This is a genomic window from Flagellimonas aequoris, from assembly GCF_003584165.1.
In the GTDB taxonomy this organism is placed as follows: Bacteria; Bacteroidota; Bacteroidia; order Flavobacteriales; family Flavobacteriaceae; genus Flagellimonas; species Flagellimonas aequoris.
The window spans coordinates 1-57,671 of sequence record NZ_QXFJ01000027.1; the positions used below are offsets into that span (position 1 = coordinate 1).

At 45.7% G+C, this 57,671-nt stretch carries 45 protein-coding genes, 1 tRNA gene and 1 pseudogene (1 of these 47 running past the window's edge); 16 read left to right on the forward strand and 31 right to left on the reverse strand.

What is annotated here, in order from left to right; translation table 11 throughout:
* Both D2U88_RS19550 and istB read left to right on the forward strand, forming a co-directional pair.
* Positions 1 to 239 (forward strand): annotated as a pseudogene (locus D2U88_RS19550) (IS21 family transposase); the annotation flags it as partial.
* A 23-nt stretch (positions 240 to 262) separates the two neighbouring features.
* A complete protein-coding gene (istB, locus tag D2U88_RS11325; protein ID WP_119608405.1) occupies positions 263 to 1,000 on the forward strand; it encodes an IS21-like element helper ATPase IstB in 738 nt (245 codons plus the stop codon).
* 380 nt (positions 1,001 to 1,380) lie between these two features.
* Here istB and D2U88_RS11330 read toward each other — a convergent pair whose 3' ends face one another.
* The 7 genes from D2U88_RS11330 to dinB all read right to left on the reverse strand — a co-directional run bounded on the left by D2U88_RS11330 (position 1,381) and on the right by dinB (position 14,277).
* Positions 1,381 to 3,348, reverse strand: coding sequence for a heavy metal translocating P-type ATPase (locus D2U88_RS11330; protein ID WP_090294760.1), 1,968 nt, complete (start codon positions 3,346 to 3,348; stop codon positions 1,381 to 1,383).
* Between the two features lie 42 nt (positions 3,349 to 3,390).
* Positions 3,391 to 3,807 (reverse strand): Fur family transcriptional regulator, encoded by a 417-nt coding sequence (locus tag D2U88_RS11335; protein ID WP_067036187.1) that lies wholly within the window; start codon positions 3,805 to 3,807, stop codon positions 3,391 to 3,393.
* Between the two features lie 15 nt (positions 3,808 to 3,822).
* Positions 3,823 to 5,022 carry an efflux RND transporter periplasmic adaptor subunit gene (locus D2U88_RS11340; RefSeq protein WP_119640702.1) on the reverse strand — a complete coding sequence of 400 codons (1,200 nt, stop codon included), beginning with the start codon at positions 5,020 to 5,022 and terminating at the stop codon, positions 3,823 to 3,825.
* Positions 5,023 to 5,026: 4 nt separating this feature from the next.
* A complete protein-coding gene (locus tag D2U88_RS11345) occupies positions 5,027 to 9,400 on the reverse strand; it encodes a CusA/CzcA family heavy metal efflux RND transporter (protein ID WP_119640703.1) in 4,374 nt (1,457 codons plus the stop codon).
* Between the two features lie 124 nt (positions 9,401 to 9,524).
* Positions 9,525 to 9,833, reverse strand: a complete 309-nt coding sequence (locus D2U88_RS19830; protein WP_081894468.1) for a DUF6660 family protein — start codon at positions 9,831 to 9,833, stop codon at positions 9,525 to 9,527.
* A 246-nt stretch (positions 9,834 to 10,079) separates the two neighbouring features.
* Positions 10,080 to 13,061: a DNA polymerase III subunit alpha gene (locus D2U88_RS11355; protein ID WP_119640704.1), complete on the reverse strand. Its 2,982-nt coding sequence runs from the start codon at positions 13,059 to 13,061 to the stop codon at positions 10,080 to 10,082.
* A 1-nt stretch (position 13,062) separates the two neighbouring features.
* Positions 13,063 to 14,277, reverse strand: a complete 1,215-nt coding sequence (gene dinB / locus D2U88_RS11360) for a DNA polymerase IV (RefSeq protein ID WP_119640705.1) — start codon at positions 14,275 to 14,277, stop codon at positions 13,063 to 13,065.
* Positions 14,278 to 14,393: 116 nt separating this feature from the next.
* Between dinB and D2U88_RS11365 the strand changes: the two genes are divergently transcribed.
* Together D2U88_RS11365 and D2U88_RS11370 are read left to right on the forward strand one after the other, a co-directional pair.
* The gene (locus D2U88_RS11365; RefSeq protein ID WP_036379062.1) at positions 14,394 to 15,149 is read left to right on the forward strand and encodes an SOS response-associated peptidase; all 756 of its coding nucleotides are present in this window, start codon (positions 14,394 to 14,396) and stop codon (positions 15,147 to 15,149) included.
* A 201-nt stretch (positions 15,150 to 15,350) separates the two neighbouring features.
* A complete protein-coding gene (locus tag D2U88_RS11370) occupies positions 15,351 to 16,898 on the forward strand; it encodes a Fic family protein (RefSeq protein ID WP_036379063.1) in 1,548 nt (515 codons plus the stop codon).
* 129 nt (positions 16,899 to 17,027) lie between these two features.
* On the opposite strand, the gene D2U88_RS11375 is transcribed toward D2U88_RS11370, so the two are convergent.
* The 18 genes from D2U88_RS11375 to D2U88_RS11460 form a co-directional block, all read right to left on the reverse strand.
* The gene (locus tag D2U88_RS11375) at positions 17,028 to 18,824 is read right to left on the reverse strand and encodes a ParB/RepB/Spo0J family partition protein (RefSeq protein WP_036385939.1); all 1,797 of its coding nucleotides are present in this window, start codon (positions 18,822 to 18,824) and stop codon (positions 17,028 to 17,030) included.
* Between the two features lie 568 nt (positions 18,825 to 19,392).
* A complete protein-coding gene (locus tag D2U88_RS11380; RefSeq protein ID WP_161594391.1) occupies positions 19,393 to 19,860 on the reverse strand; it encodes a DUF2703 domain-containing protein in 468 nt (155 codons plus the stop codon).
* A gap of 74 nt (positions 19,861 to 19,934) precedes the next feature.
* Complete coding sequence (locus tag D2U88_RS11385) at positions 19,935 to 20,474, reverse strand: sigma-70 family RNA polymerase sigma factor (RefSeq protein ID WP_051947128.1); 540 nt, start codon at positions 20,472 to 20,474, stop codon at positions 19,935 to 19,937.
* A 12-nt stretch (positions 20,475 to 20,486) separates the two neighbouring features.
* Entirely contained in the window at positions 20,487 to 21,461 is a 975-nt protein-coding gene (locus tag D2U88_RS11390; RefSeq protein WP_051947129.1) for a permease, read from the reverse strand.
* Positions 21,462 to 21,473: 12 nt separating this feature from the next.
* Positions 21,474 to 21,710: a thioredoxin family protein gene (locus D2U88_RS11395; protein WP_051947130.1), complete on the reverse strand. Its 237-nt coding sequence runs from the start codon at positions 21,708 to 21,710 to the stop codon at positions 21,474 to 21,476.
* A gap of 85 nt (positions 21,711 to 21,795) precedes the next feature.
* Positions 21,796 to 22,392 carry a sigma-70 family RNA polymerase sigma factor gene (locus tag D2U88_RS11400; RefSeq protein ID WP_051947131.1) on the reverse strand — a complete coding sequence of 199 codons (597 nt, stop codon included), beginning with the start codon at positions 22,390 to 22,392 and terminating at the stop codon, positions 21,796 to 21,798.
* A gap of 322 nt (positions 22,393 to 22,714) precedes the next feature.
* Positions 22,715 to 23,485 carry a metallophosphoesterase family protein gene (locus D2U88_RS11405; protein ID WP_036379065.1) on the reverse strand — a complete coding sequence of 257 codons (771 nt, stop codon included), beginning with the start codon at positions 23,483 to 23,485 and terminating at the stop codon, positions 22,715 to 22,717.
* Positions 23,486 to 23,487: 2 nt separating this feature from the next.
* The gene (gene arsB, locus D2U88_RS11410; RefSeq protein ID WP_036379066.1) at positions 23,488 to 24,534 is read right to left on the reverse strand and encodes an ACR3 family arsenite efflux transporter; all 1,047 of its coding nucleotides are present in this window, start codon (positions 24,532 to 24,534) and stop codon (positions 23,488 to 23,490) included.
* A 3-nt stretch (positions 24,535 to 24,537) separates the two neighbouring features.
* Complete coding sequence (locus D2U88_RS11415; protein ID WP_036379068.1) at positions 24,538 to 25,170, reverse strand: low molecular weight phosphatase family protein; 633 nt, start codon at positions 25,168 to 25,170, stop codon at positions 24,538 to 24,540.
* A gap of 16 nt (positions 25,171 to 25,186) precedes the next feature.
* Positions 25,187 to 25,657 (reverse strand): DUF6428 family protein, encoded by a 471-nt coding sequence (locus D2U88_RS11420; RefSeq protein WP_036379069.1) that lies wholly within the window; start codon positions 25,655 to 25,657, stop codon positions 25,187 to 25,189.
* Complete coding sequence (locus D2U88_RS11425; RefSeq protein ID WP_036379070.1) at positions 25,654 to 26,286, reverse strand: hypothetical protein; 633 nt, start codon at positions 26,284 to 26,286, stop codon at positions 25,654 to 25,656. The genes D2U88_RS11420 and D2U88_RS11425 overlap by 4 nt, the downstream gene beginning before the upstream one ends.
* Positions 26,287 to 26,354: 68 nt before the next feature.
* Positions 26,355 to 26,687, reverse strand: coding sequence for an ArsR/SmtB family transcription factor (locus D2U88_RS11430; protein WP_036379071.1), 333 nt, complete (start codon positions 26,685 to 26,687; stop codon positions 26,355 to 26,357).
* Positions 26,688 to 26,795: 108 nt separating this feature from the next.
* The gene (locus D2U88_RS19715) at positions 26,796 to 27,008 is read right to left on the reverse strand and encodes a GDCCVxC domain-containing (seleno)protein (protein ID WP_081894160.1); all 213 of its coding nucleotides are present in this window, start codon (positions 27,006 to 27,008) and stop codon (positions 26,796 to 26,798) included.
* Positions 27,009 to 27,010: 2 nt separating this feature from the next.
* A complete protein-coding gene (merTP, locus tag D2U88_RS11440) occupies positions 27,011 to 27,613 on the reverse strand; it encodes a mercuric transport protein MerTP (RefSeq protein WP_036379073.1) in 603 nt (200 codons plus the stop codon).
* Positions 27,606 to 27,989, reverse strand: a complete 384-nt coding sequence (locus D2U88_RS11445) for an ArsR/SmtB family transcription factor (RefSeq protein ID WP_036379075.1) — start codon at positions 27,987 to 27,989, stop codon at positions 27,606 to 27,608. Before D2U88_RS11445 ends, merTP begins: the two co-directional genes overlap by 8 nt.
* 84 nt (positions 27,990 to 28,073) lie before the next feature.
* Positions 28,074 to 29,348, reverse strand: coding sequence for a site-specific integrase (locus tag D2U88_RS11450; RefSeq protein WP_036385944.1), 1,275 nt, complete (start codon positions 29,346 to 29,348; stop codon positions 28,074 to 28,076).
* Positions 29,349 to 29,570: 222 nt separating this feature from the next.
* Positions 29,571 to 29,644, reverse strand: a tRNA-Pro gene (locus tag D2U88_RS11455).
* 148 nt (positions 29,645 to 29,792) lie between these two features.
* The gene (locus D2U88_RS11460) at positions 29,793 to 38,102 is read right to left on the reverse strand and encodes a T9SS type B sorting domain-containing protein (protein WP_119640706.1); all 8,310 of its coding nucleotides are present in this window, start codon (positions 38,100 to 38,102) and stop codon (positions 29,793 to 29,795) included.
* A gap of 155 nt (positions 38,103 to 38,257) precedes the next feature.
* Between D2U88_RS11460 and D2U88_RS11465 the strand changes: the two genes are divergently transcribed.
* Complete coding sequence (locus tag D2U88_RS11465) at positions 38,258 to 39,376, forward strand: PQQ-dependent sugar dehydrogenase (protein WP_119640707.1); 1,119 nt, start codon at positions 38,258 to 38,260, stop codon at positions 39,374 to 39,376.
* Positions 39,377 to 39,384: 8 nt separating this feature from the next.
* Here D2U88_RS11465 and murQ read toward each other — a convergent pair whose 3' ends face one another.
* Positions 39,385 to 40,197, reverse strand: a complete 813-nt coding sequence (murQ, locus tag D2U88_RS11470; protein ID WP_119640904.1) for an N-acetylmuramic acid 6-phosphate etherase — start codon at positions 40,195 to 40,197, stop codon at positions 39,385 to 39,387.
* A gap of 5 nt (positions 40,198 to 40,202) precedes the next feature.
* Positions 40,203 to 40,952, reverse strand: coding sequence for a DeoR/GlpR family DNA-binding transcription regulator (locus tag D2U88_RS11475; RefSeq protein ID WP_119640905.1), 750 nt, complete (start codon positions 40,950 to 40,952; stop codon positions 40,203 to 40,205).
* 174 nt (positions 40,953 to 41,126) lie between these two features.
* On the opposite strand from D2U88_RS11475, the gene nagB reads away from it, so the two are divergent.
* The 6 genes from nagB to D2U88_RS11505 all read left to right on the forward strand — a co-directional run bounded on the left by nagB (position 41,127) and on the right by D2U88_RS11505 (position 49,057).
* Positions 41,127 to 43,064: a glucosamine-6-phosphate deaminase gene (gene nagB, locus D2U88_RS11480; RefSeq protein ID WP_119640708.1), complete on the forward strand. Its 1,938-nt coding sequence runs from the start codon at positions 41,127 to 41,129 to the stop codon at positions 43,062 to 43,064.
* Positions 43,065 to 43,137: 73 nt separating this feature from the next.
* Entirely contained in the window at positions 43,138 to 44,628 is a 1,491-nt protein-coding gene (locus D2U88_RS11485) for a glycoside hydrolase family 10-like protein (RefSeq protein ID WP_119640709.1), read from the forward strand.
* 2 nt (positions 44,629 to 44,630) lie between these two features.
* Positions 44,631 to 45,113, forward strand: a complete 483-nt coding sequence (locus D2U88_RS11490) for a GNAT family N-acetyltransferase (protein ID WP_119640710.1) — start codon at positions 44,631 to 44,633, stop codon at positions 45,111 to 45,113.
* Positions 45,110 to 46,390: an MFS transporter gene (locus tag D2U88_RS11495; protein WP_119640711.1), complete on the forward strand. Its 1,281-nt coding sequence runs from the start codon at positions 45,110 to 45,112 to the stop codon at positions 46,388 to 46,390. Before D2U88_RS11490 ends, D2U88_RS11495 begins: the two co-directional genes overlap by 4 nt.
* Entirely contained in the window at positions 46,383 to 47,978 is a 1,596-nt protein-coding gene (locus D2U88_RS11500; protein WP_119640712.1) for a glycoside hydrolase family 3 protein, read from the forward strand. The genes D2U88_RS11495 and D2U88_RS11500 overlap by 8 nt, the downstream gene beginning before the upstream one ends.
* On the forward strand, positions 47,975 to 49,057 hold the full coding sequence (locus D2U88_RS11505; protein WP_119640713.1) for an anhydro-N-acetylmuramic acid kinase: 1,083 nt from the start codon (positions 47,975 to 47,977) through the stop codon (positions 49,055 to 49,057). Before D2U88_RS11500 ends, D2U88_RS11505 begins: the two co-directional genes overlap by 4 nt.
* On the opposite strand, the gene D2U88_RS11510 is transcribed toward D2U88_RS11505, so the two are convergent.
* On the reverse strand, positions 49,058 to 50,269 hold the full coding sequence (locus D2U88_RS11510; protein WP_119640714.1) for a multidrug effflux MFS transporter: 1,212 nt from the start codon (positions 50,267 to 50,269) through the stop codon (positions 49,058 to 49,060). It abuts the gene before it with no gap.
* A 189-nt stretch (positions 50,270 to 50,458) separates the two neighbouring features.
* Here D2U88_RS11510 and D2U88_RS11515 point away from each other — a divergent pair, with 189 nt between their 5' ends.
* Positions 50,459 to 51,520, forward strand: coding sequence for a Gfo/Idh/MocA family protein (locus D2U88_RS11515; RefSeq protein WP_119640715.1), 1,062 nt, complete (start codon positions 50,459 to 50,461; stop codon positions 51,518 to 51,520).
* A 92-nt stretch (positions 51,521 to 51,612) separates the two neighbouring features.
* Entirely contained in the window at positions 51,613 to 51,933 is a 321-nt protein-coding gene (locus D2U88_RS11520; RefSeq protein ID WP_119640716.1) for a GIY-YIG nuclease family protein, read from the forward strand.
* Between the two features lie 150 nt (positions 51,934 to 52,083).
* Here the strand turns inward: D2U88_RS11520 and D2U88_RS11525 are convergent, their stop codons facing one another.
* Genes D2U88_RS11525 through D2U88_RS11535 form a run of 3 tightly spaced genes read right to left on the reverse strand, consistent with a single transcriptional unit; the run spans position 52,084 to position 55,580 of the window.
* Positions 52,084 to 53,625 (reverse strand): acyl-CoA carboxylase subunit beta, encoded by a 1,542-nt coding sequence (locus tag D2U88_RS11525; RefSeq protein ID WP_119640906.1) that lies wholly within the window; start codon positions 53,623 to 53,625, stop codon positions 52,084 to 52,086.
* A 5-nt stretch (positions 53,626 to 53,630) separates the two neighbouring features.
* The gene (gene accC, locus D2U88_RS11530) at positions 53,631 to 55,073 is read right to left on the reverse strand and encodes an acetyl-CoA carboxylase biotin carboxylase subunit (protein WP_119640717.1); all 1,443 of its coding nucleotides are present in this window, start codon (positions 55,071 to 55,073) and stop codon (positions 53,631 to 53,633) included.
* 6 nt (positions 55,074 to 55,079) lie between these two features.
* The gene (locus D2U88_RS11535) at positions 55,080 to 55,580 is read right to left on the reverse strand and encodes an acyl-CoA carboxylase biotin carboxyl carrier protein subunit (protein WP_235855406.1); all 501 of its coding nucleotides are present in this window, start codon (positions 55,578 to 55,580) and stop codon (positions 55,080 to 55,082) included.
* 178 nt (positions 55,581 to 55,758) lie between these two features.
* Between D2U88_RS11535 and udk the strand changes: the two genes are divergently transcribed.
* The 3 genes in view from udk to D2U88_RS11550 are tightly spaced (at most 2 nt apart) and all read left to right on the forward strand, a layout consistent with a single transcriptional unit that may run on beyond the window.
* Positions 55,759 to 56,367 (forward strand): uridine kinase, encoded by a 609-nt coding sequence (udk, locus tag D2U88_RS11540; protein WP_119640718.1) that lies wholly within the window; start codon positions 55,759 to 55,761, stop codon positions 56,365 to 56,367.
* 2 nt (positions 56,368 to 56,369) lie between these two features.
* The gene (locus D2U88_RS11545) at positions 56,370 to 56,702 is read left to right on the forward strand and encodes an FtsB family cell division protein (RefSeq protein ID WP_119640719.1); all 333 of its coding nucleotides are present in this window, start codon (positions 56,370 to 56,372) and stop codon (positions 56,700 to 56,702) included.
* A protein-coding gene (locus tag D2U88_RS11550; RefSeq protein ID WP_119640720.1) for a methylmalonyl-CoA mutase subunit beta crosses the window boundary here: on the forward strand, positions 56,695 to 57,671 show its 5' portion. The gene runs 430 nt beyond the window's last position; 977 of the gene's 1,407 nt are visible here — the first part of the coding sequence; the start codon lies at positions 56,695 to 56,697; its stop codon lies beyond the right edge, outside the window. The genes D2U88_RS11545 and D2U88_RS11550 overlap by 8 nt, the downstream gene beginning before the upstream one ends.

A 57,671-nucleotide genomic window follows, 5' to 3' on the forward strand; every position in this document is an offset into this window, starting at 1 on the left:
AGAAGCAGCATCCCGAACAATCCTATAAATCCTGTCTTGGCGTACTGCACCTTGCTAAGAAATATGGCAGGGACCGTCTTGACAGCGCCTGTAGAAGGGCAACGGAATATGGTGCATATAATTACAATATGGTCGAGCGCATCCTAAAAAAGGGCTGGGACAAGCTTGATGAGGGCGCCGATGATAATCTGGAAATGCCCGAGCACCAGAACATACGGGGCGGAAAATATTATGAATAGGGACAAATACTTAAATACTACATATGAACGAAAGGACAATACAACAGATGAAGGAGCTCAGGCTCCATGGCATGCACAGGGCATTTGAAACGACCTTGGGGCCCAACGGAACGGACACCGACTATACCAATGACGAGATCATTGCCTACCTCGTACAATGCGAGTGGGACGACCGCCATAACCGCAGGATAGAACGCCTGACCAGATCGGCGCGCTTTAGGTATGCTGCCGTTATGGAGGCGGTGGATTACAGACCTTCCAGACAATTGGACAAAAACCAGGTACAGCGCCTTGGCAACTGCGATTTTATCAAAAAGAGGGAGAATGTCCTCATTACCGGGAGCACCGGGGTCGGCAAAAGCTATCTGGCCTCCGCAATCGGCCACCAGGCCTGTTCCATGGGGAAAAAGGTCATGTACTTCAACACGGCCAAGCTCTTTACCATGTTGAAGACCTCAAAAGCTGACGGTTCCTATCCTAAACAGATAGGCAAGCTTGAAAAACAGGACCTACTGATACTTGATGACTTCGGGCTCAAGCCACTGGACAATATCAACAGGCATGCGCTCATGGAGATCATCGAGGATCGTCACGGACAGAGATCGACCATAATTGCATCACAATTGCCCGTATCAAAATGGCACGACATCATCGGGGAGAGAACTCTGGCCGACGCCATACTCGACCGTTTGGTACACACGGCACACAGAATCGACATAAAAGGTGAATCAATGAGAAGAAAATTGAAAAATAAAAACTAAGTTTAACCCACGGACAGGTCAAATCCAAGCAGTTGATTTACACTGCTCACTTTCGTCCGGCGCGGGTGGCTCAGTTTACCCGGCTCATCCACCCTACGACCGGATTATTTTTCATCTACAGTGATAAGCATTTCGTAATTGTTCGGATAAGATTCTTTATGCCCGGAAGCTTTCATATTGTCTCATAAGTCCTGTCGCCGTTTCTCGAAGAATCAGACCCCTAACCTTCCTGAAGTCCCCTCCAAAACAAGGACAGTTGTTTGGGTGTCACAACCTGCGAAGTGTCTCATATACAATTTTATTGAAGGTCTTGGCCAACCATGGAGCTGCCAACAACGGCTGAAATATAAGTTAGCCCAAAAAATGGTTCCTCTTTGAAACTAAGTGTTCCACTTCATCCGCTGAAGTCGAACAGCATTCAATATTGCCAATAAGGCAACCCCCACATCAGCAAAAACTGCTTCCCACATCGTGGCTAGGCCTCCCGCTCCAAGGATGAGCACAAATGCCTTCACGCCAAAAGCGAGCCCAATATTTTGCCAAACTATCTTTCGGGTGGAGCGTCCTATTTTAATGGCCCGTGCCATCTTGCTCGGTTGGTCGGTCTGAATGATGACATCTGCTGTTTCAATGGCCACATCACTACCCAAGCCTCCCATGGCAATGCCCACATCGCTGATGGCCAGAACGGGCGCATCATTAATGCCATCGCCCATAAAGGCCACTTTGGTGTCTGATTGTTTTTTGAGTTCTTCGACTTCGCCGAGCTTATCTTCTGGTAATAGGCCGCCCTTTGCCCAATCAAAGTTCAGCTTTTTCGAGACTTGTTGCGTTATGGAATCTTTGTCACCCGAAAGCATTATGATTTTCGAAATCCCGGCATCCCTGATTTGTTGGATGGCTAGATGGGCATCTTCCTTGAGTTCATCTGCAATGGTAACATAGCCTGCAAATTTTTCATCAATGGCCAACATTACAATAGAATCTACAATATCATCGGTTTCTGGAGGCACATCAATGTTGTTTGAGGCCATTAGCGCTTTATTGCCCACCAGCACTGTTTTCCCATTGACCGTTCCCCTTAATCCCTTTCCGGCAACTTCCGAAACATCGGTTGCCTTTATATCCGTTCCTTCGGCTTTGTATTCCAAAATTGCTTTTGCTATGGGATGGGTAGATTGTTCCTCCATGGCCATCAAGTATTTCATAAACTTGGCTTCCTCAAATTGGGCAGTCTTGATCTCCTTGATTTTAAAAACCCCTTTGGTAACGGTTCCCGTTTTGTCCATCACTACCGTGTTCACTTTGGTGATTGCTTCCAAAAAAGATGCACCTTTGAAAAGAATCCCATTTCGGGATGCCGCTCCCAGACCACCAAAATAGCCGAGCGGAATGGAAATGACCAAGGCACAGGGACAGGAAACCACAAGGAATATTAAAGCGCGATAAAGCCAATCCCTAAATACATAGTCATTTAGAAAAAAGTAGGGCAAGAACGTTAATCCAATGGCAAGGAAAACTACAATGGGCGTATAAATTCTCGCAAATCTTCTAATGAACAGTTCTGTCTTTGATTTTCTGGCTGTAGCGTTTTGTACCATATCCAAGATTCGAGTGATGGAACTATCCTTGAATTCTTTGGAGGTTTCTACATCGATAACACCCTCAAGATTAATACTTCCGGCATAGACTTTTTCGTCTCTATTTATCGTATCGGGCTTACTTTCGCCAGTAATTGCCGCCGTATTGAGGGAAGCTCTTTCGGATAAGAGAATACCGTCCAAGGGGATTTTCTCACCCACACGTACTTGTATCCTTTCGCCAATCTCGACGGTTTCGGGGTTTACGGTAACGAAATTCCCGTTACGAAGCACCAAAGCTTCGTCCGGTCGCGCATCCAAAAGGGCCTTAATATTTCCCTTTGCCCGATTGACTGCTGCATTTTGGAACAGTTCGCCCACGGCGTAAAACAACATTACCGCCACGCCCTCTGGGTATTCGCCTATGGCAAAGGCCCCTAAAGTGGCAATGGACATCAGGAAAAATTCAGTAAAGAAATCACCATGCTTTATACTGTTCCAACCTTCTTTGATGACAGGAAAACCAACAGGCAAATAGGCAAGGGTGTACCATGCGATTCTTATCCAGCCCTTGAAAAACGGGAAAGCATCAAAATAGTCCACTGCTATGCCGATGATGAGCATTACAAAACTGAAAATGGCCGGTAAATAGGTTTTGAATTTAGATACACCTTCAGGACCACCATGGTTATGGCCACTTTCGTGTCCGTTTTCGCCCTGGCGTTCCTTTGAACCTAGATCACGTAGTTTTACTTTTTTCTTTTTCATAGACGGTAAGGTCGTAATTAGTTTCGTGCAACGGAAGTGCATTTATTGACCGCTGCATTTGTCGCAAATTCCCTTAATGACCAAATTGGCATTTTCTGCAACATACCCATCAGGTAGATTGATATGGGGAATCTTATGCTCAGTGAGACAGACCGTTTCATCACAGTTATCGCAATGAAAGTGCAGGTGCAGATCTTGTTCCATTTCACAATTGCAACCTGGTTCGCACAGGGCATACTTTGAAATATTGGTGCCATCATCTATTTGGTGCACAATTCGTTTTTCCTCAAAGGTCTTCAGGGTCCGGTACAATGTGGTTCTGTCCGCTTTTGAGAAAGCGTTCTCCATATCGGTCAGGGCAATGGCCACTTCCTTTTCAGCCAAATATTTATAGATCAAAATACGCATCGCCGTTGGGCGTACACCTTTGTTTTCCAATGTTTTTTCAATTTCTGTCATCATATTGTAATTTTATCAATGGCTATGTCCCGCATCCCCTTTTTTCATTTGGGCCATTAAATAGTAGGCATTGTTGTATGCAAATGTAGTATATGGCCCAACGGAATCTACAAAATCGATGGCGACCCAATCCCCGTCATTTGGGCCTGTGCTAATTTCGACAGGTTTGAAGCTCCAGTCATTGCCTTCACGCTCCGCTTTAAAAATATACTTCTTTCCTTCGTTTGAACTTATTGCACTTTCAGGCACCGCAACGGTCTCGGATTTTTGGATTTCAATCCGTCCTTCAACATACATCCCTGGAATCAGCTGCCCTTCCTTGTTCTCGATTTCAGCATGGACGTGTATCGCTTTGGGATTTTGCTCGAAAGTTTTCCCTACGGAATAAATTTTCGCAGTAAGTTCCTTTCCGGGAATGGATTGCACATTGAAGGATACTTGCTGGCCTACCTTTACTTTGTACACATCCTTTTCAAACACCATTAAATCGGCATGGACGTGATGGGTGTCAACGATTTCAAATAGGTCGGTCTGCGGTTCTACGTACTGCCCGGTTTTGACCGCTACTTTTTGGACAAATCCCTCAATGGGACTTCGCAATGCCACCCGTTGGTAAATCGTACCGTTTCTGACCCCGGATGCACTAATGTTCAATTGTTCCAACTGTGCTTCCAATCCTTTTGCCAGGCTTTGGGAGGCCCGGTATTCCGCTTCGGCCTTTTGAAAGTTGGCCCCGCTGCCCACCCCGGCATCATACAGGGTTTTTTGTCTTTCAAATTCCTTTTGCAGAAACTGGCTGTTACTGTAGGCGTTCAGGTAATCGGTCTGTTTCTGGATGATATTGGGGTGGGACAAATAGGCGACCGTTTGTCCCTTTTTTACTTTGTCGCCTTCAATGACCTCTATGGACACCACATTGGCACCCACGACCGTCGTAATGGTCGCTTCATTCTGAGGTGGGACCTCCAGTTGGCCATTGGCTTCCACATACTGCTTCATAACACGTTGGGCAACGGTATCGATTCTCATGTTAAGGTTCCGGCACTGCGCCTCCGTAAGCATGGCTTCTTTGGCTTCACTTTCTTTGTGCATTTCGCCCATTTCAGGTTTTTTTTGCTTTGCTTCTTCAGTATCGGCTTTGGAATTCCCACAGGAAGTAAGAACCAAGAGCATCGTCACGAGCCCGATAACGCTATATTTAAAAAGATTGTTCATTTGTCTATTGTTTAAAATATTGTAATTCAAATACTGATTCTAGATAGTTGTCAAGAGCGTCAAGTGCATCCGTTTCCGTGTTTATGGCATCCCGAATAATCTGTGTGAACGCTGCATAGTCCACCGCACCCTCCGCGTAGGCCAACAACGCTCCCCTGCGCTGCTCTTGGGCAAGCGGCAAGGCCTTGTCCCTATAAAATTGCCACGATGCGCTCCATTTCCGATAGGCTTGCACCGCCTGCCGATATTCGGATTGCAGCTGGCGTTTGGTATAATCCGCATTGGTCTTTGCGATTTCACTTTCAATTTTGGCGGCCTTGGCTTGACTACGCTGTCCACCTGAAAACAAAGGAACCGAAATGCCGGCTTGATAGGTGTAGAACCCGCTATTGCCATTGACCTGTTGCAGTCCGCCCTGAAGGTTGAACTTAGGCAGCAAGTCAGCCCGTGCCGCATCGTATGTCGCCTCGGCCTCCTCGATGCGCCTTTGTGAAAGTTCCAGCGCTGGGTGTTTTCCCAAATCCCCGTCCCATCCCAAAACCGTTACCGCACTTTCATCAAGTTTTTCTGGAACGGAATAGTAGATGTCCGAAACCAACCAAAGATTGAGCTTTTGCAGGGCAATGGCATAATCACTTTCGGCCTGTTGCAGTTGATTGTTGATTTGTAAGGCCTGATTTGTGGCCGATGAATATTCCAGCCGGGAAATGGCCTCTACCTTGAAGTTGAGTTCTATTGCTCTTTTAAACTGTGAATAAATGGAATCCAGTTCACGGTACAGTTCAAATTTCTGTCGTTGTCGATAGGCTTCTGACCAAGCCTTTTTGACCTCCTGTTCCACTTGCAGTTCGGAAAGGTCAAGAGCTGTCTCGGCCAAAGCGATGCGTTGTCTCTGCAAACGCCTTTTTGCACTGATGCCCAACAGGTCGATATTCTGTTGTCCAACCCCAACCAAGGTATAAATTCCTTGTCCGTCCACAATTTCTTCGCCACCTGTGAAGACTTGGGTATTGCCAAGGTCGTAAGCCATTCCTTTTAGGGCGGTTTGTTTTTGGACCTCCCATTGTTTCGCTTTCAACAGCGGGTAGTTTTTCCTGGAAACTTCCACCGCCTCTTCCAATGAAATAGCGGGCAGTGAATCTTTAGGTTGGATCTGTCGTGCATTTTCAAAACCTTTTTGCGCATGCATTTTGGCAGGCAGTGCGGTGGCGAACAAAAGAAGGACCATGACCACAGGGGTACCCCATTTCGGGTCGGGTTTCCTCATCCGTTTCGAATGTCCCTCGACCCATTGGTAAAAGATGGGTAGGATAAAGAGGGTCAAGAGGGTCGAAGTTATCAAGCCACCAATGACCACGGTGGCCAAAGGTCGCTGTACCTCTGCCCCGGCCGAAGCCGAAACGGCCATGGGAAGAAACCCTAAAATATCCGTAAAGGCCGTGAGCATAATGGGACGAATCCGTCTTTTGGTGCCTTCTATAATTCTACCTTTAAGATTGGTCACACCTTCTTCCTTCAGTTCATTGAGACCACTTATCATGACGAGTCCGTTCAGAACGGCCACGCCAAAAAGCACGATAAAGCCGACCCCCGCGGAAATACTAAAGGGCATATCCCTTAACCAGAGGGCGAACACACCGCCAATGGTGGCCATCGGGATGGCGAGGTAGATCATCAAGGTCTGTGGAAAGGACTTTAGCGCAAAATAAATCAATATGAAAATCAGGAACAAGGCAATAGGGACCACAGTTTGCAATCTATTGCTGGCGCGTTCCAGATTTTCGAAAGCTCCACCATACCGAATGTAATATCCTGTGGGCAGGTCAAACTGGGCATCCAATTTTTCTTGGATATCCTCTACCACCGATTTTACGTCACGGTCGCGAATATTGATGCCCACATAGGTCCGCCTATTGGTATTGTCACGGCTTATCTGCATCGGGCCTGGTTCATAACTTACCTCGGCAATTTCACGTAATGGGATTTGCGAACCATTGGGCAGGTTGATGAACAGGTTCTGGATGTCCTCGATGCCTTGCCGGTTTTCCTTTTGAAGTCTTACGACCAGGTCAAACCGTTTTTCACCCTCGAAGATTACGCCTGCCTTTCCTCCTGCAAAGGCGGCCTGTACCACTTTATTGAGCTGTTCGATCTTTAGACCGTACTGTGCCAATTTATTGCGGTTATAGTCAATGGTGATTTGTGGCAGGCCGTCCGTGGCCTCAACTTTCATATCTGCAACACCGGGAACGGTGGCAATGATTTCCCCCATTTCCTCAGCCTTGCTTGCCAATATGCCGAGGTCTTCCCCGAACAATTTAATGGCCACATCCTCACGAACACCCGTAAGTAGTTCGTTGAAGCGCATTTCGATAGGTTGGGTAAACTCAAAATTCACACCGGGAACGATACTGATGGCCTCCTTCATTTTTTCCACCAATTCATCCTTGCTTTCTGCAGATGTCCATTCATCCGTTGGTTTGAGGATAACGAAGACATCGGCGATATCCATGGGCATCGGGTCCGTTGGTACATCGGCGACACCGATACGGCTGAGAACGGTTTCCGCTTCGGGAAATTCGGCCTTCACGATACGTTCAATCTTTGTCGTGGTTTCGATGGTTTCCGACAGGGAACTGCCGGGTTTCAAAATCGCGTGAAAGGCAATATCACCTTCGTCCAATTGCGGGATAAACTCACCGCCCATTCTCGTAAAGGCGAAAATGGCAATGGCAAAAAGGCCAAGGGCAATGCTTACGACCATTTTGGCCTTGGAAAGTGATTTGGTCAACAACGGTTCATATTTCTGCTCAATCCAATGCACGAACCTATCGCCATAGGATTGTTTTTTGGATTTTGGCGGCCGTAGGAACAATGCCGAAACCATGGGCACATAGGTAAGACACAATAGCATGGCCCCGATCATGGCGAAAATGAAGGTGAGGGCCATGGGCCGGAACATTTTCCCTTCGACGCCCTCCAAGGCTAAAATGGGCAGGAACACGATCAGAATGATCAGCTGGCCAAAGAAAGCGGCGTTCATCATTTTTTTGGAGGCCTTAGCGGCGATGTCATCCCGTGTTTCTGCACTAACGCCATTCTTTTTGACCACATAGGAGTACATTAAAAAAACGGTGCCCTCTACGATGATCACCGCACCATCCACAATGATTCCAAAATCGATTGCCCCCAAGCTCATCAAGTTTGCCCATACGTCAAAAACATTCATCAGAATAAAGGCAAACAATAGGGATAAGGGTATGGTCGAAGCCACAATGAGTCCGCCACGCCAATTTCCCAATAACAAGACCAACACGAAGATCACGATAAGCCCACCTTCCAAAAGGTTCCCCGTTACCGTGCCTGTTGTCTCGGCGATCAATTCGCTACGGTCAAGGAAAGGTTTGATGGACACCCCTTCAGGAAGGGACCGTTGTATCTGTTCCACACGTCGGGTCACGTTCTCGATCACCTCGTTGGAATTTGCCCCTTTGAGCATCAAGATCATTCCGCCCACGGCTTCGCCCTTTCCATCTTTGGTAAGCGCACCATAGCGTACCGCACTTCCCATGCTTACCTTACCTATATCCTTCACTTTGATGGGAATGCCATTAACGGCCTTGACCACCATGTTTTCAATATCCGATATGGTCCTGGCCAGCCCTTCACCACGAATGAAGTTGGCTTGGTGGTTACGCTCGATGTAGGCCCCACCTGTATTCTGGTTGTTGTTTTCAAGGGCCGAGAACACTTCTGTAATGGTAATACCAATGGCGCGAAGTTCGTCCGGGTCAACCGCCACTTCGTATTGCTTTTTGTTTCCGCCAAAGGCGTTTACCTCGACCACGCCGGGTACCATGGCCATCTGTCTCCGTACAATCCAGTCCTGCATCGTTCGCAGTTCCGTTGCCGAATATTCACCTTGATGTTCATCATCTACTTCAAGGGTATATTGGTAGATTTCACCCAATCCCGTTGAAATTGGCCCCATAACGGGTTTGCCAAAGCCAGAAGGGATCTGTTCCTGAACCTCGGGCAGTTTTTCGGCTACAAGTTGTCTGGGCAAATAAGTGCCCACCTCATCGTCAAATACAATGGTCACCACAGAAAGCCCAAAACGGGAAACAGAGCGGATTTCCTTGACATTGGGTAGGTTGCTCATCGCAACTTCCACGGGATAGGTTACAAATTGTTCTATATCCTCCGTTCCCAGGTTGGGTGATTGGGTAATGACCTGTACTTGATTATTGGTGATATCCGGTACGGCATCGATGGGAACTTGGGTCATGCTATAAACGCCCGCACCAATCAATGCGAGGGTCAGCAGACCTATAATAAATTTATTATTGATTGAAAAATCAATGATTCTGTTGATCATGGACAAGGGTATTGATTCAGTTTATATTCTTACTGGGCGCATTGATGAAAAGCAACGCACGATATTGACGTAACCATGAAAAAGTCACGTCAAAACAGGATAGTTTTATCCTATAAAAACTGGATCATGCCCGAGGGGGCTGTAAAAGAGAAGGTGGAATATCCTTGCCGAGGTCATCAAAATGGGCAAAGAATTCGTCTGGGATTTCTGGCTGGTACGGTTCAAATGCGACAAGCCCAAAATCTATGGTGTGAACGTGGCAACAATGACATTGACAGAAAGGCGAGCAAAGTTCACAATCGTCACCTTGGTCGCCGTCAGAATCGACTACCGAAACAGTTTGGCAATCGTCAGAGGCATTCCCTGAATCACTACAAGGCACCACGTTGAGCGCCAAGAAGTATATTGTTAATATGATTGTCAAAAATTTCACGGGGCAAAGATAAAAAAATCCAAGTGCAACTCTATTGCAAAGAATGGTTCTTAAAAGGAACTCTTTTTGGACCAATAAAAAGTAGTTCCAAACTTCATTATTGGAGTTTTCCCCCTAAAATATCAGGTCATTACTAGAGTATGAAAAAAGTGACATCGGCAACGGCCTTATGCCGTCCCTTTCCCGAGAAATATTTTCCGGGTTTATCTTTGCGCAGTATTGATCGGAATACGTCCTTACTCGCTTTTATTTGGCCAATAGCGCTCCCGATCCCACTTGTCTCGGGTCAGGTTTCAAGGGTTGTTTGACGGTCGTAACCACCTCCAGACTGAAATGCCCGAACTCTTCGGTCACCGTTCCATGGCATAGATAGGTCCCCTTTCCATGAATGGGTGTGGATGCCATTGTTTGGGGAAAGTGGACACAGTCAAAAAAATGCCCTTCCAGATCGAGCATGGTGGTAAAGCGCATCGTGTCCCCTTTGGATGTGGTGTTCAGTCGGGTATGCACTAGGGAACCATAGATCCATATCCTTTGGTTGACATGGGCCTCAAAATCACCGGCGGTCAATCGGCTCCTTACCTTGCCGTCCATCAATTCATAATACCCACATAGCGGAAATCCCAAGAGTTCTATTTGGTCATAGGCATCCTCAATAGGATGGGAAGGTAAGTTTGGTAATGTAAAATGCCGGTGGTTGGGTTTAAAGAGCAATTTCTGGACCGTATCCTTTCGATGGGCCCTGGTCTTGAACACGGCCTGCCAAAGCACTTGTTTCTTGGGTACCCCAAACACACGAAAGGCATCGATACGTACCAAGATGGTCAACTGTTCGATGGCAATCGGGACACGGTCGATAAAATCATCAAAATCCCGGAACTTCCCATGGAGCTGCCTTTCGTTCAGGATGCGTTGGATGACCAAACGTTCCAAACTCCGAAGCTGCCCCAGCCCCAAATAGATGTGCTTCCCATAGATGACATTGACATGATCACTGCGGTTGATACAGGGCGGATGGATAATTCCTCCCCACATCTTAGCCTCATGGACATAGAGCTCTGTATCATAGAACCCTCCCCCATTGTTGAGCACGGCTACCATAAATTCCAGGGGAAAGTAGCATTTCAGATACAGGCTCTGGTAGCTCTCCACCGCATAGGAAGCGGAATGTCCCTTGGCAAAGGCATAGCCCGCAAAACTCTCGATCTGTTCCCAGACCATTTGGGTCAAGGCAGCATCGTGCCCCCTTTGTTTGCAGTTTTCAAAAAACTTGAGTTTCACTGCTTGGAATTCCTCCCGGGAACGGAACTTTCCGCTCATCCCCCGTCGCAACACATCGGCCTCCCCTAGGTCGAGTCCTGCAAAGAGATGGGCCACCTTGAGCACATCCTCTTGATAGACCATGATCCCATGGGTCTCCGGCATGATCTCCAACAGGATGGGATTGGCCTCCTTGCGGCGTTCCGGTTCCCGCTCCCTGCGGATATATTCATCCTTCATCCCCGAGGAGGATACCCCTGGACGGATCACGGAGCTGGCCGCCACCAGTCCCAAGTAGTCATGGGTCCGTAGCTTTTTCATCAGCCCCCGCATGGCTGGGGATTCCACATAATAGGCCCCTATCGCCCTTCCTTGGCTCAACAGCCGATTGATATTGGCATCCTGTTTCATGGCCTCCACGCTCTTGATGTCCCAAAGCATGGCATCGGGTCGGTTGTCCTTGATCACCTCAACCGCCTCCTTGATCTTGGCCAATCCCCGTTGCCCAAGGATATCGAACTTGAACAGGCCTACATCCTCGGCAATGATCATATCGAACTGCACCGTCGGAAACCCTTTGGGCGGCAGGGTCGTGGCCGAATAGTAATGCTCGGAACGGTCCAGAATCAAGATCCCCGAGGAATGCACACTGATGTAATTGGGCATCCCATGGATATAGGTGGCGTATTTCAGCACCAATCGGGCCAGTTCGTCCAAGCTTCCTTGCTCATACCGACCTGCACTGAGCTTATCGATTTCCTCGGTGGGCAGACCGAACACCTTGCCCAGTTCCCGAACAGCGGCCCGGTATTTAAAGGTGTTGTAGGTTCCCAATAGGGCCACATGCTCGAAACGTTCAAAAATATAGGCCGTGACATCGTCCCGGTCCCAGGTGGAAAAATCAATGTCAAAATCCGGAGGGGAGGCCCTAAAGGGATTGATGAACCGTTCAAAATACAGGTCCAGTTCAATGGGATCCACATCGGTGATCCCGATCAGGTAGGCCACCAGACTGTTGGCCCCACTCCCCCTGCCCACATAGGGATACCCTTTGGACTTGGCATAGGAGACGATATCATGGTTGATCAAAAAATAGGACACGAAGTCCAGTTCCTGAATGGTACGCAGTTCCCGGAACATCCGCTCCTTGACCTTTTCCGTGGGATGGGCATAGCGTCGAGGCAGCCCATCCAATGCCAGTTCCCGCAACCGCTCCACATCCAAGGCCTTGGACGCCAAAAAACGGGACTGGTTCTGGGAAACCCGCTCACTTCCAAACCCAAAGGCAATGGTACAGGAGTCCATCAACCGCTGCGTATTCTCCCAGATATGCGGAAAATCAACCAAGGCTTTTTTTAGTTCCTCCATGGACCGAAGGGTATCAGAGGGTCTGGCCTCCTCGGACTGGGGAAGTTTACTCAACAGTGTGTTCAATCCTATGGCCCGAAGCAACCGATGGGTATTGAAATCCTTTTTGTTACGAAAGCTCACGGGCTGTAACAACACCAATCTATCGGTATAATCCCGGTACCGGGAGAACCGTAATTTCCGGAGCTCTTCGACGGATACCCCAATGTACTCATAAGCTCGGAAGTCTGTCCGTTCCTCCTCCTGGATCTTCTCGAAGGGATAGATGACATGGACATGTTCGAATATTGGAGCCACGGAGGGAATGGATGTTCCCTTATGCAAATGTTCGGATAGAAAGGCATTGATCTCCCGAAACCCTTCATTGTTTTGTGCCAGGCCCACAAACTCCTGTACGTTCCCGTTCCGAAAATCGATGCCCAGAATGGGACGTATTCCCTGCTCATGGGCCAGTCGCACAAAGTTCATCCCTGCCGAACTGTTGTTGATATCGGTCAGGGCCAAGGTTTCCACCCCATGGGAACAGGCCAACTCCAAGAGCTCCGTTTCGGAAAGCACCCCGTAGTTCAAGGAATAATAGGTATGGCAGTTCAAGTACATGCTATTGTTGTCTATGGGCCAATAAGATGGGTGGTTGTCCGTCAAAGGGGTTTCCGCCTCTTCCTATACTATGGGCCCCCATGGCCGAGGCCCGCATCAAACTGGATTCCCCAAATCGATTCCGTACACGATCCATGGCCTGATAGAGGTTGAGCAGTTTTTCGTCATCCGCGAACAGGTCGATCTGGTAATACCCACCAACGATATGACTGTAGTTGACCCCAACAAGACGAATCAGCATCCTTCGGTCATAAAGGGAGGTAAAGAGTTCCTTCACCAAGGGTACCAACACATGGTCCGCAGAAGTATAGGGAACCCGTTTCTGCTTGGTGTAGGTCTTGAAATCACTGTACCGGATCTTCACACTCACACAGCCCGTCATCTTATTGGCCCTTCGGAGTTGGTAGGCCAGGTTCTCGGCCATGGCGAACAAGGTGGTCTCCAGTTTGACCATATCGGTGGTATCCTTTCCATAGGTACGTTCCGTAGAAATGGACTTCCGTTCATGAAACGGGAGCAAGGGGGAATTGTCCAGCCCCTGGGCCCGCATCCAGATGGTCCGTCCATGCAACCCAAAGGCGCTTTCCAGCATCTCCAAGGGCAGTTGCTGTACGGTCTGTATGGTAGTCACCCCCATATTGGACAAAAGCCCATAGGTTTTCTCCCCCACGGAGGGCAGTTTACGAATGTGTAAAGGCGCCAGGAACTCTTTCTCCAGTCCAAGATCGATCTTCATCTGGTTGTTGGGCTTGGCCTCCCCGGTGGCCACTTTGGAGACCACCTTGTTCTGGGAGAGTCCAAAGGAAATAGGCAATCCCGTTTCCCTCAAGATCCGTTGTCGAATTTCCGAGGCGTATTTGTAACAGCCAAAGAAACGGTCCATCCCGGAAAGGTCGGCATAGAACTCGTCCACACTGGCCTTTTCAAAGACCGGGACACTCTCCTTGATAATCTCGGTCACATTGTCCGAGAACTTCATATAGGTCCCTGCATTGCCCTTAATCACAGTGGCCTCCGGACACAACCTCCGGGCCACTTTCATGGGCATCCCTGAATGCACCCCAAAACGCCGGGTCTCATAGCTACAGGCCGCGACCACCCCTCTGTCCCCCAACCCACCGACCAAGAGGGGCCGCTTCATCAGACGGCTGTCCAGTAGTCGTTCACAGGAGACGAAGAAGGTATCCAGATCGATATGGAGAATGGTGGGTTTCATAAAATGTTGGATTTATTCCTATAATTTGGAAAATATCCAAATGTACGGAAAGGGACGAGCCGTTTCAAAACTTTAACAATTTTGCCTATCTTAATACGGCATAATTCAACCTCAACATGTGTTACTCGACCAGACAGACCCGGGAACGGAAGGAGCTGGAAAAACTCCTTTCTGTCAAGGCCATGTACGGTGACCTGGACACCGACCTGGAACTCATTTATTTCCACGCCAACGGCTGGAGCCATCCTGTGATGTGGACTTTGGGCCAGGAAGAGCCCTACAATATGCTCCCTGCGATGTGGGGCATCATGCCCCCAAAGGAAAAGCAGGAAAATTACACGGAGTATTTCAAGAACCCAAAAACCTTTGGGGGACTGAATGCCAAATCCGAAAAGCTCTTTGACCACTTCGTGTACCGGTACTGTTGGGAGCACCAACGCTGTATCATTCCCGTGGACGGATTCTTCGAACCACACAATACGAAAGTGAAAGTCAAGGGAAAGGATTTTAAAGTTCCGTTTTATTTCCATAGAAAGAACGGCGACCCCATATACCTAGCGGGCATCTATACCAACACGGCCGATGGACGGAGGACCTTTGCCGTACTCACCAAGGACGCCACCCCCATGTTCGAGGAAATCCACAATGAAAAGAAAAGGCGACCCGTCATCATTGATGATGAAAACTTGGATGCTTGGTTACATAACGGCAACAATAAATCAGATGTTCAAGATCTTATCGATGACGATCTATGGGAAGGTGATCTGGAAGCCTATCCCGTCACCAAGGACCTCTATAGTAGAAGTGTGGATTCCAACTATCCGGGCATCATTGAAAAAGTGGACTACGAAGAGGTGTCCATACCCTATTGACCTTTCCTTTTGACCATGTTCATGGGTACGGACAGGGAATATCCCCCATTAAGGGTTCGCTAGCCCCGGAAGTGCAAGATCTTCAACGGTCAACCCAGACAGATGTACTTATATTTCATGAAAAATATATAAAAATCATCGTTTTTCACGCCAAGTAATTGTTTTTCATGGTATATTTGTCATTATATTTCACGTCATCATATGAAAAATAATGATTTTTCACAGAAAATAACGGTTTTTCATGGCCGCACCTTACCTGAGGAAGGTTTCTTGGTAGGTCAGTCCCTTTTGATTGCCACAATGGAGAATCAATTTGATGTAGCGGTTCCCCTGCCTGATATATTGGCCATGGCAACGGAGAAGCACCAACGCTACGATACGGACCAATGGCAAGTGTTCACCATAAGGCACAAACCCAAGGACGACCTGAAAAGCCATTTGGTCTTTGCCCTTAAATACGAGCCCTTGGACCTATATCTCCTCAAAAGGTTTTTCGAGTTGACCGGGGATGCCATCATACACCAAATGTTGGAAGAGGAGCCCACGGGGCAATACACTAGAAGGGCGTGGTTTCTATACGAATGGCTGACCGGAATAACCCTTGACGTACCGAACCTGAACAAGGGCACTTATGTAACGGTGGTGGACCCCAACCTACAATATACGGCCGAGCCCGAGAATTCCACACGGCATCGCGTCAAGAACAACCTGCCCGGGGTCCCGGGGTACTGCCCGATGATCCGACGGACGGCAAAACTGGATGGGTATATTGCCAAGGACCTATCTGAAACCATCGAAAAGGGATTGGGCAAACGGGACAAGGATCTTATTCGAAGGACCGCTGCTTTTTTATTGTTGAAGGACTCGAAGGCATCCTTTGCCATAGAAGGGGAACATCCCCCGAGCATGCGGGCAAGGAATTGGGGAAAAGCCATAGGCCAATCGGGCAAGTCCCCTTTGGGCATACAGGAGATCGAACGGTTACAGCATATTGTCATCGGCAACAAAAAACTGAGGCATATGGGCATCAGGACCGGGGAAGGCTTTATTGGGGAGCACGATAGGGAGACCCTCTCCCCCTTGCCCGACCACATCTCTGCCAAGGCCAAGGACCTTCCTCTTTTGATGCAAGGGTTGTTCGGCACGAACGAGCTGTTGCAGAAGTCTCGGTACAATCCTGTATTGGCCGCGGCCACCATCGCATTTGGCTTTGTTTTTATCCATCCCCTATCCGATGGCAACGGGAGGATACATCGCTATATCATCCACCATTTGCTTACCCGGATGGGGTATACCAAGAGAGGTATGATATTCCCCATATCCTCTGCCATTCTGGAACGGATTGATGAATATCAGGATATTCTGGAGCATTTTTCCTCGCCAAGGGTCGATTTGATCGAATGGGAGGAAACACAAGACCATAACATCGATATCCTGAACGAAACCATTGATCTATACCGGTACTTTGATTTGACCAAACAAGCGGAATTCCTGTATACCTGTGTGGAAGAGACCATTGAAAGGATCATACCGGAAGAATTGGACTATTTGGAAAAATACGATCGGATGACAAACCTTATCAATGCCCGTGTGACCTTACCGGATACCAAAGTCGATCTTTTGATCAAGTTTCTGAACCAGAATGAAGGTATATTGTCCAAAAAAAGAAGGGAAAAGGAATTTGCGGAATTGACAGATGCTGAAATCCAGGAAATTGAAGATTCATTCCAAAGTATTTTCCAAGGTTGATGGGTAACCTGACCCAGTTTGGGTTCCCTAACTATTCAAATCCCTATCTGTGGTAGGACACCGGCATGGTTCGACCAAAATAAAAAGGGTTCGCTTTCCCGAACCCTTCTTTTGTACCATTTGGAAGCCCTATCCCTCCAATATTTTGGCCTGCCGTTCTAAACTGGCCACCCTTTCCTTGATCCGTTCCTCCCGTTTTTGACGCTTTTCAGTATAGGATTTTTCGATTCCCAAAATCTTCTCCTTGTAAAAGGATTGCATTGCCACATAAAAGGATCGGTTGGTCAAATCATTGGAGTGGTTGCTTTCCCCAAGGTGTACCTGTCGGGTCAACAGGAACCGGAGCAGTTTATACAAGGTCTCCTTTTTGAAACCCTGTTTGAACCGGGCCACCCGTTCCCCATCGGATAACTTGGAATCCTCGCCGAAGAATTCCCCAAAATGTTCCCTTTGGCTATAATACCCGATGTTGTTCTCGAACAGGGAAATGGCAATGGCCACCATTTCATCCGTGGACAAAGGCTTTTTCAGGTTGATATAATCGGTCTCACGTATCATGTCCACGACTTCCTTGAACTGGTTGTTGTTCTCGATCTGTTTTTTCCGCAATTCCCGTGTATTGATCTTGATGATCTGCTCCTCCGGGGTACACTCGGACATTTTGCGTTGCTCCAAGGCCTTGGTACCTGAACTTCCACTATGGGTTTCTTCCCTGACCTTCACAAATACCGGCCGGGTCAAATAGGTGTCCGTTTCCAGCAGGATACCCTTTTCAAATCCAAGGTCCACGGCCTTGTCCCATGCCTCCTTTTCCTCCGTGAAGGATTCCAGGGCCTCTTTCAGGAATTCACCCAACTCTTCCTCGGTATATTCATAGTGTCGGTGCTCCTCCCTAATGTGATTCATGGTAGGTTCTATGGGCTCCTTTAAAATGTCCAGCCCATTGGTCAAATGCACCGCTAGGCCCTCCTTTTCCATTTGGGCCATGACCCATTGGTTGCGTTCCTCGTCCACCCGGTATTTGTTGATGTTGGGCACCAGTTTCAATCCTTCCTTTTTCACGCTTTTCAATAGCTGCATAAAGGTCTTGGTCTTTTTGTTCTCAAAACAGGAGGTCCGGGTACAGACCATCTTCCCATCACCGAACAAATTGCCCTGATTGGCAGCATTGAAGGGACAGGTATGGCAAGCCCCGGCTTTGGGAAGCAACGTCTTATCCGACAACCCAAAAGGGGCTTTGGACAGATCGAAGGTGCGGCTTTCGATCATCCGTTTGATCCGATGTTCCTGGAATTCGTCTTCTAGGCTTTCCAACAGCATCAGTTGTTCTCCGGGTTCAAAAAGGGCCACGGCCACCCCTAGGGAGAGGGTCATTTCCCCACTGCGGATAAAGGCCTTGAATCCCTCGATCAATCCTGCCAACTTGATGCGTTGCCGGATATAGTTCTCAGATCGGCCCAGACGTTTTGCAATCTCCCCGGGTTCGTAACGATCCAACAAAAATTGGATGGCCTCGGCCTCCTCCGTGGGTTCCACATCCTTGCGCTGTAGGTTCTCGATGATCTGGACCTCCAGAATCTCAGTGTCCCTATAGTCCCTTACCATGGCAGGGATAGTGGTCAATCCTGCCAATTTACTGGCACGATACCTTCGCTCACCCATGACGATGATAAAACCTTCGTCGGATTTTCGTACGGTGATCGGCTGCAGCACCCCATGTTCGGCAATGCTCTGTTCCAAATGATTGAGACTTTGCTCATCAAAGGTTTTTCGGGGTTGGTCTGGGTCCGGGAAAACCGAATCGATTCCCAACAACTGGATCTGTGGAACGTTTTCCACCTTCTCCACAGTTTTGGTTTGTTCCGACTTTGAACCTTGGTTGTTACCTGCTTTACGTGTCGCTCTCTTCTTTGTTTGTGCTTCCATGATCTTTGGATTTTGGTTAAACAATATTTGAGCGGAAACCAAGCGGAAGACAAATTTTTGGAGTGGCAAGGAAACGGAATAAAAAGTGACAGGGGAACGGCTTTATGCCGTCCCTTGTCCGACAAACCATTTGCGGGCTTATCTTTCGAAAACTATTGGAAGATAAAAAAGAAATCTACCCCTCCAGAAGGCCCATAAGGGTATTATAGTTCCAAACCTTAGATGGATATCCCTTGTACGCATGTTTGAAACCGAAGGTTTTTCTTTGAAAACCCATAGAACCCTAAAAACCAAAGGCTACAATATCAATCAGGCACGAACCTAGGTTATGGGAAGCGTATCCGCCGTCCTAGTCCTGAAAATGACTTATTTGAGGGCGGGGCGGACAAACGAGGGGACGATACGGCATTGGGGTATTGAACGGTAATGAAATACTACTGGGAAGATTGCCAAATTCAAAAAATAGGTAAAACAAAAGCCCATCGTTTCCGATGAGCTTAATAAGGTCTTTTCTTGTATGAGGTAAATCTCATCTAACAGAACCTAAGGCGGTTCACCCAATCATTCATCAATGGCATCCGCAGTTGGAATCCGCGGTCACTTCTCCTTTTAAGTGTTTTAGAATGTAAGGGGACAAGGTTATTTCCCCATGGTCATTTTTGGGTTCAAAATAGCCTTTGAGCAATACCTCGATTAAGATTTCTTTATTGGGTTCTCCCATTGTAGCTCCATTCCAAACCCATTCCCTGGCTTCCGGACTGTCTTCCAAATGTTCAGGATGGAAATCGAGGTTGCCGACCCTTATGGTAGGGGAAGCAACAATATGGGCTTTTTCGGCTTCCTCTATCGTTTTAATCATGGTTGAACTGAACAAGATTTCGCAGTTCAAATGATCAAAGAGTTCTTGAACTTCTTGAATCGCCGATAGCAATACACCTTGAACAGAATCACAGGCTGAGCAAGTACCTTCCCCAGTTGTTGGCATTCCCACTTGAAAAAGGGTCACTCTCAATGCATTTTTTGTCTTTACTTCCATGTTCATACGTTTTTAAGATTAAAGTTTACCCCTAAGACATGGAAAATGGACAAAGGATGCAGGTTTATACAAAATTATGATAGGCAACAGGATTTTGTAATGGTAAATCTCCACATTTGGTTTTCAGAATATTCAACTTCACCACATTCATCAAACTTTGCCCTAACCTTTTTCCTTGCCCTTAAGATCCTTGACTTTGTTGCCGATAATGTCAAGCCCAGATGCGCGGCAATACTTTTCTGCGGAAGGCCTTCTATATCCGAAAGTCTCAAGGGAGTTGAATAGTCGATAGGGAGACCATTTATAAACTTATCGAGCCAAACAAAGACGTTTTCATCATATTCATCCGGAACAAACAGGTGCAACTGTTCCAGGTCAACAAGTGTGGTCTTTCTTGGCTTCTTGTAAAAGTCAAAAATTGTATGTTGTGCAATCCTGTATAACCAAGCCTTTATATATCTTACGTCATTTTTTTTCTCACAATATGTTATGACCTTGATAAGAATCGTTTGCATTATATCATCAACATCATGCTCATTGTAAACACGCTTGCCCACATAGTTCCTTAAATCAGTCCGAAGGTCTTCCCAAATATTGAATATATCACATTTCATAAGTATAGGTTGTTAAAAAAGGAGGTTGAACAAATAACCGGAAATGATCATTCCAATGGCAATAGTTGAAAAGAAGGCAATGATCAACTGCCTTTGCATCACTTTTTGGAGCAGCAGGCCTTCGGGGATGGAAAGTCCGATCGAACCCATCATAAAGGCCATGGCCGTCCCTAACGGAACCCCTTTGTCAACGAGCGAATCCAATATGGGCAGGATTCCAACCGCATCAATGTACAATGGAATCGATACCAATACGGCAATGGGAATCGCAAAAGGGTTGGATTTTGAAATATAGGTGCCAAAAAATGACTCGGGGACATAGCCGTGGATAAATGACCCTATTGCAATTCCTATAAAAATATAGGGGACAAGGTTTTTAAGGGTCCGAATGGCCTCCCGATGAATTCCAGGAAATCGTTTCAGCAAATTTCTGCTATCCTTTTCCCTCGAATGCGCTTTCCATTCATTGTCCTTGAGCCATTCTGCCACATATTTGGCCATACCCATCTTTTCCAGGATAATTCCACCGATCACCCCCAAGACGATTCCTGAAAGTAGGTACACTATTGTAACTTTCCAACCATAGCCCAACCAGAAAATGGCAATAGCGATTTCGTTCACCAAGGGTGAGGTTATGAGGAAGGAAAGTGAAATTCCCAGTGGGATCCTGACCTGCATCATTCCCACGAACAAAGGAATGGAAGAACACGAGCAAAAAGGTGTCAAGGCACCCAAAGAGGAGGCCACAACATTCCCAAGACCTGATTTTTTGTGTTTCTCCAAATAATCCCGGATTTTTTCCATGGGCAAATAGCTTGTTACCACTCCCATTACATAGGTCACCAGCACAACCAGAATGGAAATAGAGCCAAAGGCAATGATGAAATAGTGTAATGCTGAGCCGAATGTATCCGTATCAGGAATACCCAAAAGGACATGGACAACATAGTCTGCCAGTCGGGTAAGCAGTTTTGTAAAGATTTCCATCTTAAAAACGTTTTAAAGAATTGCTAATAACACCTTGTCGTTGCTGACTTTTTTATAGTCATAAACCTTCCCGTCAATGACCAATGCAGGAAAGGTAAGGACCCCGTAGGGCATGGTGTCCTTGAGGTCAGAAAACTCGGTGATGTTTACGTCCAGATGGTTTTCACTGGCAATTTTTTCGATTTGTGCCCTTATGGGGGATGCAGTGGCGCAGCAGGATGAATGTAAAATTTTGACTTCAGTACTCATAGTTCAGTAATTTTAAATAAACTTTACTATGTAGTCTAAAATGGCGTGTCAAAAGACACAATTCTCAATAAAAAAATGATTCTACCTATTTGTACTTTGTGGATGCCTGAAAATCAACCAAGTGGTTTATTAACGGGATACACGATTCCTTAACAGAGCAATTGACGAAGTTGCCATTGGCATCATATACGATATCACAGCATTCCACAAATAATTCCCTTAGCTTTGTTCTTGCCCTTTGCACCCGCATTTTTGCAGCCGAATACCCCAAGTTCAGCTTTTCAGCTACATCTTTTTGGGATAGTTTGTCGATGTCACTCCATTGTAAAGGCTCGGCATATTTTTTGGGAAGGAACTGGATCATGGGTATCATATGATCATACACGGATAGCTCCAGATTGGTTGGTTCAGTTGCCTCAAGTATCTTTACATCACTAAGTTCAACAATTGGGGCACTCTTTTTGAAATGGTCATAAATGGTATTTCTGGCAACTTGAAACAGCCAGGCCTTGATGTTTTCAATTTCCCTATTTTTTTGATAGGACTCGACCAGTTTCAGCATTACCTCTTGCACAATATCTTCCGCAATGGTTTCATCCCGAACCTTTTTTAAGGTAAAGTATTTTAAATAACTGTAGAAACTTTCGATCTGTTCATTAATATCGCAACATTTCTTTTTCATGGCTTTGCTTTTATGGCTTTCGGTTTAATGGTGTGCCAGCCTACACAGGATATGTATACAAAGAGGTTGGTGAAACTTTTATTTTTCACTCTTCCTATTTCCTTTGTCAATTAAGGATGAAGCTTTAGTAGTGGTAAAATTTCCCTGTAACTGACCATGGTTTTCAATTCCCTTAAATGCTGATCAAGGGTAGATTTACAATGGAAAATATTTCCACCAAGTTGCCTGTTATATTCTTGTACTTACATTGTTCCTTACAAAATTCATCACAGATTTGGATTGTCTTACAAGAAAATATTTAGACTAAGGCCTTAAAAAATAATCAATGGGCCTTTCTCAATGCTCCAGCGTAAGCGTTGGGCAATATGCTGCCCTCAACGGCTTTGGCCGCCTTTTCGACATCATATTCGAAGCGTACAAACTCCACATGGATGCTATTCTTGTCCGGCCTACGGAAGTTCCCATCCATGTTCAACAGCACATAGCATCCCCTATTGTCGCCATCCTTGGGCTTTCCGATGGATCCGATATTTATCGCATGGCGGTATATGGTGCCTCCATCATAATCCAAAAGGGCCTTGTGATAGGGTTGGTGTGTATGTCCAAAACAGAGGATATCGGCATTTGCATCCCGCAGGATGCGTACCAGGCTCTTCTCCTTCCGGTCCTCGAAAAGATACTCGTTGATTCGTCTTGGGCTTCCATGCACCAGGAGTAGGTTCACTGTTTCATCGTTCCTTTTGAACTCCACATTGATATGGGATGGAAGGTTTTTCAGGTAGGCCCTTTCATCATCCCCCATAATGGAGTTGGTATAGGATATGGAAATTGCCCCGTTCGCCTTTTCCTCATCGCTCTTGTAGGCACAGCCACAATCATCACTGTTGCGTCCGATGCCAAAATCATAGTTGCCCGCAATGGTGGGTATCCGGCGTTTTCTGATCTCATGGACCACCTCGTTGGGCCAGATGTTATAGCCCACAAGGTCCCCAAGGCAATAGATGGCGTCCGGCCTATGTTTTTCCACATCCACAAAAAAGGCCTCAAGGGCAGGAAGGTTGGCGTGGATGTCCGAGAAGAGTGCAATTTTCATCCTTATGCGGTTTGCGGTTTAAAATACTTTTTGCGCAACCAAAAGGCGACCCTTACCAACAGAATCAGGGCAGGAACTTCCACCAAGGGCCCGATGACCCCTGCAAAGGCCTGGCCGGAATCCAGTCCGAAGACGGCAATGGCCACGGCAATGGCGAGCTCAAAGTTGTTCCCGGCTGCTGTAAAGGCCACCGAAGCGGTCTTGTCATATTCGGCACCCATCGCCTTGGTGAAAAAGAACCCAATGATGAACATCAGGGTAAAGTACACCAAGAGGGGTATGGCGATCACCACCACGTCCATGGGAATCTCCACGATAAGTTCCCCTTTGAGGGAGAACATGATCACAATGGTGAACAACAGGGCGATCAAGGTCATGGGAGAAATGGCGGGAACAAACTTTTGGGCATACCACTGTTCCCCTTTGATCCGGACCAATATCGTTCGGCTAAGGATGCCCATAAGGAAGGGGATGCCCAAATAAATGGCCACACTCTCCGCTATGGTCCCTATGGAGATGTCCACAATGGCCCCTTCAAAGCCAAAATATGGGGGCAAAACGGTGATAAAGATCCACGCATAGAAACTGTAGGCAAACACTTGGAAGATACTGTTCAGGGCCACCAGTCCCGCACCATATTCCGCACTGCCCTCGGCCAGGTCATTCCAGACCAGCACCATGGCAATGCAACGGGCCAAACCTATCAATATCAATCCGACCATATACTCGGGATAGTCCCTCAAAAAGAGGATGGCCAGGACGAACATCAACACGGGGCCGATGATCCAGTTGAGCACCAGGGAAATGGTCAAGATCCTGGTGTTCTTGAACACCTTGGGCAACAGTTTATAATCCACTTTTGCCAAAGGTGGGTACATCATCAGGATGAGACCTATGGCAATGGGGATGTTAGTGGTGCCGCTGTTGAACGAATTGATGATGTCGGGGAAGGACGGGAAGAAGTAACCGATACCGACCCCTACCGCCATGGCGATAAAGATCCAAAGGGTAAGGTTCCTGTCCAAAAAGCTCAATTTTTTTACTGCCATGTGTTATGATTTGATCTGTGAAAATACATACCAAAGTTCCGTTGCTATCTGTATGCTCCTTTCAAGGTATTTCTCGGCCTGTTGCGGGGTATTGTCAAAGGCCTTGGGATCCTCAAAGGTGATGGGGATGCGCTTTTCCGCACCGGGCACAAAGGGACAGGCCTCATTGGCCGAATCACAGGTCATGATGGCCCCAAAGCCGGAACTGGGGTTGAAGGCATCGTCCATTTTCTTGGAGAACCCGATCACCGGATGGGCATTTTCCGCATATTTGATGGCATAGACAGGATTTTGTCCCTGTGAAAGCTGTTGGATCTGGAACCCTTGTTTCCCCAAGGTTTCCGCCACCATCGGGAACAGGGCCGTGGCTTCGGTCCCCCCCGAATAGCAAAATACGTTCTTGATGTTGAAATGGAAAGCCATGGCCTGTGCCCATATCTGTGACAGGTGGCTCCTCCTGGAATTGTGGGTGCAAATGAAATTCAGGCGTATTTCCTGATTTTCGGAAACTTTCGACTGTATGAACCCGGCAAGGGGATCAAGGATTTCCCTACGCTCCGGGGAAACGGCATCCAGTTTCAAGGTTGTGATGAATCCCGCTATTTCAGGGAACAGGCTAGTTGTGGTCGTAGTCATTATATAGAATTAAGATTTAGCAACAATTGCCGTCCGGGGAACAGCAGGGCTCACTTTTCAATTGGGACAGTCTTACCTTTGGTTTCTTTTCGGGGACCCCACACTGGTCCTTGGCAAGGCAGTCGGTCATCTTGGTGGTCAACAGAAAATGCCCTTCATCAAAGGCAAGGCCATATTTTCCGATAGTAGTGCCCTGGTATTCCACTTCGACTTCCAGTGAGTCCTCTATTTCCAATACCTTTTGGGACAGTTCGATGATATGAACCAACTTTTCGGGATGCAACCTGTGGTCATAGTCGTTGGCCTCCCACAGTTGGAAACTGACCACTTCCTCATGGCGCACGGTTCCCCCGCAGTCTATAAAGTGTTTGTGAATCTTCCCCACTTCGGTGACATGGAAATGTCCGGGGACCATTTCCCCGGTGGGCAATTGGAAGCCAAGGGTTTCCAATCGGGACAGTACTTCTTTTACTTCTGATAATTTCATGGATTGTTCATTTTAGCTTTGATAATAGCATCGACCTGGGTGGCGACATAGATCATTTCCCCCGCGATGACGGCCTTGTTTTCAAAAAGGACCTCTGCATTTCGGTCCGTCAGCCCATCCTGTACATATACCTTGACACTGCTGTCCTCGTCCAAATGTAAGGATTCGAGGGTCTCTCTGTTGATGGTCCAACTATCGGAGCCATAGCGGACCGAATACGTGAACAGGGATTCGCCCTGCGCATTGGAGACCCTGAACCCATCGTTCTTCAGCAGGGCCAGACCGGGAAGGGTCTCATTGGCGGTATCCAGACCAGCGGATTCCACCTTGAACCTGTCATATAATCCGTAGTACATAAGGCCCGTCCTGAGCCAGATCATGGCCAATTGGCCCATATCGTCATTGTCCTGGTCCACAAATACAACGGTATAAGGGGTCTCCCCCATATTGGACACCATTCTGGCGGCGAGTTGGTCCAAAAGCTGGATCTTTTCTTTGGGTATCTGGGGAAAAACGGTCTTCAGTTCCTTTACGGAGCGTTGGATCTTTCCCCTCAGTTCCTGGGAATGTGTGGTCAATGGGAGGCACAACAGCAGCAGTGCCATGGTTAGGATCATTTTTGTTTTCATGGTTTCTATTTTATGGTTTCAGTTTATTAGTTAATCGCAATAAAACGATTAATGGGTTCAAAAAAATACTAACAGCACTCTTGGTCCAGTTCAATCCCCTGATCGAGGAATGCCTTGAACTTATCCTTCATTTCGTTCCAATTTGCCACATTGACACAGTAACAGACACTGGTGCCCTCCACATCGCCCTTGATGAGTCCCATGTTCCGGAGTTCCTTCAAGTGTTGTGAAACCGTAGGCTGTGCCAGTCCTATCTCGTCCACAAGGTCACCACAGACACAGGCCTTGACCTTGAAGAGGTGCTGCAATATGGCAATCCGGGCGGGATGGGCAAATACCTTACCGATGAGGGCGAGCTCATTCTGGTTTTCGGTAAATATTTCGGTCTTTGCCAGTCCCATATCATTATTTTATCGCAAAATTACAATATATTGATTCAACATAAAAAGATTTTCGATAAAAATACTTAGGTTCAAACCAAGGCTTTACAAATTTTCAGGGTCACTTGGTCATGTACCACAACATCCGGATGTTGCCTGAATGGGGGGACAGGCCACCGAACCAAAGGAACAATACACGCAACAATCGCCATTTTTGGGCCTTAGAATGGAGCCGCAATTTTCACATTCATAAAAGAACTGACAAGAATCCGTAGGCATCTTTTCCTCTTTGGAATTGCCACAATGCGGACAGGTAATTGTAGAGTACAGATTGATATCCATTATCACTGGTCCTTTATGGTGTATCCGGTTTTCAAAATGGCGTTCACGATAGCATCCCTGGTGGTTTTGGCGGGATCGTACATTATCTGTGCATTGGCTTTTTGGTAATCTGCCTTGACCATGATGATCCCATCAAGTCCATTGACCTCGTGTTCAATATGTGCCTCGCACCCACTGCATGTCATTCCCACGACCGGAATATTGATTTCCTTGACATCTTGGCTCGCAAAAAAGTTCGTTTGACCCTTGGCTTCCTGTTTCGGGTACAAAGATTGGGCATAATAGGGAAAGGCAAGCATCGCTAAGGCAAAGACCGTGATGGTCATCAACCAAATTTTACCCTTCCAAAAGGCCGGCTTTTCGTCCGTATCGCATGCACAGTCTATTTCCTTTTTGGCGACTGTCCTTAACTGTTGGTACCACGCCACTACCAAAACCAAACCCGTAATTCCGATCAAATACGGTCTGAACGGTTCCAAAAACTTAAAATTGGACGCCAGGCCAGATGTTCCGGCCACAATGGCCAAAAGTGGTCCTATGCAACAAAGGGAGGTGGCCATGGCCAAAATAATGGAAGATCCCATTAAGGTTTTCTTGTTATTCATGGTTTACTGGTTTTATTTGTTCTTTTTTATCGAGCAGGTCAAAAATTGGAAAAAGTAACGGCGAATGATCGGTCACCAAGGAATAATGGATCATCTGGCCTTCCTTTTGGGATGTGATCAAATTTCTGTCCTTGAGCTTGCGCAAATGTTGTGAAATTGCGGATACATTCATTTCCAGTATATCACTAAGGTCACAGACACATAAGCGTTGCTCTTGGTTCAAAAGGTAGAGAATCTTAAGCCGAACCGGATTGCCCATTAAATTCATTATCCCTGAAAGGGAGTCCATGGAATTTTCCAAATTTTGCATAGTTTCCCTGCATTCCATTATCTGTTTGGCATCCGCCTCCAAACGTATGCATATGTTCTTATCCATACTACGAAGTTACAGTAATTTATTATTTTAGCAAACTCTAAAATAAATGGGTGGCAAAAGAACAATATCAAGCCCTGGGTCACATTACCTGATAATCTTTAGGGTCGGATATTCCGAATTGTCGTTCGCTTTACTTTGCCCGCTTCCCAATTTCTCCTTCAACTGGGCCATGTCCTTGCTGATTTTCTTTTCCACGACCCTAGCATACTTTTGGGTCGTTGAAAGCTTGGTATGCCCGAGGAGTTTGGAAACGGTCTCAATGGGCACGTCGTTCATTAAGGTGATTGTCGTTGCAAAGGTATGTCTGGCCACATGGAAGGTTAGGTGCTTATCAATATTTGCCCTTTGTGCAATGATCTTTAGGTATTGGTTCACCTTTTGATTGGAATACACTGGAAGAACGGTATTTTCATTTTTGGGAAAATCCACATACTTCTCCAAGATTTTCTTGGCTTTGGGCAATAGGGGAACCTTCACTTCGGTCTTGGTCTTTTGGCGTTTTACATCGATCCAGAGTTCCCCGTCGATACCGGATACGATACCATTGGGATTGAGAAGTTTGATCTCTATGTAGCTGAGTCCGGTATAACAGGCAAAAAGGAAAATATCCCGGACCAGTTCCATGCCCTTTTCCTCGAATTCCAATTGGTCCAGCGCCAGAATTTCCTCCTCTTCCAAGAAAGCACTGTCATAATCCTCCATTTTCACTTTATACAGATTGAAGGGATTCTTGGGGATACAATCAAATTTATAGGCCATGGTCACCAATTTCTTGAACCGCAGCATATGTTTCATGATACCGTTGTTGTTCAATGTCTGGAACGATTTGATGGGTTCGCAGTTCCGCAGGAAGTTTTCAAACTCGATCAAAAAGGCATAGTCTATCGAGGCCAGCCCAATATCGGGTACCCGATATTTTTTGGCAATGAAGCGTTTCAGGTAGGTCTCTGTGGAGGAATAGTTCTTGACCGTCCCTTTGGCCAGTTTGGGCAACTCATAGGTTCGGTTGTACTCCAAAAGGTCCAATAGGGTGAGCATCACCTTGTCCTTTCCCAGATATCGAAGCTTGATGGATTGTGCCGTTATAAAGTTACTCTCGGCACTAAGTTGCCGATGGCATTCCAGCAACTTTGCACGGACGTCGTCCAGATATTTGTTTACAACAACGGATTCACTGGCCCTATGGTCCATTTTTCCCAAAATAGGACACCATCGTTCTTCAAAAGTTGATCTATGGACACTGAGATCTGCATTTTTTCCTTTACATCTGATCCGGACATAAATTGGAAACCGTCCATCTTTTTTTCTTCCTGATTTTTTCAGCCAAAAACTGATACTGAAGGAGTTAGAGGTATTCATGTGTTCTCGCTTTAAGTGAAACATTGGTTGAAGCGAAAGTCAAATCACACGAAAAATCAATAATGGAAGTACAATTTAGGGAATTTTTCCCGACAAAAATAGGACACTCTATAGGACATCCTCACCGATGGTTTCAGATGGAAATAAAAAAAACCAGAAAAAATTAATTTTCTGGTTTTCAATTAATTAAGGTTTTACTTAGTGTCATAAAACCATGGTTCGTCGGGATGACTGGATTCGAACCAGCGACCACACGCACCCCATGCGTGTACGCTACCAGACTGCGCCACATCCCGAAAATGGATTGCAAAAATATAAATTTTGATGATATTTAACCTACTCCCCTTGCAACTTTTACAAATCTAAAAATCCCCATTCTTGCACATGAACAGGGATTTATATTTTGTATTAAGATATCCTCTTGGTTGTCAACACTTAAACTCTTTAACGATATAGGGTAAAATGCCCTACAAAGCGCTGTTTTTCCCTGTCATTCGCATTAACCACATACCAATAGTCCCCTGTGGGCAACGGTTTGCCCTCATAGTTTCCGTCCCATTTCTTCACTTGGTCCAATCGAGCCACTACCCGGCCATATCGGTCATAAATGATGACATCAATATCCGGGAAAAACTCTCGATTTTCCGGATACCAATAATCATTTAGGTTATCACCATCGGGAGTAAAGAAATTCGGCATTTCTGGCATTCCTTCAAAATTAAAGGGCATCACCAGATTGGCCACACATCCATTTTGGTCACGGACCATGATGTTGATATTGGAATCTACATTAATATTGAAAATATTCACCTCACCATAGGATTCCCCTTGGAAGAAATATTCATATCCTCCAAATCCTCCCGTGGCCATTGCGGTTACTTCATTAGGCCCAGTTTTTATGGCTTCCAAGGTCAACGGTTCATAGGCGTCGATCTCAAACTCTACGAAGGTTACGCATCCGTTTGCATGATAAATATATACCGTATGTTCCCCTGGTGACAAATCTCCATAGGTTCTTTGGTCAGTCGCCAATTGAACATCATCCACATCCAACGAAAATAAGAGCTCCGAAAGTTGTGAACTATCCGCAATTTTGATGGTAGTGGTACTATTTGGGAATATTCCTTCGCAGCCATATTCCACAACAGGTTCGGCCACAATATCCACTCCAATACCGATTTCCGCAATTACATTGGTCTGGCATCCATTGGCATCCCGAACAAAAACCACATAGGTTTCCCCACCTTGCAGGTTATCAAAGAACATGGTATCATTTTGTACAAAATCGGCATCGTCGGCAGAATTCACACTGGTGAAATACGGAGCTGTCCCCCCTGTTACCTGAAGGGTCATGGTGCCATCACCATCGCCCATACAAGTTTCCGGTGTGGTTGAAATTACCCCTGCCAACAATTCCATAGGCTGGGTTATCTCCACCGTTCTGGTAATGGTACAACCCAAATCATCCTGAATGATGATATCGTAGGTTCTTGGTGGTAAATCCGTGAACGTTCTTCTGTTCGGATTATTTGGATCATTCCCTTCAAAAAATTCACTCAAGTTGTCCGAAATGGAATATCTAATGGCTCCTGTACCTCCACTCGCCTCAATAATGATCTGTCCGTTGGCGTCTCCCGCACACATTACTGGTACAGCTTCCAAATACTCCAACACCAATGGTGGTTTTGGGTCGATGACGATGGGGTCCGAAATGGCGGTACATCCTCCACTTTCCGCATATACATAATAGGTTCCCGGGTTCAATTCCCTAAAGATACCGGAAGCTTGGGCAGGACGAACAATAGTAGATGCATTGGGTGGCACCGTATTCGAATTCACCAAGGTATACACATAACTTCCTATACCGCCAAAGGCTTCTGAACGGATGATTCCGGTCGCTTCCCCGGCACAATTGATGGTCGCATTGGTCAAGTCCAAGGCAATGACTAAAGGCGCGGCGGGGTCCAATGAAATCTGGTTCGATCTTTCGAACGGACAACCGTTGGAATTTTGTACATCATATTGGAATGGCCCTGGGTCCAGAGTAATATCGGCTGCAATTTCCACACTGGTCATTCCAGCTCCGAACGGCACAAAGGGGTCAGAGGTCCCCGATCTGCGGTAGAAATAATCCACTCCCGGTTCTGGATTGGTGACCATCAGTTCCATTCTACCCAAATCCCCACAACCCGGAGGTTGAAGTTCCACCAATTCCGCCACCACAATTTCTGGATCCTGAACGGTAATCGGAACCGTGGTATAACTACAGTTCCAACCATCAAAAATGGTGATGGTGTAATCCCCAGCCGACAAATTAGCAAAAGTTGGGGTGGTCTGAAGACCACTATTGGTACCATCCGTAATCCGGTTCAATTGGTACAGATAATTACCGGGGCCCTGTCCTCCACCTACATTATATGCTTCTATGATACCATTATTATCATTGTTACATGCCAGTTGCTGTACGATTTGGATATCCGCGGCAATCGGTGTTGGCAATGGTAGATTGATGTTGGTAGATGATTCGCATCCCCTCAAATCCCTAACATTGATAGTGTACGTATCAGTCGACAAGTTCTCAAATACCGGATTGGTATTAGGGTAATCGACCAAGATATTTCCACCCGAATCCATCAATTGGTACTGATAGGTTCCCCAACCGCCATCGCCAGCCACGGTAATTTCACCGTAACCGGGCACATTACAGGTCACTGGAGAAGTTTGGACAGCACTTACGGTAAGTGCCCTATCCGGAGACCTGACCGTAACCACATTACTGACCTCATCACAGAATGGGGAATCCATCGCCTCAATATGCACTACAAGATTACCTGCAGGTACATTTGGAATAAGTTCCGGAGTGTTTAAGGGTGCATTAGTATCAAAAGTGCCCGTAACACCAGTAGAAGTCTCAACTCCTGAACTATTTCTGCTGAATACTTCATAATTATACACCCCACTATAATTGTTGATCTGTAGACTGATCACCCCGTCATTTCCATTAAAACAAGTAACAGGTTGAACCTCGGCAATGACCCCTTCGATGTTGTTATATTCGGGCATGTTGATGGTGGCAGTCAAATAGGAACATCCCCCACTGCCTACATCGGTAACAGCAAAAATATAGTCTCCGGGAGTCGCAATGTCCCAGGTAACACGATCGGTCCCTCCTGAACTTCTTGCAGGTTCCGAGCCCAATGGCAAGATTTCAACCTCATAGTTTCCAGGGCCTTCATTTATGATGATATCAATGGAACCCGGAGCGACACCCGTACCCGAAGCATCGCAGGTAATTTGGTTCACATTGTAACTAAAAGTGATATCCGTTGGAGTATCGATGGTTACCGTAGAAGTCTGCTCACAACCGTTTTGATCTCTTGCGGTCAAAATAATGGTCTGGTTGGTACCGTTATCAATGACCTCAAAAGTATTACTGGTTTGGAAATTGGTACCATCAAATTGTGGCGTACCGTCATTCATGCTATAGGTATAAGGACCTGTTCCCGTTGCAGTTCCTGTTCCATCCCCATTGGTATCCGTATAAACGGTAATGGTTGCCGTACTGAACTGGTTACTGGACGGGTTGCACGTAAATTGTGTGTTGACCGCAGTAACGGTTAAATCTGCAGGCTCAATGATGATGATATCGGAAGAACGATCGGTACAGCCTCTATCAGAAACCACCTCCACTTGATAGGTATTGGGTGGAAGGTCATCAAAAACGGGGGAACCTTGGGGTCCCGCCAAGATAGTTGATCCAGAACCGTCATACAGAATATAGCTCAGTGGAGTATCGGTATCACTACCCGGTTGCAGTTCCACTGATATGGTCCCATTGTTCGATCCATAGCAAGTGACATCACTACTTGGCGTGGCCGTAATGATCGGACTGTTGACCGTAGATACATTCACGATGGCTTCATCGGAACACAATGGGAAAGTATTGGAACTTAGGTCTGTAACCAAAATATTATAATCCCCTGGCAATACGCTATTGAAAACATTGGAGCTCTGTGCTGGACCAATATTGGCCAAGGTATTGGCATCCCGAAGCTGAAACTCAAAATTGCCACTACCTCCAGTGGTGTTCACCGTGATTACTCCATCCCCCGCATTACAAGTTGGAAACGAAGTAGCATCTGCCGTAATGGCAAAGAAATCGAATACTTCTGCGGTTACCGTATTGGTACAACCATTGCCATCTCGTACTGTGATCAAATAGGTTCCAGGGTTAGGCACGGTAAAAGTGGTGGCCGTTTGGAATCCGCTACCAATATTGTATTGGAAGGTTTCTTCGGGCAGTCCCGACCCTGTGGATATCGGAGAAACCATATCAATTTGATAACCACTGGTTGCGGTACACTGGTTCACCACGTTGATAACCGGATTTGGCACTCCGGCTTCCTGGGTCACCGTCAGTGTGGTCAGTGCCGTACAACCGTTGGCATCCTGAACATAGAAATCATAATCGGCAGGGTATGGACCTGGAATTTCAAAAGTGGTCGCCGATGCAAAAACGGTAGGAGCCGGGCTTCCTGATGGCACATAAGCATAATTGAAAGGTTCCGTTCCACCAAAACCTCTAACGGTGACCAAAGCCCCAGCATTACAGGTCGCTTCCACAAAATTATCAATGGTGATGGATGGTGAACTAAAGCCAATAAAGACCAAGGTACTTCCACTACAACCATTTACATCGTCGCGGACCACTATTTGGTAATTACCTGGGGCCAATCCGTTAAAGGTACCATTATAAGGTATTGTTTCGCCTGTGTAAGCAGTTGGTCCGGAAACAGTTGCGCCTGTGTCGGTATTTTGTAAAGTGAGTGTAAAATTCCCAGCTCCGGATATGCCACTGACCTCAAAATCGATGGAACCACTACCTGATACATTACAGGATGCAGCGGTGGTCGTGGCCACAACTGCCACTGGATTGGATGGCCCAATAGGATCAATTTCTTCAATATAGGTACAGCCATTGGCATCCCTCACTTCAACAAAATAGGTGATACCGGGAACTACTTGACCTGTGAAGTCATACGTATCATTTCCAGATGTTGGAGGATGAAAAATAGGATCTCCCACCAATCTAAACTCGTAAGGTGCCGTTCCCCCAATAGCTTGAACACGATATGGGAAGGTAGTGTCCGAACAATCGGAAGGAATAGGATCTAAAGGAATCAAATCCAACTGATTTTGATCGATGATCACTTCATCACGATCCTCACATCCTGAAGCATCGGTGGTCACCACGGTATAATTGCCCAAAGGAAGATTTGGGAAGTTCACGGTAGTACTTGCAGTTCCTGTGGAGGAGGCTACCAAATTACCGGCAACATCCAACAAAATATAATCAAATGGTGCTACACCATTGTTGATGGTTGTGGAAATGGAACCGTTCACTGCCCCAGCCGAACAAATGGCATCCGTTGGAGTCACCGTGGCATCCAAAGGATCACTGGCAGCGATGGTCGCAAAATATTCTGGGCTCACACACCCCCTACTATCACGGATCACAAATCCTCCATGGGTGCCTGGACCATAACCAGAAAAGAAGTTTTGGCTTCCAAAAGTGGCCCCGTTGTCATTACTGAATTCATATGGAGGCACCCCTTGAGTGGTATCGGGAATCAATTGTACTATTCCGCTCGTATTGTTCCCGCACTGGGTATCGATTCCTACTACAGATCCTGCAATGGTCTCAGGTGGTGAAATGGTCACCATATTGGATTCCGTGGTACAACCGCGGCTATCCCTAACCATAAACTGGAATGTGGTATCCGAAATAATGGAACCATCATTGGGTATGCTATACACAAAGGAGGTCCCTGTAATATTGTTATTGTCCGAAGTATACGGTGCCCCGTTGATACTCACTTCATAAATATCATAATTGCCACCTGAAGTATAGCCATTACTAATATTCACCTGGATTTGTCCCGGAGGTCCCGCACAATCCAATTCTTGAATGGTGACCGCATTTGCAATAACCTGAGGTGCGATAGTAGCCGTGACTGTATCTCTACAATCGTTGGCATCCACCACTTCAATGGTATAAGTACCTGGGGTTAATCCAGAAAAGCTATTACTGGCCCCCAAAGCCCCACCATTGATTCGATATTGATATGGTGCCAATCCTCCTGAGGCGTTGACCACTAAAGTGGAAGCCGTAAAATTGTCATAACAGAAATCCGAAGCCCCATTATCCAAGGTCAAGGTTGGAGCATCCAAACGGGTCAAGGTAAAACTATCGGTTACCGTACATCCGTTGGCATCAGTAACACTTACTTGATAGGTTCCATCTTGTGATAGGTTGGAGAACGTGCTTCCATTTTTAGGCCCACGTACGGAACTATCGGGTTGGATCAAGGTATAACGGTTACCTCCCCATCCACCAACGGTATTGATACGCACGGCACCAATATTTCCATTCTGGCAGCTCATGGCGGTAACATCCAACCCAGAAATCGCAAATGCCGTGGAAGGTTCTTCGATAACCAAAGTAGCCATATCGGTACAATTGGTTTCTTCGTCGGTAACGGAAATCACATAACTTCCTGCGGATAATCCCGTTAAGGGCACTATACCACTACTTTGTCCTGTAAAAACTGATCCACCATCGATACTGTAGCTGTAGGTTGAATTAAATCCATCCACCAAATAGCGGCCTTCCCCATCCGAATCGTCTACACAGGTAACCACTTTGGTCTGTTGGGCGGCAACACCAATGGAGCTGATATCGGTAATGGCATAATTTTCATCGTAGGAGCAACCTTCGGTATCGGTCACCCTAAAGGTGTAAGTACCCAATCCCAATCCTGTAAAAGTACTGTTAGTACCATTATTGATGGCGCTAGCTGTTGGTGCAATGATTTCATAAGTGTAAGGACCCGTACCACCAGTTACCGAAACATCAACAGAGGCGGTGGTGGTGATACAATCCAAACTTGAAATACTGAAAGCAAGATCCGTTGGTTTGTTCAATGCGTTGAACACCACATCAGGAAGTGCCTGTACACAACCGTTGGCGTCACGCACCATGGGTGTATAAGTTCCCACACCCAAATTCGGAAATACTGGGTTGGTACCAAAGCCGGAACCAATGCTATACTCATAAGGTGCCGTTCCCCCGGATACCCCGGAAATAGTAATTTGTCCTCCAGTTTCATTGGTACAGGAAGGAATAGTATTTGGCGTAGCCGTTGCCGTAATGGTCGATGGTGTGCCAATGGTTGCCGATTGAGGTGCCGTGGTACAGGTAAAGGAATCCTGCTCATACCTTAACACCACATTATAGGAACCAGGGGCCAAGTTGGAAAACACATTACTTATCTGAAAGGTAGCCCCGTTGTTGATACTGTATTCGATTTCATAGCCAAATCCATTGGTCACGTTGATGGTAACCCTACCATCATTGGCTCCACCGCAATTGGCATCTTGCTCTACAATGTTGAAAACGGGTGGTGGAATATCCTGAACGTCTACTGATGCGCTTCGCTGACAGCCATTTGCATCTTCAACCAAAATAGAATAGGTTCCAGCTGCGGTTACCGAAAAACTAGTGGTTCCAGAGTAAGGCGAACCAAAAGGAGCACCATCCACACTAAAACGATAAGGAGCCGTACCTCCTGAAGTGGTCAGATTTACATTCACGGATGTGGCCCCACAGCCAAAACTGTCAGAAGCCGTAGCCGAAACGGCCAAAGGACTGATTCCCCCACCGATTACGATTGGATCACCGTTAACATCATTAGTGACGGTTTCAGAACAATTATTGGTCTCCACCCTGATGCTATAAGTTCCTGGACTTACATTGGCAAAGGTATAGGTATCCGCACCATTTGGTCCAAAAGTGTCCACGGTCACCCCGTTTTTCACCAATCGATAGGTATAAAACCCAGGAACGCCAGAAACCTGCACATCGATGCTGCCCAACTCCCCACTACACAAAATATCATTTGCCGTAACATCCACATTGATGTCCAGATCACCTACGGTCACCAAGTTGGAAGGGAACACACATGCACTACCTGAAACGTTTTTCAAACGCACATAGACCCGATAGTCGCCGGGAGAAGTAATGTCAAAATAAGGAGTATCTTGGTACGGTCCAGATGGACTGCTCAAACTGTATTCGTACCCAGCAGGTACATTGGTGACCTCTACCCTTCCCGGATTTCCACAGATGATATCCTCTTTGATCAATTGCGGATCCAATGGATTGAGTGTGGATTTAAAGTAATAGTACTGCCCTGAATTTACCCGCACCCTAAACTCGCCTGCGGTAGAAAGGTTATAAGTTGCACCGGTACCCACAGTATTCCAAGTACAGGCTCCGTTAATGGTAGGGCAATCATCCACAACCGTGGCCGCACAAGTATTGGGATCCAATTTCTGCCATTGGTACGTACTTCCGGATTGGGAAAGGGAAATGGTTCGGATATCACTGGTCCCGCACAAAAAGAACTTGGCCAATGTGCTACCATCGTTGGGACACACCACCTCTTCATTGGCGCCCATGATAATGGTCGCGAACATCGCCGTACTTGTCGGGAACTGATCTTCCCCGGTTTCCGTGGGGGCTTCGGCCGTGTTGACCGATGCTTTTTCTTCTGTAACTGTCTCGGTGATGGAGGATACCACTTTGGTCAGTATCCCGTTGACACCTGTTTTTGCTAATACCGTGGAACCGAAGATTGATATGAACACCAACAACACGACATATAGCAAATGCCTTGTTTTCTGTGGGAGCATAGGGTTAAGTCTTGTTAAGAGAATATTTCAGATTTGGGACCTTAATATTCTATAAAGTAATTATCTATTCTTATAAAAATCTCTTTATCTTCAACACACCCGATTACCAAAAAGTAACCGTTTATCTATAAAATCTGTTATTTCAACGTAAAACTATGAAAAAAAGTCTGTCAATTGCCTATTTTTTCGTTGTACTGCTCAGTACATCCTGTGCCCAACAGCCAGATAAAAGCGTAAATCTTCCCAAAACCCTTGATTTTACTGTAGAATCCGTGGTTGAAGGCATCCAGAACCCTTGGGGCATGGCTTTTCTTCCAGATGGTGGAATTCTTGTTTCGGAGAAGTCAGGGAAATTGATTTTACACAAGTCAGGAAAAAATATAGAAATTGAGAATGTTCCAGAAGTATACAATCGTGGTCAGGGAGGATTATTGGATATTGAACTGCATCCCAAATACAAGGAGAATGGTTGGATCTATTTTTCGTATGCCTCCAGTGACGGCGATGGGAAAGGTGGAAACACGGCCATCTTGCGAGCCAAGCTTTCCAATAATAAGCTTGTGGACCAACAACTGTTGTACAAAGCAGTGCCCAACTCCACTCGCGGGCAACATTTTGGTTCTAGGTTGGAGTTTGACCGTAACGGCTATCTTTTCTTTTCTGTTGGGGAACGGGGCGATAGGGATGTAAATCCGCAGGACATTAAAAGGGATGGCGGAAAAATTTACAGGATAAATGACGATGGCAGCATTCCAAAAGACAATCCTTTCGTTGGAATCAACAATGCCAAAAAGGCCATATACAGTTATGGGCACCGAAACCCCCAAGGTTTGGCACTCCATCCAGAAACGGGAGAACTTTGGGAGCACGAACATGGCCCTAGGGGTGGTGACGAAATCAATATTATCCAAAAAGGAAGAAATTACGGCTGGCCGGTCATCACCTATGGAATCAATTATAGTGGAACAAAAATTACCGACGAGACTTCCAAGCCTGGAATGGAACAACCTATCTATCAATGGACACCTTCCATTGCTCCCTCTGGGATGACATTTGTAACCTCTGACAAATATCCAAAATGGAAAGGAAATCTATTGGTTGGATCACTGGCCTTTCAATATTTGGAACGATTGGAACTCAAGAATAACAAGGTCGTCTATCGGGAAAAGTTATTGGATGGTATGGGTAGGGTCCGAAATGTTCGCCAAGCACCCGATGGCTACATTTATGTAGGTATTGAAGGCAAAGGCATTGTCAAATTGGTCCCTAAATAGCCCTAGACTTATTTTAGGGCATCAACGGCCAGTTTAACGGAACCATATTTTTTAAGGGCCTTTTCCGCATCTTCGTAGCTCAAGCCCAACTCTTCCATAATGTATCGGGTTCCACGATCCACCAATTTGGTATTGCTGAGCTGCATGTTCACCATTTTATTGCCTTTCACACGCCCAATGCGGATCATAAGTCCGGTGGAAATCATATTGAGTACCAACTTTTGACTGGTACCACTCTTCATACGTGTGCTGCCTGTCAAGAACTCCGGTCCAACATTTATTTCTATCGGAATGTCCGAATCCAAGGCCAATGGCGACCCTGGGTTGTTCGTGATACCTACCGTCAAGATACCGTGTGCCTTGGCATCTGCTATACCACCCAATACATAAGGTGTGGTTCCTGATGCGGCAATCCCTACCAAAACATCGTTGTCATTAATATCATACTCCTGAAGATCTTTCCAAGCCTGCTTTGTATCGTCTTCGGCAAATTCCACCGCCTTACGAATGGCACTGTCACCTCCGGCAATCAAACCAATCACACGATCATAGGGCATCCCAAAGGTGGGTGGAATCTCTGAAGCGTCCAAAATGCCCAACCTACCACTAGTGCCCGCTCCAATGTAAAATAAACGACCTCCCTTTTCAAAGCGCTTTGCGGTTTCTTCCACCACTTGGGCCACATTGGGCAAAACCTGCTCCACGGCATGGGCCACTTTCTTATCCTCATTATTGATGTTGGCCACGATCTCCAACGCATCCATCTCCTCCAGTCGGTCGTACAAAGACGGTTTCTCCGTTATCTTAATGTGTTTTTCCACCACTACTACAATAATTGTATGTTCATATTCTTAAAGGCATCGAGCTTTTTGTCCCAAGGTTCCAGTTCGGTCACCATGGTACTGATCACATTCAAATCACAGGTCTTGAAACGATGCTGGGAATTCAATTTTTCCGATATGCACAAAAGTACCGTTTTCTTGGAAGCATTGATCACCGCCTTTTTTGTCTGTACCACTTCCCAATCAAACTCGGTCAACCCAAACTCCGCGTCCACATATCCGGTCCCGATGAAGCTATAATCCACTTTTATCTGTGCCAGTGCATTTATGGTATTGGATCCCACGGCAATCTGTGAATCCCTGGAAAGTGTGCCCCCAATAAATATGGTTTCCACATTGGGCTTACCTAACAATTCCATGGCCACGGGAAGACTAAGGGTAAAACAGGTAAGCTTGATGTTGGTCGGCAACAATCTGGCCAATTCCAGGCAAGTGGTCCCTCCATCGATCAAAATCACACTGTTATTTCTTAGCAATGTTGACGCCTTTTTGGCGATGCTCACTTTCTTATCCAGGGCATAAACGTTACTCCTGGCAGGACTATGGTTGACAAAACCCAATGATACCGCTCCGCCGTGCACCTTTGTCAACAGATTCTCCGCATCCAATTCCTTGACGTCCCTCCTGACCGTATCAATGGACACATCCAGTTTTTCCGCCAAATCCGTCAATAGCACCCTGTTGTGGAGTTCCACTTCATTTAGGATGGCATGTTGTCGTTCTTCCTTGAGCATCAAATTCTTGTTTGGGTTCAAAATCAAAAGTAGAAAACAATTCCAGATTATGCCGTTTACTTTCAAACCAATGTTAACTTTTGATTAAAAAAGCATAAAACAGCAAATATATTGCAAAAAACAGCAAAATTAAATTATATTTGTCGAGTTTTAAACTCTTAATCCCGACAAAACATGCAAGAATTGGTCAAAAACCCCTTAAAACACGAGCCCATAGATGCAGAAACCGTAAAGTTTGAAAAGGTAAACACCCATATTTATCAAGATTCGGAAAGTGCATCATGGTATGTTGCCAATGAAATTGCCGGCCTCATCAAACAAAAGCAAGAACAAGGCAAAAAAGCAGTGCTTGGCTTGGCCACTGGATCCACCCCCACAAAAGTGTACGATTACTTGGTACAGTTTTACAAAGAAGGTAGGTTGAGCTTCAAAAACGTGGTCACCTTCAATTTGGACGAATACTTTCCGATGGATCCAACTTCCATCCACAGCTATAAGCGTTTCATGAACGAACACCTATTTGACCATATCGACATTGAACCTTACAACATCCATATCCCAGACGGAAGCCTGTCCAAAGATGATGTCAGGAAATATTGTGCAGACTACGAGGAAAAAATCCAAAATGTTGGGGGAATCGACATCCAAATTTTGGGGATCGGTAGAACCGGGCATATCGGGTTCAACGAACCTGGATCCTCGCTGAACTCCAAAACACGATTGGTACGTTTGGATAGGGTTACCCGTTTGGATGCCGCCAGTGATTTCTTCGGGGAAGAAAATGTTCCCAAAAGAGCTATTACCATGGGGGTAGGGACCATCATGGGAGCCAAAAAAATCATCTTGATGGCTTGGGGAGAAGGAAAATCAAACATTATACACCAAGCGGTTGAGGGCAAAATCAAAGAGTCTGTACCGGCTACTTTCCTACAACACCATGAGAATTGTGATTTTGTAGTGGATAGCGCCGCAGCTTCCAACCTGACCAGGATAAAGACGCCATGGCTGGTTACGGAATGTGAATGGAACGACAAACTCATCAAAAGTGCCACCATCTGGCTTTCCGAAAAATTGGGCAAGGCCATTTTGAAATTGACCAACGAGGATTACAACGAATATGGAATGGGCAATCTGATCGCGGAAATCGGTTCTGCCGAACAAATCAACCTTAATGTGTTCAATGAACTGCAACGCACCATTACGGGTTGGCCTGGAGGAAAACCCAATGCGGATGATAGCCAAAGACCTGAGAGAGCGGAACCATACCCAAAAACCTCGCTCATCTTTAGTCCACACCCTGATGATGACGTTATTTCCATGGGAGGTACTTTGCTTAGACTAGTAGACCAAGGGCATCACGTGCACGTAGCGTACCAAACTTCAGGAAACATCGCAGTGTTTGATGATGAGGTAATCCGCTTTTTGGATTTCGCGACCGATATTCAAAGAGAGAACAAAGAGCTTAAAAAGAAATTCAAGGAGGTACGTGAGTTCTTGGCCAACAAGAAACCCGGTGATGTGGACAGCCCTGAGGTGCAACAATTTAAAGGGCTCATCAGAAAAGGAGAAGCCTTGGCAGCCTGTAGATATTGCGGGGTGAAAGAAGATAATGCACACTTCCTCAACCTTCCTTTCTACGAAACCGGAGCGGTCAGAAAAAAACCCTTGTCCGATGAGGATATTCAGATTACTTACGATTTGTTGAACAGATTGAAACCCCATCAAATTTTTGCCGCAGGGGACCTTTCCGACCCTCATGGCACACACAGGGTCTGTTTGGAAAGTGTTTTTAGGGCCTTGCAAAAGTTGAAGGATGATAGGGTGGATTGGATCAGAAATTGTTATGTATGGTTATATAGGGGCGCTTGGCAGGAATGGGACATTGCCGATATGGAAATGGCCATCCCGATTGGACCCAAGGACATGGCCAGAAAGAAGAATGCCATCTTTAAACACCAATCCCAAAAGGATAGCGCCATGTTCCCCGGTAATGATGAAAGGGAGTTTTGGCAGCGTGCAGAGCAAAGGAACAAAGAAACCGCCAACCGATACAATGCATTGGGTATGGCCGAATACGAAGCCATGGAAGGCTTTGTACGATACCATTTCTAATCTTGCACAATAGATTGATTTTATTTAAAAAGGCCTACATTTAGTACATCGTAGGCCTTTTTTATTCGCCTTTATGAGAAGAATTCTTTATTTAATTCCTTTTATCTTCCTTTTGTCCTGTGCAACGACTAAGGTGCCCAAAGAAGAATTTAGGGGGGTATGGATCGCCACCGTGGCCAATATTGACTGGCCTAAACACCCAGAAGATGATGTTGAGAAGAAAAAAAAGGACTTCATTGCCATACTGGATTTTTATAAGAAACTAAATTTCAACGCAGCCATAGTCCAAGTGCGAACAGCCGGAGATGCACTTTACCAAACAGACCTTGCCCCGTGGTCCAAATACCTTTCAGGGAAGGAAGGTGAAGCTCCAAAAGGATTTGACCATCCCTTAAAATGGATGATCGAAGAGACCCACAAACATGACATGGAATTCCATGCTTGGTTGAATCCATATCGGGCCACGGTAAATTTGGACACCACCGTCTTGGCCAAAACCCACGATTTTTACCTACATCCCGATTGGATGTTGAAATACGGACAAAAATACTACTACAATCCAGGACTGCCAGAAGTTCGAAACAAATTCAATCAGATCATAAAGGAACTGGTTTCGAATTATGACGTGGATGCCATCCATTTTGATGATTATTTCTATCCTTATAAGGTGGAAGGGAAAGTTTTCAAGGATTCCGTCACCTATGCCCAATATGGCCTCCCCAGACAGACCTTGGAAGATTGGCGGAGAAGCAATGTGGACTCTTTGGTGAGCATGGTCCACAAAACCATCAAAACAACAAAACCCTGGGTGCAGTTCGGCATTAGTCCGTTTGGGGTATGGAAAAACCGTAGCACGGACCCCAAGGGTTCGGATACCCAAGCAGGCCAGACCACCTATGAAGATCTTTACGCCGACCCCCTCCTTTGGGTCCAAAAAGGGTGGTTGGACTATTTGGCTCCCCAAGTATATTGGAGCATGGATTTTTCTGTTGCTTCTCACAAAAAAATCACTTCGTGGTGGAACAATGCCACGCCCAACACCCATCTGTACATAGGGAATGGTGCCTATAAAATCAAAAATAACAGCGACAAAGCCTGGACCAAAAACAACGAAATCCCCAAACAGCTCAAATTCTCAAGAAATTTGGATCATGTGAACGGAAATATCTTTTTCAGTGCCAAATCATTGATGGGCACCCATGAAAAAGTCAACCAAAAACTGGAGAAGAAATTTTACAGGTATCCATCAAACAACCCCGGTCCCTTAAATAAAATTAAGCGAACCGTTCCATTACCTGCCATTGTATCCGCCAAAAACCAAAATGACCAATTGGACATCTGTATTTCCCATACTGATAGCATTCCCAGGTTTCTGAATTTTTACGAAATCCATGGTGATAAACGCAAACTTATCGCAAAGGCATATCTTTCAGAAAGTAAAAAATCGGAATGTTATCAGATTGAAATGTCAAAAAAACAATCCAAAAAGAGTTTGGGAATCACCATTATGGACACCTACGGAAATGAAAGTACCCTACAAACCCTCAACCTAATACCGAATTGATCATGCAGGATATGCTTGTGCGCCTTTTGGACCTACCCGATATCACCAAAGCAGAAAAACAGCTTTTGGAAAAGGAACATATCGTGTTCAGAAAGCCCATCCCTCCAGAAAAAAGCATTGTGGTAAATTGGGTGCGGGAAAATTTCAGTGTCAACTGGGCCGATGAGACTGCTGCGGCATTCTCCAACCTTCCCACAACCTGTTTTATCGCGCAAAAGGAACAATCCATTTTGGGCTTCGCCTGTTTTGAAAGTACGGCCAAGAATTTTTTCGGGCCAACAGGGGTGCTTCCTTCGGAACGAGGAAAGGATATTGGCAAGGTGTTGCTTGTAAAATCCTTAATGGCCTTGCATGAAATGGGCTATGCCTATGCCATCATTGGAGGGGTCGGTCCAGCAACCTATTACGAAAAAACGGTGGGTGCCAAAATCATAGAGAAATCCGAGAGGAGCATTTATCAAAACCTATTAAAACATCCCAAATGAATGTAGCGCCGAAAGACAAAAATGCCTGGCTTTGGATTCCCTTCCTGTATTTTACACAAGGAATCCCCTATATTTTAGTGGTGACCGTTTCCGTGATCATGTACAAGCGGTTGGGGATTGGCAATGCGGAAATAGGTCTATACACCAGTTGGTTGTACCTGCCTTGGGTCATCAAACCGTTATGGAGCCCTATTGTAGATCTTAACGGCACCAAACGCAAATGGTTTTTGATGATGCAACTGGTCATTTCCTTGGCCTTTTTGGGAATCGGTCTCTTTATGGGGTCCAATTCCTTTTTCACCATTACCCTCGCCTTTTTTTGGATGGCCGCCTTTGCTTCGGCCACCAACGACATTGCTTCCGATGGCTATTACATGATCGGGCTTACCCAGAAAAAACAATCCTTTTTTATTGGCTTGAGGAGCACTTTTTATCGCCTGGCCATGATTACCGGACAGGGACTCCTCGTCATCTTTGCAGGTTACCTGGAAAACAAATATGGGGACAATACCAAAGCGTGGTCCCTTACTATGATCAGTGCTTCCGTTTTAATGTTGGTCCTGACCATTTCCAATTTCTTCACCACTCCAAAGTTTGAGGGATCTTCCAGTGAAAAAGAAGCCAAACCAGTCGGGTTTTTGGAAGTTTTCACCTCCTTTTTCCAAAAAAAACAGATCGGTTGGGGACTGCTGTTCATACTAACCTACCGATTGGGCGAATCGCAATTGGTAAAAATGGCCTCGCCTTTTCTTTTGGACAAATGGGAAGTGGGCGGTCTTGCCTATTCCACGGAAGCCGTGGGTACCATTTATGGAACGGTGGGCATCATTATGCTTTCTTTGGGCGGGATCGTTGGAGGTATTTTAATCTCACGGGATGGCCTTAAAAAATGGATGCTCCCCATGTTGTTGGCCCTTAACCTTCCCAACTCACTGTACGCCCTGTTAGCTATTACCCAAAGCACCAGTATTTATGCTGTGGTAGGCACGGTAATCTTGGAGCAATTTGGTTATGGATTTGGCTTTGCCGCATTTATGATGTATCTCATATACGTGGCCGATGGGGCTTCCAAAACCTCCCACTATGCCATTGCCACCGGATTTATGGCTCTTGGGATGATGTTGCCCGGAATGCTCAGCGGCTATATTCAGGAATGGTTGGGCTACGATGGATTTTTCATTTGGGTGGTCATCGCTGCCGTTCCGGCATTCATTGTATTGAGATATTTGGATTACCCCGCCGATTACGGCAAAAAAACCGTGGAAACTGATGAATAAAGTTCATTTGCCCCCAAAAGACCAGCTTACGTTGTCCCAAAAAGTGGGGCAACTGTTCATGCCCGCTGTCTTTATCAACGATACCGAGGAGGAAGTCCAAAAAATGGAGCTACTTATCTCGGAACACCATATTGGGTCCATTTGTTTTTTCCATAGCCGTGCCAGTGCGGCCACCAATTTTGAGGGCAAGAAGAAGGTAGTCCACAATGAGAAAAGTTACGACCGTTTAAAGCAGCTCATCGCCCGATACCAAAAAGCGGCCAAAATCCCGCTTTTGATTGCCATTGATGCGGAATGGGGATTGGCCATGCGCATTGAAAATACGCCACAATACCCCTATGCCATTACTTTGGGAGCCTTAAAAAATGGCAACGACCTCATCCATCAAATTGGCAAAGCCATTGGTTCCGATTGCCTAAATGCTGGCATCCATTGGAATCTGGCACCAGTGGTGGACATCAATAACAATCCTGAAAATCCAGTAATCGGTTATCGTTCTTTTGGGGATGACAAGGAAGATGTTTTTACCAAAGCCCAAGCTTTCACTAGAGGAATGTCCGATTCCGGAATTTTAAACTCCATCAAGCATTTCCCAGGTCACGGGGACACAGCAACCGATTCCCATTTAGGATTGCCCGTGATCGATAAGTCCTTGCAGGAATTAAAAGAAAACGAGCTCTTTCCCTTCCAACAATTGATACAAAAAGGTGTCGATTCGGTTATGGTCGGACATTTGCTACTTCCGCAATTGGATAACGAGGGACCTGCGACCACTTCCCACAAAATCATATCCAATTTGTTACGGGAGCAAATGGGTTTTGAGGGTGTTATCATTTCCGATGCACTGAACATGCATGCCGTATCCAAAACCTTTAGCAAGAAAGGGGATTTGGAAGCCAAGGCCTTTGCTGCTGGAATGGATGTCCTCTGTTTTAGTGAAAATGTGAATGAAGGCATTCAGACCATCTTAAAACAGGAAAAATCAGAACGAATTGAAGAAAGCTTCCATCGGATCTGGAAGTTGAAGGAAAAAGCATTCTCCAACACAACAGCAACCGAAGGTCTTGGTTGGGAAACCGCCGCCTCCATCAATGCGGATGTGGCCCAGAATTGCATAACCGAACTATACGGGTCACCAAGTTCCTGCAGAGCATTAAAGACGTCTCCATTTCTCAACCTATCCCTCAGCAACGACAAAAAGAACCTCTTTTCCCAAGGATTGCAGGACGCTTATGGTTCGATGGCTTTGGATATTGCCTGGGGTCTGGATCAAATCAATGTCCAAATTGCAGAACATGAAAATATAGTCTTAGCTATTTTCCCTCCTGCCGTGAAACCTAAAAACCTGTTCGGTTTTGATGAAAAGGTACTGGAAACCATCAAATCGTGGATCGCAAATAAAAACGTGCTCCTCTATTTGTTTGGAAATCCTTATGTATTGGACATTTTAGGGTTGAGGGGCAACTCCAACATCGTTTTGGTGTATCAGGATTTTACAGAATTCCAGGAAGTGGCTTTGCAACATTTCATGGGAAAAGTTCCTGCCAAAGGGTCGCTTCCCATCCAACTTAAAACTTTTGGTCTATGAGCATGTACAAAGTATTGGGATTAATGTCAGGCACTTCTTTGGATGGACTCGACATGGCCTATTGCCACATTTGGGAGGAAGACGGTCATTGGTATTTTTCCATAAAACAGACCAAGGATGTATCGTATTCCGATGAGATGAGGGAATATCTCAAGAACGCCATTTACCTGTCCGATATGGATCATGCACAATTGCATAAAAACTATGGCATATGGCTAGGGGAACAATCCAAACTTTTTATTGACGAGCTGGCGGAAGAAATTGATTTTATTGCCAGCCACGGACACACTTCGCATCATCGGCCGGAAGAAGGGATAACGTTTCAATTGGGCGATGGACAACTCCTGGCCAACACCAGTGGCAAACAAGTGGTGTGCGATTTCCGTACCAAAGATGTGTCCCTAAAGGGACAAGGCGCACCCTTGGTGCCTATCGGAGATCGGCTTTTGTTCCATGAGTTTGATTTTTGCTTGAATTTGGGCGGTATCAGTAATATATCCTTTGAAAAGAACGGTGAACGTATTGCCTATGATATCGGTATGGCCAATATGCCCTTGAACTACATCACCCATAAAATGGGCCTGCCCTATGACGAGAATGGAAATTTGGCCCGTTCCGGAAAATTGGACCATGGCTTATTACAGAAGTTGAACCGTTTGGAATACTACCGTTTGCCCTACCCCAAATCCACAGGCTATGAATGGTTTACAGAAAAAGTGATCCCCTTGATCGATGCTTCTGCAAGTACAAACATTGATTTATTGCACACCCTGACACACCACAATTGCGAGCAGATTGCCTTTTCGGCACACAAATACAGTAGCAAACCCCAAAACAAATTGTTAGCTACAGGGGGCGGTGCCCTAAATCATTTTTTTATGGATATCCTTCAAGAAAAATTGGGACCCGATATTGAAGTGGTCATACCCACTAAGACCCTTATTGCTTATAAAGAAGCATTGGTGTTCGCATTGATGGGCGTTCTCCGTTTAGAAGGCAAAACCAATGTACTAAAATCTGTTACCGGAGCCACGTCGGATTCCTGTAGCGGAGAAGTTTTCTTTCCCCAAGGGGATTAATCAAACCGTTGCCACCTTTTTCTTGGGTCTGTGCACCAAAAGAAAAATGGCAAGCGCACATAGACCACAAATGGCCAATCCCGCGAACAAAGGCCAAACACTGTCTTTTACAAATTCTCCGATAAATGTGGCAATGGGAATTGACAATACCGTGGAGATAAATCCATTTATGGCTGCCCCAATACCTGCAATATGACCAACAGGTTCCATGGCAATGGACCTGAAATTCCCCCACATAAACCCTAAACAGAAAAATTGTACGGACAAAAAGCCTACCAGCACATAAATATTGGGGTTCGGAGAATTCAAAAACATAATGGTATAGGTAATCGCCACCAAACAGAAAACAATAGTGGCCATCAACGATAGTTTTCGCATCCCAAAACGCATGACCAAAGTACCGTTCAAAAAAGTGGACAATCCAATAGAAATGGCCAATCCAGCAAAAATGTAAGGAAACATCTCCTTTAGCGCATATTGATCTTCAAAAATATGTTGGGCCGAACTCAGATACACCAAAAAAGCCCCGGTTACCAAACCAGAGGTTAGAGTAAACGCCACCGTTTCCTTGTACCGGAAAAACTCCCGCAACCCATCGATGAACACGTGGCTTGTAAATGGGATTTTATATTCGGGGTGTAAGGTTTCCTTTTGTCGCTTCCAAAACCAAAAGGACACCACCAGTACAAAGAACATTTGAACATAGAAAATAGCTTGCCATCCTGCTGCATCCAATATCAACTTACCAATGGCAGGTGCCACTACGGGAACCAAGATAAAAAATGCCACTACAAAAGACATGACTTTGGCCATATAGTCTCCCTCATAGGTGTCTCGGATGATAGAGATTGCAATGGTACGCGGTGCCGAAAGGCCTATTCCCTGTAAAATTCTTCCAACGACCATAATCTCAAGGGAAGGTGCCACCAAACAAATGACGCTCGCCATCAAAAAAATGGTAAAGCCTACATACACCACAGGTTTCCTGCCAAAGCTATCGGAAATAGGGCCAAAAAATAATTGTCCAACTCCAAGTCCCAAAAAAATCATGGTGACCAACAATTGGTTGTCCGTAGAGTCATAACTTTTGATTGCTTCCCCAATGTTGGAAATGGCAGGTAGAATAGCATCAATGGCCAAGGCTACGATGGACATCAATGCAGCCATTAGGGCTACAAATTCAAAGTTGGGTTTTTGGGCTGTTTTTTGCATGGTGCAAAAATAGGCATACCCTTTGGACGAATAAAGCTTTTAGGAAAGGTTTAATGTAATGGAAACACATCTACACAATAGTTTATAGATTTAAGTCATTTTGCTTGGTTTCAATAACAATCATTAATCCATAAAGACCACCATACAATTGGGATAATCTTATCTTTAAATGGTAAATCATAAAAAGTAATGGGAAAATTAAAAACTTTGGTCGTGGGTTGTGGCAACATGGGAACCTCCCATGCTCGGGCCTATCACCAATTGGATGGGTTTGAAATCGTGGGATTGGTCAGCCGCGGGGAAGAAAGTAGGGAACGTCTTTCCAATGAATTGGGAAGAGTTGCCACCTTTTCCGATTATACCCACGCCTTGGAAGTCACAAAGCCTGATGTGGTTTCCATCAACACTTATCCCGACACCCACTTTAATTATGTAAAAATAGCCTTGGAGGCCAATGCCCATGTTTTTGTGGAAAAACCACTCGCCCTTACTGTGGAAGAAGCCCAAACCTTAGTGGATTTAGCGAAAAAAAAGGGCAAGAAAATGGTAGTGGGCTATATTTTAAGGGTACACCCTACCTGGGCCAAGTTTACCCGAATGGCCCAAACCCTGGGAAAACCTTTGGTCATGCGAATGAACCTGAACCAACAGAGTTCCGGAAGCCATTGGTATACCCACAAACAACTCATGAAATCCATGTCTCCCATTGTGGATTGTGGTGTACATTATGTTGATGTCATGTGTTCCATGACACGTTCTAACCCAGTAAGTGTCTCTGCTATTGGGGCAAGATTATCCAATGAGATTGATGCCGACATGTACAACTATGGACAATTACAAGTCCGGTTTGAAGACGGTTCCGTAGGATGGTACGAAGCTGGTTGGGGACCCATGATGAGCGAAACTGCTTTTTTCATCAAAGATGTGATCGGACCAAACGGATCTGTTTCCATAAGTGACTTAAACAAAGGAGCCTCCGATGATGTTGAAGGTCATTCCAAAACGGGCAGTTTAAAATTGCATCATAGCAAATTGGATACAGAGGGCCACTTCACAAAAAAAGATGAAATCATCAGTACGGAAGATGAGCCCGACCACGATGGCCTGTGTTTGTTGGAACAAGAGTATTTTCTCAACGCTATTGTCAATAATGTGGACTTAACCCATCATTTGAACGACGCCATCAATAGCCTAAAAATTGTTTTGGCGGCAGATGCATCCGTTAGGACGGGAAAGACCATAGATTTGTAGGAAGTTTGTCAGGTCGAGCGAAGTAGTTATCGTATCTTAAAACTTCACTATGTTTGGTGTCAGGTCGAGCGCAGTCGAGACCCGCCCAAATCATGAACCTATATTATGTTTACATACTAAAATGTGCCGATGGACTAACTTACACTGGCATCACGGATGACTTGAACCGTAGGTTTAAAGAACATCAAGACGGTTTGAATAGCTCTGCATTTACTTTTCGAAGAAGACCTGTACAACTTATTTTTCAACAAGAATTCAATGATGTATTGCAAGCCATTTATTTTGAAAAGAAAATTAAAAAATGGAGCGCAAAAAAGAAGCTGGCCTTGGCAAATGGAAACTTTGATCTAATACAGATATTGGCCGAATGTAGAAATGCTTCGCACTACAAGTATAATCCTGACCAAGACTGAGGTCTCGACTGCGCTCGACCAGACAATTTTGAGCCAATTGTTATAAGGTATACGTGGGAATTGGTGAAATTCGTGTCAAACCCCTTTACCTTTTATACATAAAATAGATTCTTCGCTTTGCTCAGAATGACTTATGCAAACCAGAACCTTTTACAAAGGAATATTCCCGTGTTTCCGTTTAGGTGGTTCCACATGTTTTTTCTCCAGCATGGCAAAAGCCTTCAAAAGTTTGCGCCTTGTATCTTGGGGAAGTATCACCTCATCAATAAAACCACGTCGTGCCGCTCTATACGGATTGGCAAATTTCTCGGCATATTCGGTTTCCTTTTCTTTTAATTTGGCCTCTGGGTCATCCGCCTCGGCGATTTCGCGTCTAAAAATAATCTCACTCGCACCTTTGGCACCCATTACGGCAATCTCGGCACTGGGCCAAGCAAAGTTAAAATCGGCACCAATGTGTTTGGAGTTCATCACATCATACGCGCCACCATAAGCTTTACGCGTTATGACAGTTACACGAGGCACTGTAGCTTCGCTTAAGGCATATAGCAACTTGGCCCCATGCATGATAATGCCACTCCACTCCTGATCGGTACCTGGCAAGAACCCAGGTACATCCACCAAAACCAATAAAGGGATGTTGAACGCATCACAAAATCTAGTAAAACGTGCTGCCTTTCTGGAGCTTTTCACCCCCAAAACCCCCGCCAAAAACATGGGCTGGTTGGCAATGATACCAATGCTCCGGCCTCCCAATCGGGCAAAACCCGTAATGATGTTCTCCGCATAATCCTTATGGATTTCATAAAACGTATCCGAATCGATGATTCCTTTGATTACATCGTGCATATCATAAGGCTTGTTGGGGTTATCGGGAACAATGCCACAGAGTTCTTCCCTTATTTCATCCCCGACAACATAAGGTTTCAACTCGGGGAGTTGGGTATTATTCTGTGGAAGATAATCCAACAATTTTTTAATATCTTCCAAGCAAGCTGCATCGTTTGCGGAAGTCTTGTGGGCCACTCCAGATTTGATGGCATGCGTGCTGGCTCCACCCAATTCCTCAGAGGTCACTTCTTCATTGGTAACGGTTTTTACCACATTTGGACCGGTCACGAACATATAACTGGTTTCTTCCACCATGATGATAAAATCCGTCATGGCAGGGGAATACACTGCTCCTCCGGCACAGGGGCCCATAATGGCAGAAATCTGAGGGATTACACCTGAGGCCTGCACGTTTCGATAAAAAATATCGGCATAACCGCCTAATGATCGCACTCCTTCCTGGATTCTAGCCCCACCAGAATCATTCAATCCGATGACAGGAGCTCCGACCTTCATGGCCAAATCCATCACCTTACAAATTTTCTCTGCATGGGTCTCGGAAAGGGCACCACCAAACACGGTAAAATCCTGTGCATATACATAGACCAGTCTTCCGTTTACGGTTCCATATCCGGTTACCACTCCATCGCCATAATAGATTTCTTTGTCCATGCCGAAATCCTTGGTGCGATGGGTGACCAAAATACCCATTTCTTCAAAAGAGCCTTCGTCCAGCAAGTAAAGAACTCGCTCCCGAGCGGTCAATTTTTTCTTTTGATGCTGCTTTTCTATTCTCTTGATACCGCCACCCAAGTGGGCTTCGGTAATTTTTTCCTGTAGTGTCTTTATCTTGGAATCCATAGGGTTCAATTTGAAGGTAATCTCACTATATTTTTATCTTCCAAATACTGCTGAAGCGCCACTAAAGCAGCTATCTCAGCATGTTTGGAGTTTTCCTCGTGAATCTTGTCCGGGGAATAATAGTTTTTTACAAAATGGGTGTCAAAATTTCCGGAACGGAAGGCTTCATGTGCAAATACAAAACTGCCGAAAGGCAAAGTTGTCTGCACCCCTTTTACTTTGTAATGGTTGATGGCTTCCAACATCAATTCAATGGCTTCCTCTCGGGTCTTACCATAAGCAATCAACTTGGACAGCATGGGGTCGTAATAGATGGGAATGTCCATACCTTCCTCAAAACCATTGTCTACCCGGACGCCTTCTCCAACAGGAAGTTTATACGTTTCCAAATTCCCAACGCTGGGCAAGAAATCATTTAAAGGATCTTCTGCATACACCCGAAGCTCCACGGCATGACCATGAATGGAAAGGTCTTCCTGTTTCATGGGTAAAGCCTCTCCCCTTGCTATTTTGATCTGCAATTCCACCAAATCCACGCCCGTAATCATTTCGGTAACAGGATGTTCCACTTGCAAACGGGTGTTCATTTCCAAAAAGTAGTAGTTGTGGTCGGCATCCATCAAAAACTCCACGGTTCCCGCTCCAATATAGTCACAGGCTTGAGCCACCTTGGTAGCCGCAATGCCCATCTCTTTTCTCTTTTCTGGAGTTAAAATAGAGGATGGTGCTTCTTCCACTACTTTTTGATGGCGACGTTGCACACTGCATTCCCGTTCGAAGAAGTGCAGCACATTTCCGTGCGTATCGGCCATGACCTGCACCTCTATATGCCTTGGTGATTTTACATATTTCTCCACAAAAACGGAACCGTCCCCAAAAGCCGAAGTTGCCTCACTGATGGCACGTTTCATTCCGGATTCCAAGTCTTCTTCTCGCTCCACAATACGCATACCTTTACCTCCACCTCCGGCAGAGGCCTTTATTAAGATCGGATACCCCACTTCATTGGCAATTTCATGGGCCTTGGCCACATCGGTAATGGCCTCATCAATCCCCGGCACCATGGGAATGTTGTACGCTTTTACGGCTTCCTTGGCCGCCAATTTGCTTCCCATCATCCGAATAGCCTTGCTTTTGGGACCAATAAACGTAATTCCACTCTTTTCAACGGCTTCGGCAAAATCAGCATTTTCACTCAAGAAACCATATCCAGGGTGAATCCCATCCACATGGAGTTGTTTGGCCACCTCAATAATCTTGTCACCACACAGGTACGATTGGTTGGATGGAGCTTCGCCGATGCAAACGGCCTCGTCCGCAAATTGCACATGTGGAGCATTCCTATCCACCGTGGAATAGACCGCCACGGTACGGATTCCCATTTTTTTTGCGGTCTTCATCACACGGACCGCAATTTCGCCACGATTGGCAATCAATATTTTTTTCATGATATCTTATTGAAATTCAATCAACAATTGTTTTTTGTCAACTGCATCTCCCTTCTTGACGGCTATTTTTTTGATGACCCCATTACGAGGCGAAGTGATGATGTTTTCCATCTTCATGGCTTCTAAGATCACCAATTGATCTTCCTCTTTCACCTCTTGCCCTTCGTTGACCAAAATATCCAAGATCAATCCTGGCATAGGCGCCTCAATGGAATCGATGTTCTTGTTGGAATTGGTAGCAAAGCCCATTTTCTCAATGAGTTCATCCAAAGGAGTGCTGATCAAGGCTTGATGTTCACTGCCATTGATGCCGATGGTGTACATTCCACTGCAAAAATCGGCGGCCAAAATCTCAATGTGGTAGGAGATGCCATCCTTCAACAAGTGATAGGCGTTTTCGCCAGTTTTTATCAAATCCAAGGAGGAAATTTGGTCTTTGGAAAGTTTAAAGTCAAAGTCGGCATCAACCTTGACCGAATAAGAGTTATCCATAAAAAGTGTTTCCATAGGTTACCCTGATAAAGATAAGATTAATGCATTAGAATGCCACAAAGCTACCAGCATTAAGTTTGAATGGTTATGACTTTGGTCATTATTTAATTGATAAATGGTAACTAATTATGTAACGTTTTAAACCAAGGGCAGATCTAATCAATTGCTTATTTTTGGTACCAAAATTAAAAGTATGCTGATCTTAGGGATTGCCGGGGGCACTGGTTGTGGTAAAACCACCGTGGTCAACCAAATTGTTGACCAACTTCCCAAAAATGAAGTGGGGGTCATATCCCAGGATTCCTATTATAACGACCTATCCCATATGGATCGGCAGGAAAGGGCAAAAATCAATTTTGATCATCCGAATTCCATCGATTTTGATCTGCTCATTGACCATATTGAGCAATTACGAGAAGGCAAGACCATCGACACGCCTATTTATTCTTTTGTGGAGGAAACACGGTTGCAGGAAACCATACCTACTCCACCTAGAAAAGTGATGATTGTGGAAGGTATTCTGGTCTTGAGCAACCCCAGGCTGCGAGATATGTTCGACATCAAGATTTTTGTGCATGCCGATTCCGATGAGCGTTTGATCCGCAGGTTGCAAAGGGACATCAGGGAACGTGGCCATGATCTTGACAAGGTTTTGACACGCTATCAAACTGCGGTAAAACCCATGCACGAACAGTTCATTGAACCATCAAAGGAGTTTGCGGACATCATCATCCCGAACAACCATTACAATACGGTGGCCGTGGATATGGTACGTACCATCATCAACAATAAATTGACATAACCATGGGTCTCAAGGAACTCAAACAGAAAAAATGGTTTAAGATGATGACGAACACGTACATCCTTGTGTTGACCATTTTTGTGATTTGGATGGCCTTTTTTGATACCAATTCCCTATTGATCCATTTGGAACTGAGGGACGAAATCCAAAAACTGGAAAAACAAAAGGAGTTTTTGAAGGGGGAAATTGCCAAGGACCAGGAAATTCTGGAAAAAATGTCGGATGAAAAGGAAATCGAGAAGCTTGCCCGGGAAAAATATTACATGAAAAAAGATAAGGAAGAAATCTTTTTAATTGAATACGAAGACAGCATAAAGAACAAACAAGATGAGTAACACTGGCCTATTTGATGGGTTTCCTGAAGTTTCCGCCAAACAATGGAAACAAAAGATCCAATACGACCTAAAAGGTGCCGACTACAACGAAGCCTTGGTATGGGAATCCTTGGAGGGAATCAAGGTGAAGCCCTTTTACAACCACGAGGACGTTGAGGGCATTCCTACCTTTTCGATTGGTAAGGGGCATCCTTGGACCATTGCCCAAACCATTTACGCAGGTGATGCCAAAAAGGCCAATGGTAAGGCACGGGAAATCCTTCAAAAGGGAGTGGAAAGCTTGATTTTTACTGTTCCAAACGAAGGGACCGATTTTAATGTACTACTCTCCGAAATCGATTTAGCAAGTGTTCCGATCCATTTTCATTTTGAGTTTTTGGCTGTGGAACCTATCCAAAAGTTATTGGCGGCCACAAAAGGTCACCAAGCCCCTATCCATCTGTATATCGACTTGATTGGTCATCTGGCCAAAGATGGCAATTGGTTCCATAATTTGGAGACTGACCATAAAATTTTGGAAGAGATTGTCCGATTGACCCAATCTGACGCCAAAGTATCTGTGGTGGGGGTAGACCTGTCACTTTATCAAAATGCAGGGGCCAACATGGTACAACAATTGGCCTATGGGTTGGCGCACGCACACGAATATCTGAACCATTTTGCAAATGTCAACTCGAGCGTAGTCGAGAAGTCATTCCCCATCACCTTCAAAGTGGCTGTGGGTAGCAACTATTTCTTTGAAATAGCCAAGTTAAAGGCCTTACGTTGGCTTTGGAAAACCGTAGCGATGGAATATGGCATCCAGAACGATTGCCATATCTTGGCCGTTCCATCCAAGCGTAACAAAACGTTGTACGATTACAATGTGAACATGTTACGAACCACCTCAGAATGCATGTCGGCCGTTTTGGGAGGAGCGGATACGGTATGCAATATGCCCTACGATGCCATTTATCACAAGGACAATGC

What these genes read in the sequence shown, in the direction of transcription:
- istB (WP_119608405.1), top strand. Translation starts at nt 263, where the DNA reads ATGAACGAAAGGACAATACAACAGATGAAGGAGCTCAGGCTCCATGGC.
- D2U88_RS11330 (WP_090294760.1), bottom strand. Translation starts at nt 3,348, where the DNA reads ATGAAAAAGAAAAAAGTAAAACTACGTGATCTAGGTTCAAAGGAACGC.
- D2U88_RS11335 (WP_067036187.1), bottom strand. Translation starts at nt 3,807, where the DNA reads ATGACAGAAATTGAAAAAACATTGGAAAACAAAGGTGTACGCCCAACG.
- D2U88_RS11340 (WP_119640702.1), bottom strand. Translation starts at nt 5,022, where the DNA reads ATGAACAATCTTTTTAAATATAGCGTTATCGGGCTCGTGACGATGCTC.
- D2U88_RS11345 (WP_119640703.1), bottom strand. Translation starts at nt 9,400, where the DNA reads ATGATCAACAGAATCATTGATTTTTCAATCAATAATAAATTTATTATA.
- D2U88_RS11355 (WP_119640704.1), bottom strand. Translation starts at nt 13,061, where the DNA reads ATGTACTTGAACTGCCATACCTATTATTCCTTGAACTACGGGGTGCTT.
- dinB (WP_119640705.1), bottom strand. Translation starts at nt 14,277, where the DNA reads ATGAAACCCACCATTCTCCATATCGATCTGGATACCTTCTTCGTCTCC.
- D2U88_RS11365 (WP_036379062.1), top strand. Translation starts at nt 14,394, where the DNA reads ATGTGTTACTCGACCAGACAGACCCGGGAACGGAAGGAGCTGGAAAAA.
- D2U88_RS11370 (WP_036379063.1), top strand. Translation starts at nt 15,351, where the DNA reads ATGAAAAATAATGATTTTTCACAGAAAATAACGGTTTTTCATGGCCGC.
- D2U88_RS11375 (WP_036385939.1), bottom strand. Translation starts at nt 18,824, where the DNA reads ATGGAAGCACAAACAAAGAAGAGAGCGACACGTAAAGCAGGTAACAAC.
- D2U88_RS11380 (WP_161594391.1), bottom strand. Translation starts at nt 19,860, where the DNA reads ATGGAAGTAAAGACAAAAAATGCATTGAGAGTGACCCTTTTTCAAGTG.
- D2U88_RS11385 (WP_051947128.1), bottom strand. Translation starts at nt 20,474, where the DNA reads ATGAAATGTGATATATTCAATATTTGGGAAGACCTTCGGACTGATTTA.
- D2U88_RS11390 (WP_051947129.1), bottom strand. Translation starts at nt 21,461, where the DNA reads ATGGAAATCTTTACAAAACTGCTTACCCGACTGGCAGACTATGTTGTC.
- D2U88_RS11395 (WP_051947130.1), bottom strand. Translation starts at nt 21,710, where the DNA reads ATGAGTACTGAAGTCAAAATTTTACATTCATCCTGCTGCGCCACTGCA.
- D2U88_RS11400 (WP_051947131.1), bottom strand. Translation starts at nt 22,392, where the DNA reads ATGAAAAAGAAATGTTGCGATATTAATGAACAGATCGAAAGTTTCTAC.
- D2U88_RS11405 (WP_036379065.1), bottom strand. Translation starts at nt 23,485, where the DNA reads ATGAAAATTGCACTCTTCTCGGACATCCACGCCAACCTTCCTGCCCTT.
- arsB (WP_036379066.1), bottom strand. Translation starts at nt 24,534, where the DNA reads ATGGCAGTAAAAAAATTGAGCTTTTTGGACAGGAACCTTACCCTTTGG.
- D2U88_RS11415 (WP_036379068.1), bottom strand. Translation starts at nt 25,170, where the DNA reads ATGACTACGACCACAACTAGCCTGTTCCCTGAAATAGCGGGATTCATC.
- D2U88_RS11420 (WP_036379069.1), bottom strand. Translation starts at nt 25,657, where the DNA reads ATGAAATTATCAGAAGTAAAAGAAGTACTGTCCCGATTGGAAACCCTT.
- D2U88_RS11425 (WP_036379070.1), bottom strand. Translation starts at nt 26,286, where the DNA reads ATGAAAACAAAAATGATCCTAACCATGGCACTGCTGCTGTTGTGCCTC.
- D2U88_RS11430 (WP_036379071.1), bottom strand. Translation starts at nt 26,687, where the DNA reads ATGGGACTGGCAAAGACCGAAATATTTACCGAAAACCAGAATGAGCTC.
- D2U88_RS19715 (WP_081894160.1), bottom strand. Translation starts at nt 27,008, where the DNA reads ATGGATATCAATCTGTACTCTACAATTACCTGTCCGCATTGTGGCAAT.
- merTP (WP_036379073.1), bottom strand. Translation starts at nt 27,613, where the DNA reads ATGAATAACAAGAAAACCTTAATGGGATCTTCCATTATTTTGGCCATG.
- D2U88_RS11445 (WP_036379075.1), bottom strand. Translation starts at nt 27,989, where the DNA reads ATGGATAAGAACATATGCATACGTTTGGAGGCGGATGCCAAACAGATA.
- D2U88_RS11450 (WP_036385944.1), bottom strand. Translation starts at nt 29,348, where the DNA reads ATGAATACCTCTAACTCCTTCAGTATCAGTTTTTGGCTGAAAAAATCA.
- D2U88_RS11460 (WP_119640706.1), bottom strand. Translation starts at nt 38,102, where the DNA reads ATGCTCCCACAGAAAACAAGGCATTTGCTATATGTCGTGTTGTTGGTG.
- D2U88_RS11465 (WP_119640707.1), top strand. Translation starts at nt 38,258, where the DNA reads ATGAAAAAAAGTCTGTCAATTGCCTATTTTTTCGTTGTACTGCTCAGT.
- D2U88_RS11475 (WP_119640905.1), bottom strand. Translation starts at nt 40,952, where the DNA reads ATGCTCAAGGAAGAACGACAACATGCCATCCTAAATGAAGTGGAACTC.
- nagB (WP_119640708.1), top strand. Translation starts at nt 41,127, where the DNA reads ATGCAAGAATTGGTCAAAAACCCCTTAAAACACGAGCCCATAGATGCA.
- D2U88_RS11485 (WP_119640709.1), top strand. Translation starts at nt 43,138, where the DNA reads ATGAGAAGAATTCTTTATTTAATTCCTTTTATCTTCCTTTTGTCCTGT.
- D2U88_RS11490 (WP_119640710.1), top strand. Translation starts at nt 44,631, where the DNA reads ATGCAGGATATGCTTGTGCGCCTTTTGGACCTACCCGATATCACCAAA.
- D2U88_RS11495 (WP_119640711.1), top strand. Translation starts at nt 45,110, where the DNA reads ATGAATGTAGCGCCGAAAGACAAAAATGCCTGGCTTTGGATTCCCTTC.
- D2U88_RS11500 (WP_119640712.1), top strand. Translation starts at nt 46,383, where the DNA reads ATGAATAAAGTTCATTTGCCCCCAAAAGACCAGCTTACGTTGTCCCAA.
- D2U88_RS11505 (WP_119640713.1), top strand. Translation starts at nt 47,975, where the DNA reads ATGAGCATGTACAAAGTATTGGGATTAATGTCAGGCACTTCTTTGGAT.
- D2U88_RS11510 (WP_119640714.1), bottom strand. Translation starts at nt 50,269, where the DNA reads ATGCAAAAAACAGCCCAAAAACCCAACTTTGAATTTGTAGCCCTAATG.
- D2U88_RS11515 (WP_119640715.1), top strand. Translation starts at nt 50,459, where the DNA reads ATGGGAAAATTAAAAACTTTGGTCGTGGGTTGTGGCAACATGGGAACC.
- D2U88_RS11520 (WP_119640716.1), top strand. Translation starts at nt 51,613, where the DNA reads ATGAACCTATATTATGTTTACATACTAAAATGTGCCGATGGACTAACT.
- D2U88_RS11525 (WP_119640906.1), bottom strand. Translation starts at nt 53,625, where the DNA reads ATGGATTCCAAGATAAAGACACTACAGGAAAAAATTACCGAAGCCCAC.
- accC (WP_119640717.1), bottom strand. Translation starts at nt 55,073, where the DNA reads ATGAAAAAAATATTGATTGCCAATCGTGGCGAAATTGCGGTCCGTGTG.
- D2U88_RS11535 (WP_235855406.1), bottom strand. Translation starts at nt 55,580, where the DNA reads ATGGAAACACTTTTTATGGATAACTCTTATTCGGTCAAGGTTGATGCC.
- udk (WP_119640718.1), top strand. Translation starts at nt 55,759, where the DNA reads ATGCTGATCTTAGGGATTGCCGGGGGCACTGGTTGTGGTAAAACCACC.
- D2U88_RS11545 (WP_119640719.1), top strand. Translation starts at nt 56,370, where the DNA reads ATGGGTCTCAAGGAACTCAAACAGAAAAAATGGTTTAAGATGATGACG.